The organism is Catenulispora sp. GAS73 (assembly GCF_041262085.1).
In the GTDB taxonomy this organism is placed as follows: domain Bacteria; phylum Actinomycetota; class Actinomycetes; order Streptomycetales; family Catenulisporaceae; genus Catenulispora.
Genome location: NZ_JBGCCM010000058.1, coordinates 1 through 51,913 on the forward strand (window position 1 = coordinate 1; position 51,913 = coordinate 51,913).

Annotated in this window: 41 protein-coding genes and 2 pseudogenes; 22 read left to right on the forward strand and 21 right to left on the reverse strand. The window is 71.8% G+C overall.

The genetic code is table 11. The features are described 5' to 3' along the window. Positions 1-391 precede the first annotated feature (391 nt). From ABH935_RS47510 to ABH935_RS47525, 4 genes are all read right to left on the reverse strand, one after another. Positions 392-1,588 (reverse strand): acetyl-CoA acetyltransferase, encoded by a 1,197-nt coding sequence (locus tag ABH935_RS47510; protein ID WP_370384616.1) that lies wholly within the window; start codon positions 1,586-1,588, stop codon positions 392-394. Beyond that, the gene (locus tag ABH935_RS47515; protein WP_370384617.1) at positions 1,588-3,033 is read right to left on the reverse strand and encodes an OB-fold domain-containing protein; all 1,446 of its coding nucleotides are present in this window, start codon (positions 3,031-3,033) and stop codon (positions 1,588-1,590) included. Before ABH935_RS47515 ends, ABH935_RS47510 begins: the two co-directional genes overlap by 1 nt. Positions 3,034-3,108: 75 nt before the next feature. Continuing rightward, on the reverse strand, positions 3,109-5,028 hold the full coding sequence (locus tag ABH935_RS47520; protein WP_370384618.1) for a hypothetical protein: 1,920 nt from the start codon (positions 5,026-5,028) through the stop codon (positions 3,109-3,111). 159 nt (positions 5,029-5,187) lie between these two features. Beyond that, positions 5,188-6,975: a substrate-binding and VWA domain-containing protein gene (locus ABH935_RS47525; protein ID WP_370384619.1), complete on the reverse strand. Its 1,788-nt coding sequence runs from the start codon at positions 6,973-6,975 to the stop codon at positions 5,188-5,190. Positions 6,976-7,185: 210 nt separating this feature from the next. On the opposite strand from ABH935_RS47525, the gene ABH935_RS47530 reads away from it, so the two are divergent. The 7 genes from ABH935_RS47530 (at position 7,186) to ABH935_RS47560 (ending at position 13,405) form a co-directional block, all read left to right on the forward strand. After that, a complete protein-coding gene (locus ABH935_RS47530; RefSeq protein ID WP_370384620.1) occupies positions 7,186-8,142 on the forward strand; it encodes a neutral zinc metallopeptidase in 957 nt (318 codons plus the stop codon). A gap of 420 nt (positions 8,143-8,562) precedes the next feature. Continuing rightward, positions 8,563-8,877, forward strand: a complete 315-nt coding sequence (mihF, locus tag ABH935_RS47535; protein ID WP_015793934.1) for an integration host factor, actinobacterial type — start codon at positions 8,563-8,565, stop codon at positions 8,875-8,877. A 99-nt stretch (positions 8,878-8,976) separates the two neighbouring features. Further along, positions 8,977-9,582 carry a guanylate kinase gene (gene gmk / locus ABH935_RS47540; protein WP_370384621.1) on the forward strand — a complete coding sequence of 202 codons (606 nt, stop codon included), beginning with the start codon at positions 8,977-8,979 and terminating at the stop codon, positions 9,580-9,582. Between the two features lie 61 nt (positions 9,583-9,643). Then, positions 9,644-9,955, forward strand: a complete 312-nt coding sequence (gene rpoZ / locus ABH935_RS47545) for a DNA-directed RNA polymerase subunit omega (RefSeq protein WP_194921380.1) — start codon at positions 9,644-9,646, stop codon at positions 9,953-9,955. Positions 9,956-10,036: 81 nt separating this feature from the next. Next, a complete protein-coding gene (coaBC, locus tag ABH935_RS47550; RefSeq protein ID WP_370384652.1) occupies positions 10,037-11,260 on the forward strand; it encodes a bifunctional phosphopantothenoylcysteine decarboxylase/phosphopantothenate--cysteine ligase CoaBC in 1,224 nt (407 codons plus the stop codon). Positions 11,261-11,385: 125 nt separating this feature from the next. Next, a complete protein-coding gene (gene metK, locus ABH935_RS47555) occupies positions 11,386-12,585 on the forward strand; it encodes a methionine adenosyltransferase (protein ID WP_370384622.1) in 1,200 nt (399 codons plus the stop codon). Between the two features lie 205 nt (positions 12,586-12,790). Continuing rightward, positions 12,791-13,405 (forward strand): TetR/AcrR family transcriptional regulator, encoded by a 615-nt coding sequence (locus ABH935_RS47560; RefSeq protein ID WP_370384623.1) that lies wholly within the window; start codon positions 12,791-12,793, stop codon positions 13,403-13,405. 282 nt (positions 13,406-13,687) lie between these two features. On the opposite strand, the gene ABH935_RS47565 is transcribed toward ABH935_RS47560, so the two are convergent. The 4 genes from ABH935_RS47565 to ABH935_RS47580 form a co-directional block, all read right to left on the reverse strand. Then, on the reverse strand, positions 13,688-14,758 hold the full coding sequence (locus ABH935_RS47565) for a Gfo/Idh/MocA family protein (protein ID WP_370384653.1): 1,071 nt from the start codon (positions 14,756-14,758) through the stop codon (positions 13,688-13,690). An 83-nt stretch (positions 14,759-14,841) separates the two neighbouring features. Further along, positions 14,842-15,597 carry a sugar phosphate isomerase/epimerase family protein gene (locus tag ABH935_RS47570; protein ID WP_370384624.1) on the reverse strand — a complete coding sequence of 252 codons (756 nt, stop codon included), beginning with the start codon at positions 15,595-15,597 and terminating at the stop codon, positions 14,842-14,844. Between the two features lie 91 nt (positions 15,598-15,688). Then, on the reverse strand, positions 15,689-16,609 hold the full coding sequence (locus ABH935_RS47575; RefSeq protein ID WP_370384625.1) for a sugar phosphate isomerase/epimerase family protein: 921 nt from the start codon (positions 16,607-16,609) through the stop codon (positions 15,689-15,691). 2 nt (positions 16,610-16,611) lie between these two features. Continuing rightward, positions 16,612-17,781 carry a Gfo/Idh/MocA family protein gene (locus tag ABH935_RS47580; RefSeq protein ID WP_370384626.1) on the reverse strand — a complete coding sequence of 390 codons (1,170 nt, stop codon included), beginning with the start codon at positions 17,779-17,781 and terminating at the stop codon, positions 16,612-16,614. A 189-nt stretch (positions 17,782-17,970) separates the two neighbouring features. On the opposite strand from ABH935_RS47580, the gene ABH935_RS47585 reads away from it, so the two are divergent. Then, on the forward strand, positions 17,971-19,125 hold the full coding sequence (locus tag ABH935_RS47585) for an ROK family protein (protein WP_370384627.1): 1,155 nt from the start codon (positions 17,971-17,973) through the stop codon (positions 19,123-19,125). Between the two features lie 102 nt (positions 19,126-19,227). Next, a complete protein-coding gene (locus tag ABH935_RS47590) occupies positions 19,228-20,073 on the forward strand; it encodes a DUF3626 domain-containing protein (protein ID WP_370384628.1) in 846 nt (281 codons plus the stop codon). A gap of 47 nt (positions 20,074-20,120) precedes the next feature. Here ABH935_RS47590 and ABH935_RS47595 read toward each other — a convergent pair whose 3' ends face one another. Together ABH935_RS47595 and ABH935_RS47600 are read right to left on the reverse strand one after the other, a co-directional pair. Next, positions 20,121-21,161 (reverse strand): LacI family DNA-binding transcriptional regulator, encoded by a 1,041-nt coding sequence (locus tag ABH935_RS47595; RefSeq protein WP_370384629.1) that lies wholly within the window; start codon positions 21,159-21,161, stop codon positions 20,121-20,123. A gap of 84 nt (positions 21,162-21,245) precedes the next feature. Next, the gene (locus ABH935_RS47600; protein WP_370384630.1) at positions 21,246-21,650 is read right to left on the reverse strand and encodes a VOC family protein; all 405 of its coding nucleotides are present in this window, start codon (positions 21,648-21,650) and stop codon (positions 21,246-21,248) included. Positions 21,651-21,687: 37 nt separating this feature from the next. Here ABH935_RS47600 and ABH935_RS47605 point away from each other — a divergent pair, with 37 nt between their 5' ends. The 4 genes from ABH935_RS47605 (at position 21,688) to ABH935_RS47620 (ending at position 25,706) form a co-directional block, all read left to right on the forward strand. After that, complete coding sequence (locus tag ABH935_RS47605) at positions 21,688-22,149, forward strand: hypothetical protein (protein WP_370384631.1); 462 nt, start codon at positions 21,688-21,690, stop codon at positions 22,147-22,149. A 13-nt stretch (positions 22,150-22,162) separates the two neighbouring features. After that, positions 22,163-23,314 carry a M24 family metallopeptidase gene (locus tag ABH935_RS47610; RefSeq protein WP_370384632.1) on the forward strand — a complete coding sequence of 384 codons (1,152 nt, stop codon included), beginning with the start codon at positions 22,163-22,165 and terminating at the stop codon, positions 23,312-23,314. Then, entirely contained in the window at positions 23,314-24,474 is a 1,161-nt protein-coding gene (locus ABH935_RS47615; RefSeq protein WP_370384633.1) for an acyl-CoA dehydrogenase family protein, read from the forward strand. Before ABH935_RS47610 ends, ABH935_RS47615 begins: the two co-directional genes overlap by 1 nt. Before the next feature lie 167 nt (positions 24,475-24,641). Beyond that, positions 24,642-25,706, forward strand: coding sequence for a hypothetical protein (locus tag ABH935_RS47620; RefSeq protein ID WP_370384634.1), 1,065 nt, complete (start codon positions 24,642-24,644; stop codon positions 25,704-25,706). Positions 25,707-25,817: 111 nt separating this feature from the next. Here ABH935_RS47620 and ABH935_RS47625 read toward each other — a convergent pair whose 3' ends face one another. Beyond that, entirely contained in the window at positions 25,818-26,795 is a 978-nt protein-coding gene (locus ABH935_RS47625) for a tyrosine-type recombinase/integrase (protein ID WP_370384635.1), read from the reverse strand. Between the two features lie 278 nt (positions 26,796-27,073). Here ABH935_RS47625 and ABH935_RS47630 point away from each other — a divergent pair. Next, a pseudogene (locus ABH935_RS47630) lies at positions 27,074-27,508 on the forward strand (hypothetical protein); the annotation flags it as partial. Positions 27,509-27,702: 194 nt separating this feature from the next. Here ABH935_RS47630 and ABH935_RS47635 read toward each other — a convergent pair. After that, positions 27,703-28,623 (reverse strand): aminoglycoside phosphotransferase family protein, encoded by a 921-nt coding sequence (locus ABH935_RS47635; protein WP_370384636.1) that lies wholly within the window; start codon positions 28,621-28,623, stop codon positions 27,703-27,705. 56 nt (positions 28,624-28,679) lie between these two features. On the opposite strand from ABH935_RS47635, the gene ABH935_RS47640 reads away from it, so the two are divergent. From ABH935_RS47640 to ABH935_RS47660, 5 genes are all read left to right on the forward strand, one after another. Then, positions 28,680-29,129 carry an Lrp/AsnC family transcriptional regulator gene (locus tag ABH935_RS47640; protein ID WP_015793909.1) on the forward strand — a complete coding sequence of 150 codons (450 nt, stop codon included), beginning with the start codon at positions 28,680-28,682 and terminating at the stop codon, positions 29,127-29,129. Positions 29,130-29,154: 25 nt separating this feature from the next. After that, entirely contained in the window at positions 29,155-30,831 is a 1,677-nt protein-coding gene (locus ABH935_RS47645) for an amidohydrolase (RefSeq protein WP_370384637.1), read from the forward strand. Between the two features lie 1,535 nt (positions 30,832-32,366). Beyond that, the gene (locus ABH935_RS47650; protein ID WP_370384638.1) at positions 32,367-33,596 is read left to right on the forward strand and encodes an IS110 family transposase; all 1,230 of its coding nucleotides are present in this window, start codon (positions 32,367-32,369) and stop codon (positions 33,594-33,596) included. Between the two features lie 956 nt (positions 33,597-34,552). Further along, positions 34,553-36,292, forward strand: coding sequence for an apolipoprotein N-acyltransferase (gene lnt, locus ABH935_RS47655; protein WP_370384639.1), 1,740 nt, complete (start codon positions 34,553-34,555; stop codon positions 36,290-36,292). Further along, on the forward strand, positions 36,289-37,029 hold the full coding sequence (locus ABH935_RS47660) for a polyprenol monophosphomannose synthase (protein WP_370384640.1): 741 nt from the start codon (positions 36,289-36,291) through the stop codon (positions 37,027-37,029). The genes lnt and ABH935_RS47660 overlap by 4 nt, the downstream gene beginning before the upstream one ends. A gap of 427 nt (positions 37,030-37,456) precedes the next feature. Here ABH935_RS47660 and ABH935_RS47665 read toward each other — a convergent pair. The 3 genes and pseudogenes from ABH935_RS47665 to ABH935_RS47675 all read right to left on the reverse strand — a co-directional run. Continuing rightward, positions 37,457-37,834: pseudogene (locus tag ABH935_RS47665) on the reverse strand (RNA polymerase-binding protein RbpA); the annotation flags it as partial. 219 nt (positions 37,835-38,053) lie between these two features. After that, positions 38,054-39,529, reverse strand: coding sequence for an MFS transporter (locus ABH935_RS47670; RefSeq protein ID WP_370384641.1), 1,476 nt, complete (start codon positions 39,527-39,529; stop codon positions 38,054-38,056). Further along, positions 39,529-40,323 (reverse strand): glycerophosphodiester phosphodiesterase, encoded by a 795-nt coding sequence (locus ABH935_RS47675; RefSeq protein ID WP_370384642.1) that lies wholly within the window; start codon positions 40,321-40,323, stop codon positions 39,529-39,531. Before ABH935_RS47675 ends, ABH935_RS47670 begins: the two co-directional genes overlap by 1 nt. A gap of 165 nt (positions 40,324-40,488) precedes the next feature. Here ABH935_RS47675 and ABH935_RS47680 point away from each other — a divergent pair, with 165 nt between their 5' ends. Together ABH935_RS47680 and ABH935_RS47685 are read left to right on the forward strand one after the other, a co-directional pair. Continuing rightward, positions 40,489-42,702 carry a hypothetical protein gene (locus ABH935_RS47680; RefSeq protein ID WP_370384643.1) on the forward strand — a complete coding sequence of 738 codons (2,214 nt, stop codon included), beginning with the start codon at positions 40,489-40,491 and terminating at the stop codon, positions 42,700-42,702. Between the two features lie 22 nt (positions 42,703-42,724). Further along, the gene (locus ABH935_RS47685; RefSeq protein ID WP_370384644.1) at positions 42,725-42,916 is read left to right on the forward strand and encodes a hypothetical protein; all 192 of its coding nucleotides are present in this window, start codon (positions 42,725-42,727) and stop codon (positions 42,914-42,916) included. A gap of 74 nt (positions 42,917-42,990) precedes the next feature. Here the strand turns inward: ABH935_RS47685 and ABH935_RS47690 are convergent, their stop codons facing one another. From ABH935_RS47690 to ABH935_RS47705, 4 genes are all read right to left on the reverse strand, one after another. Further along, complete coding sequence (locus tag ABH935_RS47690) at positions 42,991-45,840, reverse strand: SpoIIE family protein phosphatase (RefSeq protein ID WP_370384645.1); 2,850 nt, start codon at positions 45,838-45,840, stop codon at positions 42,991-42,993. 492 nt (positions 45,841-46,332) lie between these two features. Further along, positions 46,333-47,019: a hypothetical protein gene (locus ABH935_RS47695; RefSeq protein ID WP_370384646.1), complete on the reverse strand. Its 687-nt coding sequence runs from the start codon at positions 47,017-47,019 to the stop codon at positions 46,333-46,335. 328 nt (positions 47,020-47,347) lie between these two features. Further along, positions 47,348-47,920 carry a chaplin gene (locus ABH935_RS47700; protein WP_370384647.1) on the reverse strand — a complete coding sequence of 191 codons (573 nt, stop codon included), beginning with the start codon at positions 47,918-47,920 and terminating at the stop codon, positions 47,348-47,350. Positions 47,921-48,135: 215 nt separating this feature from the next. Then, positions 48,136-49,125: a TIGR03557 family F420-dependent LLM class oxidoreductase gene (locus tag ABH935_RS47705; RefSeq protein ID WP_370384648.1), complete on the reverse strand. Its 990-nt coding sequence runs from the start codon at positions 49,123-49,125 to the stop codon at positions 48,136-48,138. A 157-nt stretch (positions 49,126-49,282) separates the two neighbouring features. Between ABH935_RS47705 and ABH935_RS47710 the strand changes: the two genes are divergently transcribed. Further along, positions 49,283-50,197 carry a hypothetical protein gene (locus ABH935_RS47710; protein WP_370384649.1) on the forward strand — a complete coding sequence of 305 codons (915 nt, stop codon included), beginning with the start codon at positions 49,283-49,285 and terminating at the stop codon, positions 50,195-50,197. Here the strand turns inward: ABH935_RS47710 and ABH935_RS47715 are convergent. Both ABH935_RS47715 and ABH935_RS47720 read right to left on the reverse strand, forming a co-directional pair. Continuing rightward, positions 50,182-51,402 carry a serine hydrolase domain-containing protein gene (locus ABH935_RS47715; RefSeq protein ID WP_370384650.1) on the reverse strand — a complete coding sequence of 407 codons (1,221 nt, stop codon included), beginning with the start codon at positions 51,400-51,402 and terminating at the stop codon, positions 50,182-50,184. The genes ABH935_RS47710 and ABH935_RS47715 overlap by 16 nt on opposite strands. Before the next feature lie 101 nt (positions 51,403-51,503). Beyond that, on the reverse strand, positions 51,504-51,752 hold the full coding sequence (locus ABH935_RS47720) for a helix-turn-helix transcriptional regulator (protein ID WP_370384651.1): 249 nt from the start codon (positions 51,750-51,752) through the stop codon (positions 51,504-51,506). Positions 51,753-51,913 lie beyond the last annotated feature (161 nt).

Genomic DNA, 51,913 nt, shown 5'->3' on the forward strand with positions numbered 1-51,913 from the left:
ACGGACAGCACCCACACCGGTCATTTTCGCGCCGCCACGACGGCGCGGCAACGCCGTGCCAGGACTACTCAACCGAACTGCGTCCCCCCGCGAGGTCATCAAACCGTGCGCGAAGCCGTAAAAATCGCCTGTACCCCAAGAACACACCGCCGCCTGCCGACAAACAGCAGTGGCGCCTGACCCGCAGTGTGCGACTCGGGCATGCCGGCATTTTGTTAGGGAATTATCGCCCCTTATACACAGATATAGCACGCGCCGCCGACAAAGATCGCCTGCAAAACCGCCGAGCAACCCCACCCCGGCAGCACCGCCCAGCACCGCCCCTACCCCGGCAGCACCGCCCAGCACCGCCCCCAAGCCAGAACCGCCCCCAAGCCAGAAGCACCCCCCTTCACCCCACCTTCGCACCAAGAATCGACACAAACCCCACCATCTCCCCCGGATACCCCCCAAGATTATGCGTCAGCGCAAGCTCCCGCCGCCCGAACGTCCCAATCCGCCGCTCCTCCGGCGCCTCACCGCGCAGCTGGAGCCAGGCCTCATACATCATCCGTAGCCCCGAAGCCCCGACCGGGTGTCCGAAGGACTTCAGCCCGCCGTCGGGGTTGACCGGAAGGTCTCCGTCGAGCTCGAACGCCCCGGACAGAACGTCCTGCCACGCCTTCCCACGCTCGCAGAAGCCCAGGTCCTCCATCAGAACGAGCTCGGTGGGGGTGAAACAGTCGTGCACCTCGGCCATCGCCAGCTCGCGACGCGGGTCGGTCAGTCCCGCCTGGCGGTACGCGTCCTCGGCGGCGGCGACGATCTCCGGGAAGGTCGTGTAGTCGTAGGCCGGGTCGCCCAGAGCCAAGCCGTTGCCAGCGACCAGCGACAGGGCTTTGATATACAGCGGCCTGTCGGTATACCGCAGCGCGTCCTCCGCACGAACCACGATCGCCGCCGCCGCCCCATCAGCCACGCCGGCGCAGTCGAACACCGACAACTCCCCAGCCACACGCGGCATCGCGAGCAGCTGCTCGACCGACCACTCCTTACGGAACTGTGCCTTGGGATTGCGAGCGCCGTTGGCGTGGTTCTTGGACGCGATGCGGGCCAAGACCTCGCGCATCTCCTGCGCACCGACGCCGTATTTCGCCCCATACGCAGGCACGACCATGGAGAACATCGCGGCAGCGGTGACCGTGCGGGCGGTGCCGTCGCCCGGAATCGGGAACGCGTTCAGACCCTGGTAGCCAGAGTCCTTCACCTTCTCAACCCCGACAGCCATCGCGACGTCGTAAGCGCCCGACGCGACCGCGTACGCAGCCTGGCGCAGCGCCTCAGAGCCCGTCGCGCAGTAGTTCTCGACGCGGGTGACGGGCTTGCCCTCCAGCTCCAGCGGCCGAGCCAGCGTGATGCCGCTCATCCCGGACTGCGCGGTGCCGAGCCAGTACGCGTCGATTTCCTCCTTCGCCAGGCCAGCCCCGGTGAACGCCTCAGACGTCGCCGACAACAGAAGCTCGTCAGCCCCGCTGTCCCAATGCTCTGCGAAGCGCGTGCAGCCCATGCCGACGATCGCGACGCGGTCCTTGATGCCGTGCGAGGCCATCAGCAGCTCTCCCTTTCCGTGCGGCCGCCAGTGCGGCGGACGGGCCGCGCTTTCCAGAAGTAGTTGTGGACGCCGTCGGCGCTGCTCAGACGACGGAACGTCGCCTCAACGCGCATCCCGATCGCGACCTCCTCAGCGTCAACATCAGTGAGCTCGATCGGCAGGCGCCCCCCACCATCGAAGTCGACGACGGCGAAGACCACCGGCGGACTAGGCGAGTACGCGAGCCGATCGACGGTGAACGTCACGATCGTCCCCTCACTGCCCGCCGCCGGGTGCGGAGCCGTGTCGAACGAGGACGGCGGGAGATGAACGGTGGCCCCGTCCGCACTCTCGCTGCCAACGAGCGCGAACTTCCACTCCGCAGCGCGCGCGGCAGCCGCCGCGGAGGTGCGTGCCGGTTCAGGACGGCGCGGCGGCTCGACGGCCAGGAACCCGCGCCAGGCTAGGTAGCGGCCGTAGGACACGCTGCCAGACTCTGCGAGCTGGTCCGCAACGGGGCGTGCGGGGCGGTAGAACGCAAGAGCTTCTGTCGTGCGCCACAGAAAGGCATCGGCGCCATCCGCCAGAACCAGGAGCACGATGGTCTGGCCTGGCTGCGCGACTTCGAGGGCTGATGCAAGCAACAGCGCAGGATGGGCCGCGCCCGAGTTGCCGACCGTTCTCGTGAACGGGTCGTGGTGACGTGCGGCCGACACGCCGGTCTTCTTCAGAACGGACTTCACAGCGCGCTCGTGGGTGCCGGCCACAAGCAGGATGTCGATGTCATCCGAAACCTTGCCGTCCGCCGCGAGCACGGCATCCCAGGCTTCAGTGGCGAGCGTGGCGTAGCGCGTCTCCCCGAAGCGGTCCTCCCAGGTCTTCGAGGTCTGATCGCCGGGCGTGCGCCAGCGGTCGAGGAACTCCTCGGTAGTACTGGTGTGCGCGAGGAGTTCGGCCAAGACGGGAGCGCCGTCGGTTCCATCACCGACGAGCAAGCCCGCGGCCGCGTCGCCGCCGGCCGACTCGTCGGCGCTGCCGGGGCGGCCGGTGCGGAGGTCGGAGGCGACGACGAGGTGTGTTCCGGTCCCGGTCAGGGCGGCGTCGAGCGCGGCGGTCGTCGAGCGGACGGCTCCGGTGGCGTCGTAAGCGGCGGTGGTGCGGGGGAGGCGGAGGGCGGCGTGCAGGGCGGTGGCGTTGGTGCGGTCCTGGTACGCGGGGGCGGTGGTGGTGAGCCACAGGGTTCTGATGGTGTCGGCGAGCCGGCCGCGGTCGCCCCTGCTGCTTTCGCCTTCCCGGTGCAGCGCGGCGCGGGCGGCGGCGACGGCCATGGTCGTCGTGTCCTCGTCGTAGGAGGCCACGGCGCGGGTGCCGGTTCCGCCTCCGGCGCCGGCCACGGGTGCGATGGCGGTGCGGTCCAGGCGGCGGTACGGCAGGTGGACGCCCCACCCCAGGATTCCTCGCATGGCGGCATCGTAGCGGAAATCTGATGGGGCGTCAGATTGCTGGGAGGGGCGCCGGGATGACCAGGATTACCGGGATCAGGGCACTTCCCCGGCCAACTCCTCCAACCCGAGCCGGATGAGCTCGCCAGACACGTCACGCTCCAGATCGCGATGACAGGCGCAGCGCCGCAGCGGCACGTTCAGCGCCATGCAGATCGCCGCACCGTAGAGGCGGACGGTGCGTGCCTGGTTCGCGGAGGTCGCGCCGGCCGGATGCGAGATGGCGCCGGCGACCAGATCCGCCAGCATCTCGCGCTCCCGCGCCACCCCCAGCCACCGCATACCGGCCCCGGCGGTGGAGCGGACCGCCGCGCTGGCCGAGGGCGCGAGGCCGTCGACGTTGCGTGCGATGCGCGCCAGCGCGGTGCAGTGCGCCGGACTCCACTCGACGTAGCAGCGTTGCCACAGCTCGGGGCCGAGGACGGTGGACAGGACGGTGCGCAGCGGCGGCTCCGGCGCCGGCTCGGTGAAGCCCGGGACGATGAAGTCGGGGACCGCGATGTCGTTGGCCGCTGCGGCTGGGGTCGCAGCCGGGGGCGTGGGCACGACAGCAGGGGCCGGAGCAGGAGCAGGAGCAGGAGCCGGAGCAGGAACAGGAATCGGAGCAGGAGCCGGAGTCGGAATCGGAGCAGCCCGTGGCTTGCGCTTGCGCTGCGGCAGCGGCGGCCGGTTCGGCGACGGATGCATCGGACGCTCGGGCGGAACGAAGTCGGCACGCAGGAATTCGGGAACCACCAGATCATCAGGATCGATCGGCGGCATGCGATCGATGAGCGTCGGCGGATCAGGGTCCGGCTCGGCAACAGCCTGATCCGCCTGCGCACCGAGCACGACGCTGCGCATCGGCCCGATGCGTGGCGTTCTGCGGGGCGGCGCGGGGTCGGCACCCTCAGACGTCTCAGAGGGCTCGAACTCGATCCGCGGCAGCGGCCGGGTCGGAGCCTCGTCGCGGAAGAGCGGACGCGCACCGATCCAGTCGGGATCCAGCGCACGCTCCCTCCGCAACAACGGACGCTGCTCCGCAGGGCGCGCCTCGGCCTCATCGGCGACTTCCTCCACGCGACGCTTGCGATCAGCACGCTCGCGGTCAAGGTAGGACTTCTGGCTGACCGGCATGGCAGGCACGCGCGCCGGTTCAGCGGGCTCGGCCTCCGGCACGGTGTCCGAAGGCTTCCGGACCGACGCGCCCGACATGCGCGCCGGCTCAGGATCGCCCTCTTGCGCAGGCCCAAGCTCAAGCGTCGACTCGGGCCCTGATACGCCAGCCTCGGGCTCGACCTCAAGCGCGACTTCCGGCTCGCCAGCCTCGGGCTCCTGCCCAGCATCGCCCTGCTCTTGCCCGGCATCGCCCTGCTCTTGCTCAGTATCAGGCATATGCTCCGATTCCGGCTCGGCCTGCTCGTGCTGCGCCGCGCCAGCCCCGCGCGCCTGCACCAGCTCCTGCTCCGGTTCAGCCGCAGCCCCCGCCCCGGCGTGCTCTACCTCAGCATCCACCTCGGCGCGCTCCAACTCAGCCCGCTCCACCTCGGCCCGCTCCACCACGCCAGCTCCCGCCGCCCGCGCACGCCGGCTCCGCTCGCGGTCCAGGTACGACAGCGGCCCGACCGGGCCGGCGTCCGGCTCCGGCCCCGCCTCCGGCTGCGCGTTCTCCGTCATCAGCTCCTCGTCAGCGAGGGTTCCCGCTGCGGAGTCCTGCGACTCCTGGCCCGCCCCTGGCGTCACCCGGGCGCGGAGTTCGCTGGCTCGCGCCATCAGGTCCGCGCGGGCGGTGGTCCAGGCGGTGGGGGCGCTGGTCAGCCTCGGGTCGGCGAGGGTGATGATGCGCATTGCGTGGCGCGGGGGGTGCAGGGCGGTGCCGCCCAGGTTGCGGTGCTGGGGGCAGCGGGTGCCCGGTTCGCGGACGTGGCGTTGGCACGGGCTTCCGTCGCGTGTCGGCGCGCCGCAGTGAAATGCCATGGAGGCAGTTTCCCGATTCCGGCTCGGGTCTGTCATGCGGTTCGTACCAGATCGTTAACACGGGAATCCCGCAGTGGGCGGCCGGCGGCCCTTCGCGTCCTTACGCGCGCCATACACGGACCCTGCGATGATCGCCCCGGAAGCCATGTCAGCGCGTCATCAGTGCGTCTCAGTGCTCCCCAATATCGCCGACGTCATCTGCCCCATGTCGCTGAAGTGCACGGCCGCCCCGCCGGTGACCGCCGTGATCTTGTTCAGCAGGGTCAGGTCCACGTCCGCCCCCAGCGCCACCACGAACACCCGCACCGGCCGCGCCGGATCGACCGCGGCCTGCAGCTTCGCTATCAGCTGGTCCGAACTCATGCTGTTGAGGTTGTCGTCCTTCCCGTCGGTGAACACCGCGACCGTGTTCACCCGCGCGGGATCCCAGCCCTTCTGCACCGCCTGGTACGCCGCCAGCAGCGCGTCGTACAGCCCGTTGCGCGACCCCGGCTTGTCCGCCAGCGCCCCGTACGCCGCGGTCATCCGCTGCCCGTGCGTGGCCCCGCCGGCGTCCGCCGAGCCCAGCTCCGCGATCGGCAGCACCTGGTCGATGACGGTCGAGCCGGCCGTGTCGCGGCTGGTGGTGAACGTCCACAGCCCCATCGCCGCGTGGCTGCCGAACAGCGTCATCGCCTTCTCACTCGCCCCCGCCGTCAGCTCCAGCCGCGTCTGCCCGGTCCCGACGACCGTCTGCGCCATCGACCCCGACACGTCCACCACCGCCAGCATCCGCAGCTGCCGCGTCAACGTCGCCCACAGCGCCAAAGCCTGCGGCGCCTGCCCGTAATCGGCCCGCGTGGCCGCCGCCAGCTGGCTCCCGTGCAGCTCCGGATCCGCGGCCAGCACCTGCGACGGCGCCCCGTCCGGCGACCGGAAACCCTGCTGCCGCAACGCGTCCTGAGCCGTCGTCCGCAAGTACGTCAGCAGGGCGTTCGCCGCCATCGCGTGCGCGTTGTCCGCGCCGTTGAGCACCACCAACGGATAGTCCAGCGACGCCGAACCGTCCGACGGATACAGCGCGGCCAAAGGCACCGCGGGCTTGCGGCTGTTGTACCGGAACACCTCCTGCTCCGACGCCGGGAACGCCGCGACGTTCGCGGCCGGCTTCGCCATCAGCGCCGTCATCGAGCCCGCGGCATTGTCCGCCATCCCCTTGACGAACCCGGTGATCCCGACCTTCAGCTGCGGATCGTTCACCGCCTGGGTCAACATCCCGTCCAGCACGATCAGCGCCGACAGCCCCGCGCCGTCGTGCGTCGGATCAGCGATCGCCACCACCGGCGGTGCACCGGCCTTCGGGTTCTGAGTGCTCGGCGCCCCCTGGCTCTGCGTCAGCGCCAGCTTCACGAACTGCTCCCAGCTGAACGCCCCCGAAGCCCCCGCGCCGCCCAACAACCCCGCCACCGGCTTCGGGGACGCCACCACCGTCGGCGAATCCGCCACCGAGTTCCCGGTCTGCGGCAGCAGCGCCTGCCCGGCCCCGGTCGCCCGGGCCAGCTCCAGCCACAGCGACGTGTCCGGGATCCACACGTCCGGCCGACTCTTCACCCCCGCCGGCGCCGCCCCGCTCCCGGCCAGGTAGTGCGCCGTGTCCGCCGAGTCGGCCGACGTCATCACCACCCGCACGCACGGCACGGGCTGCGACGTCAGCACCGGCGCCAGCACCCCGGCCAGGTCCGGGGCGACCGCCGCCGAGATCGTCGTCGGCCCCGTCACCGGGCACGAGACCTGGCCGCCGCCCGCTCCGCCGGCTCCGTCGGCTCCGGACGGGTGCCGGTGTCCCGCCGCGTACCAGGCGGCCCCGCCGGCGGACGCGCCCAGCACCAGGAGGACGACCAGCGTGATCGGCACCGACATCCGGGCGCCACGCTGCGGGGCGGAACGGTGATGGTGCCCATGCGCCATGGCGGCGGTTCCTTCCGTGCGGCCTGCGCTACTCCCGATGTGACCTGTGACACTCGCGGAACGCGCGCAGGCTAGTAGCTCAGGGCTCGAATTTCCAGACGCCGGGTGCCGGCGGTCGTTACCGCACTCCCGGAAGAACCCCGGACGAGCCCCGACCGCGCTCCCGCGTGTCGGCGCAGGCCCGGGCGATTCGTCCAGGAAGATTGCGATATGCAGTTCGACGACGACGCCCAGCTGGACTCCGGCCAGGTCCGCGACGAGCGCGGCTCCGGGCCCTCCCGGGGCGGTGGCCTCGGCGGGGGATTCGGCGGCGGCTTCGGTCTGCCCGGCGGCCGCGGCGGCCTGGTCGGGCTGATCCTGGCGCTGATCGCCGCGGTGGTCGGCGTGCCGCTGGCGCTCACCGACGGCTCCGGGACGTCCTCGAACTCCCTGTCCTCCGCCGGCAGCGGGAACGCCGCCGGCCCCGTCACCAGCGGCTCGCTGGCCGCCAAGTGCCGCACCGGCGCCGACGCCAACGTCAGCGACGACTGCCGCGCGGTGGCCGTGGTGAACTCCGTGCAGAACTACTGGACCGGCTTCTTCGCCCGCAACAACCAGAAGTACCCGCCGGCCCAGACCGTCATCTTCAGCGGCGCCACCCGCACCGCCTGCGGCAGCGCGACCTCCGCCGTCGGGCCGTTCTACTGCCCGGGCGATCGCACGGTCTATCTCGACCTCGGTTTCTGGCAGGAGCTCAAAACGAAGTTCGGCGCGCGCGGCGGTCCGTTCGCACAGGCCTACGTCATCGCGCACGAGTACGGCCACCACGTCCAGAACCTCACCGGCGCGCTTCGCAACAGCCAGTCGTCCCAGCAGGGCGCGAACAGTGGTGCGGTCCGGGTCGAGCTCCAGGCAGACTGTTACGCCGGGCTGTGGGCGCACTCCGCGACGACGACGAAGGACGCCGGCGGCAGGGTTCTGATCAAGGACCTCACGAAGCAGGACATCTCCGACGGACTGGACGCCGCGGCCGCGGTCGGCGACGACCGGATCCAGGCTCAATTCCAGCACCGGGTGACCCCCGAGACCTGGACGCACGGCTCGGCGGCGCAGCGTCAGCAGTGGTTCCTCACCGGTTACCAGACGGGGGACTTCCAGTCCTGCGATACTTTCTCCGGCGCGCTTTGAACCTCCGTGCGATATTCCGTCCTTGTCCCGGCGTTGCTCAAAGCGTGGATGCGTCACAGGCCGAACGCGGTCGTGACCGATACCTCGGCGCGCCCTAATGCCGGTTCGGGCAAACGTATCTGACGCGATATCAGGGGCATGACGAGTTGATTCGAGCCCTGAATTCCACCACGAATTACGCCGGACTCGCCCCCTTTTCGCCGGGTTTGCACACCGGTCCAGCTCACGAGAAGCGCCGATCCCCTCTCCTTGCCCCCGACTACGGGTGTACGCTGCGGATTCGTTCCACCAGTTGTATCCGCGGGACTCGTCCGCCAGGTGAGGTCCCGTATGTCTTGGGGGAGTTCGAGGCATGCCATAGGCCTCGGTCGAACTCGGACAAGTCCACCGACAGTACTCGAAGTCCAGAGGTGAACAGGCGTGGCTCTTCCGCCCCTCACTCCAGAACAGCGTGCGGCCGCACTTCAGAAGGCAGCCGAAGCGCGGCGTGAGCGCGCCGCTTTGAAGCTCCGTCTCAAGGCGGGCGGCGTGACGTTGTCCGATGTCGTGCGCGAAGGCCAGAAGAACGAGATCATCGGCAAGATGAAGGTCTCGGCTCTTCTGGAATCGATGCCCGGCATCGGAAAGGTCCGGGCCAAGCAGATCATGGAGCGTCTCGACATTTCCGAGACGCGCCGTATCCGTGGGCTCGGCGCCAATCAGATCGCATCGCTGGAGCGTGAATTCGGCGCGTGACGTCAGCCGAGCCCCGGCGCCTCATCTGAGACGCCGAGGCAAGGCGACGCGGTTCAACCGTCGGAATCGCGGCCCTGCGGCCCGGTACGATCTTCTCTCATGAGCGATCGCGCCGGAACGGACGGCCACGGTTCCGACACCACCGCCCCCGCACTGTTGACAGTGCTTTCGGGCCCGTCGGGCGTCGGCAAGACAACCCTTGCCAAGCACGTCCGCGAGGTTCACCCCGAGGTGTGGCTGTCGGTTTCGGCCACCACCCGCACGCCCCGGCCCGGCGAGGTCGACGGGGTGCACTACTTCTTCTACGACCGGCCTGCTTTCGAGGACCTGATCGCCAAGGGCGAGTTCCTGGAGTACGCCGAGTACGCCGGCAACATGTACGGAACCCCGCGCCACGCCGTCGAGCAGCGCCTGGACGCCGGCCAGCCGGTCCTTCTGGAGATCGAACTGCAGGGCGCGCGCCAGATCCGCGCGGCGATGCCCGCCGCCCGCCTGGTCTTCCTGGCCCCGCCCTCGTGGGAGGTGCTGGAGCAGCGGCTGCGCGGCCGCGGCACCGAGCCGGAGGACGTCATCGAGCGGCGTCTGGCGACCGGCCGCGTGGAGCTGGCGGCGGAGAGCGAGTTCGACGTGACGATCGTGAACACCACGGTCGAGGCCGCCGCCGCCGAACTGGTCGAGCTGGTGACCGCCGGGACGAACGCCTGATCGGCAGGTCGGGGCTCCGCAAACTGGTATCCTTGTGCGTCTGGGCCGTGCAGACCCAGAAATGATCTTGCTGCGACAGGAGTCCTCACGCGTGTCCGCCACTGAGCCCGAAGGCATCATCAATCCGCCGATCGACGAGCTGCTCGACGCCGCCGGCTCCAAGTACAGCCTGGTGATCTACGCGGCCAAGCGCGCTCGGCAGATCAACGCCTACTACTCCCAGCTGTCCGAGGGCCTGCTGGAGTATGTCGGCCCGCTCGTCGACACCCACGTCCACGAGAAGCCGCTGTCGATCGCGCTGCGCGAGATCAACGCCGGCCTGCTGACCGCGGAGCCGATCGAGGCCGGTGCGCCCGGCTCGGTCATCCAGTAGCGGCTTCATTCCGGCGCCGACCCCAGGTCGGCCGTCGCGCGCTGATCCCATTAGGGTCGAAGCGTGACTGAAGAATCTTCGATGCCGTCGCCCAACGTCGTTCTCGGCGTGGGCGGCGGCATCGCCGCGTACAAGGCCTGCGAGCTCCTGCGGCTGTTCACCGAGTCCGGGCACGCGGTCACCGTGGTCCCGACCGCCTCCGCGCTGCACTTCGTCGGCGAGCCGACGTGGGCCGCGCTGTCCGGGCGGCCGGTGGCCGCCGAGGTGTGGGAGCGCGTGCACGAGGTGCCGCACGTGCGCCTCGGCCGGCACGCGGACCTGGTCGTCGTCGCCCCGGCCACCGCCGACCTGCTGGCCAGGGCGGCGCACGGCCTGGCCGACGACCTGCTCACCAACACCCTGCTGACCGCCACCTGCCCGGTGGTCTTCGCGCCGGCCATGCACACCGAGATGTGGGAGAACGCCGCCACCGTCGAGAACGTCGCGACGCTGCGCCGCCGGGGCCTGTACGTCATCGAGCCCGCCGTCGGCCGGCTCACCGGCGCCGACACCGGCAAGGGCCGGCTGCCCGACCCCTCGGCGATCTTCGAGTACTGCCGCTCGCTGCTGGCGCGCGGGACCGCCGAGGCCGATCTGACCGGGCTGCACGTCGTGGTCTCGGCCGGCGGCACGCGCGAGCCGGTCGACCCGGTGCGCTACATCGGCAACCGATCTTCCGGCAAGCAGGGCTACGCGCTGGCGAGCACGGCGGCCGCGCGGGGCGCGCGCGTCACGCTCGTCGCGGCCAACACCGCGCTGCCGGACCCCGCCGGGGTCGATGTGGTGCGGGTGTCGACGACTTCGGAATTGCGCGATGCGGTGCGCGCGGCGGCCCGGGACGCGGACATCGTGGTGATGGCCGCGGCGGTCGCGGACTTCCGGCCCGCCGAACCCGCGGATTCGAAGATCAAGAAGGCCGACGACCTCTCAGCACCCGAGATTCGCCTGGTCCAGAACCCGCACGTGCTCCGTGAGCTCGGTCACGCGCGGTCGCGGCCGGGGCAGACGGTGGTCGGGTTCGCTGCCGAGACCGGTGATGCGCAGGGGACGTGGCTGGAGCACGGCCGCGCCAAGCTCGCGAAATACGGCGTCGACCTGCTGGTCGTCAACGAGGTCGGGGTGGCCCTGACCTTCGGCGCGGACCACAGCGCGGCCGTCGTGATCGGCGCGGACGGCTCGGAGGACCCGATTCCGGACGGTCCGAAGGAGCGGCTCGCGGACGTCATCTGGGACCGGGTACTTAAGCTGCGGACTCCCACCGACTAAACTGGTGGCGCGGTCGTTTCGATCTTCGTGACAGGCACGCGCCGACCAGGCGCGTGCGTGTCGTTCCAGGACCGGGGCGTCGCGTCGACCTGTAGTCAGCAGCCGCTGCGAACTGAGGAGTACCCATGTCCGGTACCGTCCGCCGCCTGTTCACCTCCGAATCGGTGACCGAGGGGCACCCCGACAAGATCGCCGACCAGATCAGCGACGCGATCCTCGACTCCCTGCTCAAGGACGACCCGAAGTCCCGGGTCGCCGTCGAGACCCTGCTCACCACCGGCCAGGTGCACATCGCCGGCGAGGTGACCACCACCGCGTACGCCGACATCGCGCGCCTGGTCCGCGAGACGATCCTGGCCATCGGGTACGACTCGTCCAAGAAGGGCTTCGACGGCGCCTCCTGCGGCGTGTCGGTGTCCATCGGCTCGCAGTCCCCGGACATCGCCCAGGGTGTCGACGACGCCTACGAGGCCCGCGTCGAGGGTGACACCGATGAGCTCGACCGCCAGGGCGCCGGCGACCAGGGGCTGATGTTCGGCTACGCCTGCACCGACACCCCGGAGCTGATGCCGCTGCCGATCGCGCTGGCGCACCGCCTGTCGAGCCGGCTGGCGGCGGTCCGCAAGGACGGCACCGTGCCGTACCTGCGGCCGGACGGCAAGACCCAGGTGACCATCGAGTACGACGGGCACAAGGCGGTCCGGCTGGACACCGTGGTCCTGTCCACCCAGCACGCCTCCGACATCGACCTGGACAACCTGCTCACCCCGGACATCCGCGAGCAGGTGGTGGCGCCGGAGATCGCCGCGCTGGAGCTGGACACCTCCGACTACCGGCTGCTGGTGAACCCGACCGGGCGCTTCGAGATCGGCGGGCCGATGGGCGACGCCGGCCTGACCGGCCGCAAGATCATCGTGGACACCTACGGCGGCATGGCCCGGCACGGCGGTGGCGCGTTCTCCGGCAAGGACCCGTCGAAGGTGGACCGCTCGGCCGCGTACGCGATGCGGTGGGTGGCCAAGAACGTGGTCGCCGCCGGGCTGGCGGAGCGTTGCGAGGTGCAGGTCGCGTACGCGATCGGCAAGGCTGAGCCGGTGGGCCTGTTCGTGGAGACGTTCGGGACCGGGCTGGTCGAGGACGTGAAGATCCAGGAGGCGGTGCTGCGGGTGTTCGACCTGCGGCCGGCTGCGATCATCCGCGACCTGGACCTGCTGCGGCCGATTTACCTGCAGACCGCGGCTTACGGGCACTTCGGGCGCGATCTGCCGGACTTCACGTGGGAGCGGACCGACCGTGCCGAAGCGCTGAAGAAGGCTGTCGCGTAGCGGGTTTGTTTTTGGGCCCCGGCTTCCCGTTTTTGGGGGCCGGGGCTTTTGCGTGGGCTGATGCCGGGGGCGCCGGGCGGTGTGCGATCGGCACCGATCGGTACCGTTTGATGTCAATGCGTTGTGGTCAATACGGTACCGTTCGATTCCGTTCCACACTTCAGCGCTGGCGCTCCGGCGGAACCGATCGATACCATTGACGGCCATGGCGGTACAGGCGCGCGAGCGATTGCTGACGGCGGCCGAGGACCTGTTCTACGCAGAGGGAATCCGCGCCGTGGGCGTGGAGCGGATCCTGACGGTGTCGGGAGTGGGGCGGGCTTCGTTCTACCGGCACTTCGCGAGCAAGGACGAGCTGGTGATCGCCGTCCTGACCCGCACCGACGAACGCTGGCGCGCATGGCTGCGGGAGACCATCACCGGATACGGGCTCCCGGCGGGCGAACGCCCCATCGCGGTGTTCGACGCGCTGGGGGAGTGGCTCGACGGCGCGGGCTACCGCGGCTGCGCCTTCATCAACGCCATGGTCGAGGCCGCCGACCGCACCAGCCCCGTCCACGAAGTAGCGGTCGCGCACAAGGACGCGGTCACGGACTACCTCGACCGCCTGCTGGCCGAAGCGGGCCGCGACGACCACGAGAACCTCGCCCCGGAGCTGATGCTGCTGGTCGAGGGCGCGCTGGTGACCTCGCTGCGTGAGGGCACGTCGGAGGGCGCGGCGCGGGCCGGGCGGATCGCCCGCGTGCTGCTGGCGCGGCAGCCGGATCCGCGGGACGCGGTACGGCGGCGGCTGCGGGTGGTGACGGGCGGGATTCGGTAGCCGGCTGGTTTCCGGGCCGGGTGGTTCCGGCGGCGCTGGTCACGGCATTCTGTTAGGGAATAATCACCCCTTATCGATATGTATACCGGCTGCTGCCGACAACTCGGTCGACTGCGAGCATGTGCATGCTCCGGCAACTCGGCAACTCGGCAACTCGGCAACCCGGCAACCCGGCCACTCGGCAACCTGGCAACCTGGCAACCTGGCAACCTGGCAACCCACGACCACGCGCCGCCATCGCCCTGAAGCGAGGCGGCGCGCGTCGGGTGCAGGTGCGGGCGCTTAGAGCGTCGCCTCCAGGGGGTCCCAGGCCTCCGGCAGGGTTTCCAGCTTCTCCGTCCAGGCCGGTACGTCCTCGAACGCCGCGGTCTGCGCCGAGGTCGCGATCGCCGCCATCACGTCCAGTACGTGCAGTGCCAGTTCGCCGGACGCGCGGTGGGCCGTGCCGGTGCGCAGGGCGCGGGCCATGTCCAGGACGCCGATGCCGCGGCCGATCGAGGTGCCGGTGGCCGGGATCTCCTCGGTGTCCTTGGAGCCCCGTCGGCGCAGGTGCAGGCTGCCGTCGAAGTTGTTCGGGTCCGGGACCAGGAGGGTGGCTTCGGTGCCGGTGATCTCGATGCTCTGTCGGGGCAGTGGTGAGTCGAAGCTGAGCGTGGTCGTGGCGCCCGCTCCGTCCCGGAACTCCAGCAGGGCCGTGACGTGCGTCGGGACCTCGACCGGGAATACCGTTCCGGCCTTGGGTCCGGAGCCGATCACGCGCGTCTCGCGTGCCTTGTGCCCGGCGGCGGCGACGGTGCGGACCGGGCCGAGCAGCGCCACCAGCGCCGTCAGGTAGTACGGGCCCATGTCGAACAGCGGCCCCGCGCCGTGGGCGAACAGGAACTCCGGGCTCGGGTGCCAGCTCTCGGGCCCCGGGCTCTGGAACGCCGCCGCTGCCGCGACCGGCGTGCCGATCAGGCCCGAGCCCACCGCGCGCAGTGCCGACTGCAGGCCCGCGCCGAGGAACGTGTCCGGTGCGTTGCCGACGCGCACGCCGTGCGCCGCCGCCTCGGTCAACACCTGGCGGGCTGCCGCCGGGTTCAGCGCCAGCGGCTTCTCGCCGTAGACGTGCTTGCCGGCGGCCACCGCGGCCAGGGCCACCTCGGCGTGCGCCGCCGGGATGGTCAGGTTCACGGCCAGTTCGACCTCGGGCAGCGCCAGGACGTCCGGAACCGATCCCGAGATCGGGACGCCGAACTCCGCTGCCGCCGCAGCAGCCCGTGCGGCGTCGATGTCGGCGATCGCCACGACGAACAGGTCCGGGAAGCGGGTCAGGTTGCGCAGATACTGCGAGCTGATGTTGCCGGCGCCGATGACCGCGACGCCGACCGGACCGGACCGCGCCGAGCCGCCGCCGCCCCCGCCGCCCCCGCTGGCCTCGCCCCCGCTGTTGTCGCTCACGCCGCCTCCAGACCGTTCACGTAGGCCAGGCTCGCGGCCAGCGCCTCGAAGATGTCCGTGGCGCACTCGTCGAACTCGATGACGCGCCAGGCGTCGCGCGGCGCGGCGGCCAGCACGGCCGGGACCGGCATCGCGCCGGTGCCGACGGCCACGTTCGGCTCGCCCTTGACGGTCGGGCCGTCCTTCACGTGCAGGGCCACCACGCGCTCGCCGAGGCGCTCCAGGACCGCCGGGGTGTCGGCGCCGCCGACGGTGGACCAGTAGGTGTCGATCTCGAACACCACCGCCGGGTCGACCAGGTCGACCAGGATCTCCAGGGCGTGCCGGCCGTCGAGGACGGGCTCGAACTCCCAGTAGTGGTTGTGGTAGCCGAAGCGCAGTCCGGCCTCGGCGGCCTTGGCCGCCAGCGCGTTCAGGGTGTCGGCGGCGTGCTTGAGGCCGTCGTGCGTCTTGAAGTCGTCCTCCGGGATGCCGGCCGGCAGGATCGCCAGGTCGGTGCCGATGGTGGCCAGGGCCTCGAACACCGGCGCCGGGTCCGGCTCGCGCAGCAGCGCCATGGCGTGCGCGCCGGAGACGCTCAGGCCCAGGTCGTCGGCCAGGGCGCGGAATCCCGCCGGGTCGTTCGTCGGATCGTAGGGCTCGACGGCGGTGAAGCCGATGTCGGCGAGGCGCTTCAGGGTGCTCTCGCGCTGGGTCGAGTCAGTCAGGTGGTCGCGGACGGAGTAGAGCTGCACGCTCGGGTTGCGGGTCATGGCCTGGCCTCGGTTAGAAGTGTTCGGCGGTTAAGCGGTTCAGCGATGGACGGCGGCGTACGCCGCGCCGGAGGTGGCGGTGGCGGCCCGGCTATCCGACGATGAGGGGCGACAGCGTGCGGTGGGCGATCTGCAGGCCCTGCTTGACCTTCTCCTCGGTGCCGCCCCACACCGGGTCCTCGTGCTCCACGCTCAGCACCCCGGTGAACCCGCCCTCGTACAGCGTGTCCACCACCCCGCTCCAGTCCACCTGGCCCAGGCCCGGGACGCGGTAGCGCCACCAGCCCTCGTCCCAGGGGTGCTCGCGGCTCAGGGTCTTGCCGAAGAAGCCGTAGCGGTCGCGCGCCAGCGGGTCCAGCTGCGTGTCCTTGGCCTGCGCGTGCGGGATGCGGTCGACGTAGGGCTTGAGCGCGGTCACCGGGTCGATGCCGATCCACAGCAGGTGCGAGGGGTCGTAGTTCAGGTACAGCCCGAGGGAGAACATCCACTCCCACAGCTCGGGGGAGTACGCCAGGTTGCCGGGGTACCCGTCGGGGTGCCAGCCCTCCATGACGCAGTTCTCGATGATGATCTTCACGCCGCGCTCGCCGGCGTAGTCGACCAGCCGCGGGAAGGTCTGCTCGGCGAGCGCGGCGTTCTCCTTCACGCTCAGTCCCGGGTGCCGGCCGATGAAGGTGCCGACGGTCTCCACGCCGAGCAGTGCCGCGGCGTCGATCGCGTGCAGCACGTGCGCGGCGATCTCCTGCCGGCGCTCCTCGTCCGGGTGGAGGTTGTTCTCGTAGTAGGCCAGCGAGGACAGCGTCAGGCCGTGCTTGGCGAACAGTTCGGTGACCTCGCCGGCCTGGCCCTCGTCGAAGTGCGCCACATCGATGTGGCTGGCCTCGAACTCCCGGCCGCCGACCTTCGGCCAGACCGCGACCTCCAGGGCGGCGTAATCGTTTTCGGCCGCCCAGGCGGCGATGTCCGCGAGCGGGACTTGGGGCAGGCAGGCGGTGAGAAAGCCGAGCTTCATCGTCAGGACACCTCGATCCAGGAGCGGTGTGCGGCCGAGGCCAGGACGGCGTCGGTGATGTGGGCGGTGCGGGCGGCGTCGGCGAAGGTCGGGAACGCCGGGACGGCCTGCGCGTCGGTCTCGGCACCCTCGGCGAACGCCCGCGGGTCCCGGATCGCGGCGTAGACGTCCGCGGTGAAGGCCGCGAAGCAGTCGCGGTAGCCCCAGGGGTGGCCGGCGGGGACCGCGTTGATCCGGTTCGCCGGCTCCGACAGCGCGTCGCGGCGGACGATCTCGGTGCGGTCCCGGCCGCCGAGCAGCAGGGACTCGGGGTTCTCGCCGTCGTAGGACACGCTGCGCTCGGCGCCGTCGATCTCGAACCAGAGCCGGTTCTTGCGGCCCGGCGAGACCTGGGAGACGACCAGGGCGCCGGTGGCGCCGCGATCGGTGCGGAACAGGACCTGGACGGCGTCTTCGGTGGTGACGGCGATCCGCTCCGTTTCCGCTGATTCCGGCGGGCTTTCGTCCCCGGATCCGGTGAAAGTCTCGCGGCCGGCCGCCGAACGCTGCGCCAGCACCGTCTGGGTGGCGGCCGTCAGCTCGCTGATCCGGTGCCCGCTGATCCATTCGACCAGGTCGCACCAGTGCGAACCGATGTCGGCGAACGCCCGGGAGGCCCCGCCGACGGCCGGGTCCACGCGCCAGTTGTTGTCCTCCGGGCGGGCCAGCCAGTCCTGCAGGTAGTGGCCGTGGATGAGCCGGATCGGGCCGAGCTCGTCGCGCCGGACCCGCTCGCGGGCCTCCACGGTCATCGGGTGGTAGCGGTAGACCAGCGGGACGGCGTTCACCAGTCCGGTGCTCGCGGCCAGCTCGACCAGGGCCTCGGAGTCCGCGCCGGTCAGCGACAGCGGCTTCTCGCAGACCACGTGCTTGCCAGCCGACAGCGCCGCCCGGACCAGGGGGCCGTGCAGGGCGTTCGGGGTGCAGACGTGGAGCACGTCGATCTCGTCGGACACCGCCAGTTCCTCGGCGGAGTCGAAGGCGCGGCCCGCTCCCACTCTGGGGGCCGCCGCCTTCGACCGCTCCGGCGTCGAGGCGGCGACGCCCACGACCGAGGCCCCGGCGCGGCGGATCGCGTCGGCGTGGACCGCCGCGACCATTCCCGCTCCGGCAATGCCCGCCCGTACCGTCATCTGCCCTCCCGAGCGCCGTTTTCCCGCCACAGGGGCCGACCCTCACCGGCCCCGGGATCGACGATATGACCGCCCTTTACGACTGACAAGAGTCATCATTAGGCTTAGTTCTGTCATAAAGAAGCGGTCGGGGATCATGGGCCGGCGGCGGTCGGGAGGGGTCTGATGAACAGTGCGGCCAGGCGGCGCATGGCGTCGCTCAGTGAGCTCGCCGGGCTGGTCGCGGACGGTGCGGCGACCACGCGCTCGGCGATCGTCGGGGCCACCGGGCTGTCCCGGGCGGCCATAGCGCAGCGCGTGGATCTGCTCATCGAGCGCGGGCTGCTGGTCGAGACCGAACCGGCGGTCACCGACCGCGGCCGGCCGCCGCTGGCGCTGGACCTGTCGGACGCGCGGATCGTCGTCGCCGGCTGCGACTTGGGGGCCACGCACAGCCGGCTCGCGGTCGCCACGCTCTCCGGGCGGGTGCTGGCCGAACGGGCCCGCTCGATCGACATCAACACCGGGCCCGACGCCGTGCTGGCCGGCGTGCGCGCCGATCTGGAGGAACTGCTCGCCGAAGCCGGGCGCCCGGCCGCGCACCTGCGGGCGGTCGGGATCGGCGTCCCGGGCCCGGTGGAGTTCGCCAGCGGCACCGTGGTGCGTCCGCCGATCATGGCCGGCTGGGACGGCTGCCGGGTGCCGGCGTTCTTCGAAGGCCGCTACGCCGCGCCGGTGCTGGTGGACAACGACGTCAACGCGATGGCCCTCGGCGAGTACACGCACCGCCAGGCCAGCCGGCACCTGCTGTACGTGAAGGTCGGGACCGGCATCGGCTGCGGCATCGTCTCCGACGGCGTCCTGCACCGCGGCGCCTCCGGCGCGGCCGGCGACATCGGGCACATCCAGCTGCCGGGGCACGAGGACGTGCTCTGCCACTGCGGAAACACCGGCTGCGTGGAGGCGGTGGCCTCCGGCGCGGCGATCGCGGCGGCGCTGCGCGCGCAGGGCGCGGACGCGGCGCGCGCCGCCGACGTGGTCCGCCTGGTCTCCGAGGGGCACGCGGCGGCCCGGCGGCAGGTGCGGCTGGCCGGGCAGCGGATCGGGGAGGTACTGGCCTCGCTGGTGTCGTTCCACAACCCGGACACGATCGTCATCGGCGGCATCCTCGCGCAGCTGCACGAGGACCTGCTCGCCGACGTCCGCGCGGTGATCTACCGGCGCGCGCTGCCCCTGGCCACGCGGAGTCTGGCGATCGAGACCTCGGTGCTGGGCGAGCGCGCCGGGATGCTGGGAGCGGTGCGGCTGGCGGCGCGGCATCTGCTGTCGGCGGAGGGGATGGCCGGGATCATCGGGGAGGTCTGAGCGGCAGGTGTGAGCGGCTGGCGTGAGCGGCTGGCGTGAGTGGCCCGCGTGAGCGGCAAATATGATCGGCCTTCGCGATCACTCGTCGGGCATACTGCCGCCATGGCAAGCCAGGGGATGTCGGAGCCGGCGCGACTGGCGGTGGCGCACGTGGCGGCGCGGTCCACGGGACCGGCGCTCGACCCGGCGCTACGCGTCACATTGAACTTCCACCCGGACCGCGGCGAGCCCCCGATCCTGGCGGCGCTGGCGGCGGCCGGGGTGTACCGCTCGCAGTTCGTCACCGGCACAAGCAACGGCGGCCTCACCGCCCACCCCGGCGGCGACCGCTGGCGCTGGGAGAGCCGCATCTTCGGCGGTGCGTACGATCGGGCCCCGGCCGAGGAACGGCCGGTCTACGGCGCGCTGAACTTCCGCGGCAAGCCGGTCGGGGCCGCACCGCGGTTCGGATCTGCGCACTTCGTCCTCAGCGCGGAGGCGGTGGAGCGCGCGACGTTCTGCTATCCGGACAGCTATCTGGAACCGGAGAACTTCGGCGTCGCGACTGCCATGGACCTGATCGGGCCGGCGCTCGCCGACACCGAGGCCGACGCCCTCGACGACTACATCGAGGCGCAGGTCCACGGCCTGGTGCGGCTCGACCAGGACGTGGAGGCGCTGGTGCTCGACCCCTGCTATCAGGGCACGGAGGTCGAGGAACTGGCGATGAAGCTGCCGTGCCGTCTGGAATGGCACCCGGGCTTCCGCCTGACACTGGAGGAGATGGCGCGCCACCCGGACTACCGCGGCCCCGAATTCGTCGAGCTGGCCCGTGAGATCGCCCCGGAAGGCCTGCTGACGCCGCGCGTGATCGGCGAGGCCGCCGCGACCGGGAAGTACGATCCGCAGGCGCTCAAGCGGGTCTGGCACTACGTCGCGCGCTTCGGGGCGCCGACCTCAGCAACCTGACAGCCCCCCCGCACGCCGATCACGCAGATCATGCTGAATCACACCGATCACGCCGAGGCCCGCACCACCAAAGCGTTCGGCAGCACCACCGACTCCGGCGCGTGCTCGCCGGCGATCTGCGCCAGCAGCGAGGCGACCATCGCGCGTGCCAGGTCTGGGAGCGGTTGGTGGATCGTGGTCAGTGGCGGCTCGGTGAGTTCGGCGACGTCCAAGTCGTCGTAGCCGACCAGCGCGACGTCCTCCGGGACCCGCCTGCCGGCTGCGCGGAGCGCTCGCAGCGCTCCGGCGGCCATCAGGTCGCTGGCGGCGAAGACGCCGTCGAGGTCTGGTTCGCGGCGCAGCAGCTCCGTCATCGCGGCTTCGCCGGAGGCCATGCTGAAGTCGCCGTGGGCGACGATGCCGGGGGCGCCGTCCAGCGCCTCGACGTAGCCCAGCAGGCGGTCCACGCCGGCGCACATGTCCGCGGGGCCGGCGATGGTGGCGATCTTCGTGCGGCCGAGGGCGCGCAGGTGCGCGGTGGCCTGGCGGGCGCCGTCGACGCTGTCGGAGTCCACGTGCGGGATCGGCAGGGGGCTCATCGGCCGGCCCATCAGGACCACCGGGAGCGCGGCCTGCGCCAGCTGCTTCAGCAACGGCTCGTCGCCGTGCAGGGACATCAGCAGCACGCCGTCGACGTGGCCGCCGAGCAGGTACCGGGTCAGACGGCGGCGCGCCGCGCCGGCCGGGGCCATCATCAGGACCAGGTGCAGGTCGGTCTCGGCCAGCGCCTTGCCGATGGCGCGGGTGATGCCGGCCAGCATCGGGTCGCTGAAGACTCGCGCCTCCGGCTCGCTGACCACCAGCGCCACCGAGCCGGTGCGGCGGGTCACCAGGGAGCGCGCGGCGCGGTTGGGGGAGTAGCCGAGTTCGGCGATGGCCGCCTCCACGGCGGCGCGGATCTCCGGGGAGACCCGCGTGCCGCCGTTGACCACCCGGGACACCGTCGCGCGGGACACCCCGGCGGCCGCCGCGACCGTCTCCAGCGTCGGCGAGGACGTGCCCCCGCCGCGCTTCTGACTCCCGGCGCTGCCCCGGCCCCCCACGCTCACATAACGCTCCCGTTGTCTTCGACGGATGCCTCGACGATCCGGCGATCCTAACGCCCACCGGCCTTCGCAGCGTGCTGCTTGGAGCTACTGGAGCTGCGCGAACAGATCCACACCGCTGCCGTCCGGATCGATGACCGACGCATAACGCTGACCCCACGGCGCGTCCCACGGCCCGCGCAGCCCGTGATACCCGGCCTCCATCAGCTCGGCGAACTTGGCGTCCACGTCGTGCGGCGCCTCGAACTGGAAACACACGGTCGTGCGCGGGCTGCCGAACGGCCGGGTCCACGCGGAGGTGAAGGACTGGATGGACTCCTCGGTGTCGAGGATCAGGCGCAGGCCCGGGCCGAGCTCGGCCTCGGCGTGGCCGTGCGCGGCGTCGGAGCCGGGGTCGAAGCCGGTGAACGTGAGGCCGAAGTGCTCATAGAAGGCGACGGACACGGGCAGGTCTGCGACGACGATGCCGATCGCGGCTGCATTCGCGCTCATGAGGCCGACGATAGTCGCGGCATGAAAGGCTGTCGCGGTGGCGAGCGGCATACGGTGGCGATGGCGGGGGCGGCAGCCGGAGCGGTGGACCGGGCTGCCGACGGCGGCGAAGACGGCGCTCGCGGTGTACGCGATCGGCTTCCTCGAAGGCGCCGCCTCGCACGTCCAGGACCTCGTCGCCGGCGGCGTCGACGCCTACGACTGGGTCTCCGGGCCGGTCCAGGTGCTCTTCTACTCGCTGGTCGTCCTGGACTCGCTCGCGGTGTACCTCGCGGTCCGGGCGCACCCCGCCGTCGTCCCGTTCGGCGTGGCGATCATGGCGGCGGACCTGCCGGCCAACTGGCACTACAACTGGGCCGGGGTCACCGCTCACCCCGCGCACATCCTCTATCTCACCCCGATGTCGCTGTTCGGCCTGTTCGTGGCCGCGGCCGCCGTGCCGCTGTGGCAGGTGTTACGTCGGCGCGCGCCCTGGCGAGCCACGCCGGACATCTCCTGATTCCTCCGCATCGATGGAACTCCGCGCGGCCACTATCCTGGCCCTCGTGACACACCACACACATGATCTGACCGACCGCCTCGCCCGCGCCCAAAAGGCTGCCGCCGAGTCCGGTATGGACGCCCTCCTGATCAGCCCTGGTGCCGACCTGCGCTACCTGACCGGGTACGAGGCGTTGCCGCTGGAGCGTCTGACCTGCCTGGTCCTGCCCGCGAGCGGCGACCCCCTGATGGTCGTGCCGGCGCTGGAGAAGCCCGCGGCCGAGGCCTCCCCGCTGGGCGGGCTCGGCCTGGACATCCTGGCCTGGGCCGAGACCGACGACCCCTATGCGCTGGTCGCCTCCCGCCTGCCCGCGGGGCTGCGGACCGTCGGCCTGGACAACCACATGTGGGCCGAGAAGGTCCTGAACTTCCGCCGGGTGCTGCCCGGCGCCGAGCAGACGCTGGCCGGCCAGGTGCTCGGCGACCTGCGGATGCGCAAGACCGCGGCGGAGGTGGAGTCCCTGCGTGCGGCGGCGGCCGCCATCGACGCCGTGCACCGCGGCGTGCCCGAGTGGCTGCGCCCGGGGCGGACCGAGCGCGAGGTGGGCCAGGACATCGCCGACGCGATCCTGGCCGCCGGGCACGCGACCGTCGACTTCGTCATCGTCGGCTCCGGCCCGAACGGCGCCTCCCCGCACCACGAGCTGTCCGACCGCGTGATCCAGGCCGGCGACCAGGTCGTCGTGGACATCGGCGGGGCCATGCCCGACGGCTACTGCTCGGACTCCACCCGCAACTACAGCCTCGGCGCGCCCTCGGCGGAGTACGCCGAGTACTTCGCGGTGCTGCTGGCCGCACAGACCGCGCAGTGCGAGGCGATCCGCCCCGGCATCACCGCCGAGGAACTGGACGCGGTCGGCCGCGACCTGATCACCGCCGCCGGCTACGGCGAGAAGTTCATCCACCGCACCGGCCACGGCATCGGCCTGGAGACGCACGAGGAGCCGTACATCGTCGCCGGCTCCGCGCGGCCCCTGGAGCCCGGCATGGCCTTCTCCGTCGAGCCCGGCATCTATCTGGCGGGCAAGCACGGCGCGCGCATCGAGGACATCGCGGTGTGCACCGCCGACGGCGGCGAGCGCCTCAACCTGACCACGCGCGAGCTCGTGGTGGTGGACATCTGATGGTCGCCGTGGAGCGGACTCTCCCCACCGATGAGTCGAGTGCCCTATTTGAGCTGGTTCAGGATCTTTGCGCCAAGGAGCTCGCGCCGCGCGCGGCCGAGTACGAGGCCGCCGAGCGCTTCCCGCGCGAGGTGTTCCGGACCCTCGGCCACGCGGGCCTGCTGGGCCTGCCGTACGACGAGCAGTACGGCGGCGGCGGTCAGCCGTATGAGGTCTATCTGCAGGTGGTCGAGGAGCTGGCGCGCCACTGGCTCACCATCGGTCTCGGCGTGTCGGTGCACTCCCTGGCCTGCTACGGCCTGGCGAACTTCGGGACCGAGGAGCAGAAGGAGAAGTGGCTGCCGGGCATGCTCGGCGGCGACCAGCTCGGCGCCTACTGCCTGTCCGAGCCGCAGTCCGGGTCCGACGCCGCGGCGCTGACCACCCGCGCGGTGCGGGACAGGGACAACAGCGGCGAGGCCTATACCGTCACCGGCACCAAAGCCTGGATCACGCACTCCGGCCACGCCGACTTCTACACCCTGATGGTGCGTACCTCCGACGACGGCGCCAAGGGTGTCAGCGCCCTGCTGGCCGAGGCCGGTACCCCGGGAATGTCGTTCGGCAAGCCCGAGAACAAGATGGGCATGCGGGGCTCGGTGACCGCGCAGGTCCTGCTGGACGGCGCGCGGGTCCCGGCCGAGCGGCTGATCGGCGTGGAGGGCCAGGGCTTCTCTATCGCGCTGTCGGCGCTGGAGGCCGGGCGGCTGGGGATCGCGGCGTGCGCGGTCGGCCTGGCGCAGGCGGCGCTGGACGCGGCGGTGGAGTACGCCAAGTCGCGGCAGCAGTTCGGGCACCCGATCGCCGAGTTCCAGGGCGTCGGCTTCATGCTCGCCGACATGGCCACCTCGGTGGCCGTCGGGCGCGCGGCCTACCTGACGGCGGCGCGGCGCCGGGACGCGGGGCTGCCGTACGGGACCGAGGCGGCGATGGCGAAGCTGTTCTGCACCGACATGGCGATGAAGGTGACCACTGACGCCGTGCAGGTCTTCGGGGGCTACGGTTACACCGCGGACTTCCCCGTCGAGCGCTATATGCGCGAGGCGAAGGTGTTGCAGATCGTCGAGGGAACCAATCAGGTGCAGCGTCTCGTTATCAGTAGGACGCTGACCCGGGCGTGACGGGCCTGATGGCGGAGTCGATGACAGGCACCGTACAAGGGAATACGTAAAAAGGCGGGCCCCGAGGAAAATCCCGGCATTCCCAGACCGGGACGAATCGGGGCCAACTGACATCTGGTCGCGGATCGTCTTATCAGTACATCGGCGGACCATGTACCGTGCTGCCCATGACGCAGCAGCCGAATCAGAACTACCCCCAGCCCGGGGGATGGGGACAGCAGCCGCCCGCGCAGCAACCGGGTGGCTGGGGACAGCAGCAGCCGGCCCAGCAGGGCGGGCAATGGGGGGGCGCTCAGCAGCCCCAGTACGGGCAGGCGCAGCCGGCCCAGCAGTACGGAGGCGGCGCCTCGTACAGCGGCGGCACCGCCGGTGGCGGGGGCTCCGCGGTCTGGGGCAAGGTCTGGGGCTTCTACGCGGCCGGCGGCCTGGCCGTGATCGCGGCCGTCGGCGTGTTCCTGGCCTGGGTCAGCGTCAAGCTGACGCTGCCGGCGGCGCTCGGCGGCCAGTCCGTCACCGACACGCTCAACGCGATCGGCTCGGCCTCGTCCTCGAAGGGCGGCTCCTCCAGCGGCGACAACGGTGTCACTCCGATCTGGGGCTGGCTGCTCCTGATCTCCGCGGTGGTGGCCGTCGCCGGCGTGGTGATGGTGGTCGTGATGAAGACCCCGCTGGCCGGCTGGATCACGGTCGGCGGCTCCGGCGGCGCACTGCTGTTCGCGGTCATCGCCACGATCTACTTCAACGGCAAGGCCGGCGACGCCAAGAAGGCCATCCTCGCCGAGAGCCCGGAGGCGGGCACCAAGTACTCGATCGGCCTGGGCATCGGCGCCTACATCGCGCTGGGCGCCGCGCTGATCGCCGTGGTGCTGGCCGTGCTGGCGCAGCTGTCGATCAACTCCGGCGGGGCCGCGGCCTCCGCGACGCCGGCCTACAACCAGCAGGCGTACCAGCAGCAGGGCTACCAGCAGCCGGCCGGCTACGCGCAGCCGGGCCAGCCGCAGGGCTACCAGGCGCCGCAGCAGCAGCCGCCGCAGCCGCAGGGCGGCTGGGGCCAGCCGCAGCCGCAGCAGGGCCAGCAGCCGCCGCAGCAGGGGCAGCAGCAGTGGGGCAACCCGCAGCCGCCGCAGCAGGGCCAGCAGCAGTGGGGCGGTTACGACCCGGCGGCCAACCAGCCGACGCAGGCGGTGCAGCCCGGCTACATGCCCGGCCAGCAGCCGCCTCAGCAGCAGTAACCACGCCAGCGCACGGGGTACCTTCAGCAGCGGCTGCTGAATCCTGCGTTTAGCACATAGGGGAGCGGCGGTCCGTGGAGTCAATCCACGGGCCGCCGCAGTTTTTTGTTTTCAGCCTTCGACGTTCTCGTCGAGTTCGACGTCTTCCTCGCGCCGTTGGCGCTCGGTGACCGCTCGCCGCAATTGCTCGAAGCGCACCGGCAGCGGGATCCAGCCGGGGGAGCCGGCCAGGTTCATGTTCGCCTCGACGACCGCGCGCGTGTAAGCGCGCTGCATGCCGCGCGGCATGAGCGGCATGCCCGGGGGTCGGCGGACGGCCTCGCCCTCGACGTTGAGGCGGCCGGCGTGGTTGGGCATGACCGAGACCCACAGTGCCTTCGGGCTGCCGTGGAGCGGTTGGACCAGCGTCTCCCGTACCTCAAGCCAGGCTTTGAGGGCGGCGCGGGTGCCGTCGGAGAGCTTGACCGTGTCGTGGACCGCTTCGCTGACCGTGCGGGCCTGCGGGCGGCGCACGACTCGCAGGGTGCTGAGGTCGTCGGCGAGGTCGGCCAGGGTCAGGGCCGCGAGTTCGCCGACGCGCGCTCCGGTGTCGAGCTCGACGCCGATCAGCGCGAACAGCCGGACCCGCGCGGCCGGCGCCCCGGCGGTCTCGGCCCGGCGGGCGAGGTAGTCGCGCAGCTGGGAGCGGGAGGGGCCGTCCACGGTCTCGCGCAGCTCCGGCAGGCCCGGGCGGTCGGCGACGGCGACCAGGATGCCGGCGTGTTCGCCGAGGATCTTCAGGCAGTCGGCGCGGATGCGCATGGAGGCGGTGGTGGCGTGCGCGTCGCCGGCCTTGGCGCGGCGCCGCAGCTCGCCGCGCGCGGCCAGGTCGAGGTAGGCCGTTATCGGGCCGGGCTGGAGCAGGTCGGCGGCGCTGTCGGCGGCGCGGAAGGGGAAGTCCTCATGGTTGCGGACCAGCGCCAGCTCCCCGGCCACCCAGCGGAGCTGGCGGGCGCGGGACTTGCTGACCTCGCGCTCGGTGATGACGCGTTCGGTCCAGGCCTCGATCGAGGCGGTGGCCGCCGGGCTCGCTTGCGGCTTCTGCGGCACGGCCGTGATCCTCTCGGGGGTTCGGTGATCAGGTGATCCGGTGGTTCGACGACTGGGTGACTCGGTGATTGGACAGATAACTGGCCCTCAGCCTGCCACATCGTGCGGCCCGACGGACGCGTGACTCACCGTAGAGCAGGGGTCTGACAGGTACCGGACACACGTGAGTGACTGCCGGGACGCACGTGAGGCTCGGTCGCCTGGCGCACCCGGGCGGACGGTGGCGCGATCCGCCGCTTCGGCTGGCATTCTGAGGACACTGACATACCGTGGTCAGTATGAGCGCGCCGCTGCTGTTCCTGGACGTCGACGGGGTCGTGCTGCCCTTCGGCGCGGAACTGGACGATATCGGAGTCGATCTCGGGGTGCGGCTGGCCGCGCTTCCCGGGGAACTGGTCTGGGCCACCGCGTGGGAACACGGAGCGAACGACGAGATCGCGCCCCGCCTGGGGCTGCCGCGGCTGCCGGTGGTGGAGTGGCAGGCCACGACGCTGGCCGAGGACGCCGTGGACATGCACTTCAACCTGCACTGGAAGACGCGGCAGATCGTGCAGTGGGCCGGCGGCCGGGACTTCGCCTGGGCCGACGACGAGGTCACCGCCGCCGACCGGGAGTGGGTCGCGGACAACCATCCGGGGCGCGCGCTGGTGCACCACGTGCGGGCGCTGCTCGGGCTGACCGGGGTGGACTTCGACGTGCTGGCGCGGTGGCTGCGGACGGTGCGGGGCGGTGAGCCGGAGCAGAGCGGTGAGCCGGAGCGGGGCGGTGATCCTGAGCAGAGCGGCGAGCCTGACGACCGCCGCCCCGCCGCGTCCTGAAACCCGCCGTGTCCTGAAGGAGCGCCTCCGGCTCCGGCCACCGGTTGCGCGGTAGCCGGCCGGGGTGCGGCCGGTTTCCGGATGGAGACTCAAGCGTCTTTCAGCAACGCGTCGATGTCGTGCCAGGAGTCTGCGACGATCCGCGGGTTGGTGCCCAGCCGCGTGTAGTACGGCAGCGCCACGAGCGCGATCGACAGGGCCCAGCCGCGTCCGCGCTCCCAGGTGTCGTCGTCCACGCCGAGCGCCGCACGGAACGCGGCCCGCGCGTCGCCCTCGAACAGGTTCCACGCCGGCAGCAGGTCGACGGCCGGGTCGCCGAGCGACGGCGCGAAGTCGATGACCGCGGCCAGCCGGCCGTCGCGGGCCAGGAGGTTGCCGCCCTGCAGGTCCGCGTGGATCCAGACCGGGGCACCGGACCAGGCCGGGGTGGCCATGACCCGGTCCCATGCCGCCAGCACCGCCGGGGCGTCGAGCGGCGCACCGAGGTCGCCGAGCTCCGCGACCATGGCGCGCACCGTCTCGTCGCGGCCGGTGATCGGGCTCCCGCGCCGTCCGGCGACCGGGGCCGGGGCGCCGGCGGTGTCGGCGGCGTGGAGAGACTTGAGGAATCCGGCGAGATCCACAGCGGCCGCCACCGGGTCGATCAGCCCCTCGGCGAGCCGCTGCCGGGTGGCGGGTTCACCGGCGATCCACGGCAGCACCGACCACGGGTACGGATACTCCGCGCTCGGTTCCCCGACCGCGAGCGGCACCGGCACGGCCAGCGGCACCCGCGCCGCGAGCCGCGGCAGCCACCGCTGTTCCCGCCGCAGCGAACCCACCGCGCCGTCGATGCGCGGCAGTCGCACGCACAGTTCCCCTCCGATGCGGAACATCGCGTTGTCCGTGCCGGTGGACTCCACGCGCCGGATCGCCAGATCGGCCCACTGCGGGAACTGTTCCGCCAGCAGCTGTCCTACCAGGGCCGCATCGATGTCGGCTTCGTCCGCATGCATCTTCGGATCAGGCATGATCCGCAGGGTATGCCGTGTAGGCGGCCGGGTGCCGCAGGATTTACGGTAAGCGCGTGGATGATATCGACAGGCACATCGTGGCGGCCCTGGTCGCCGACGGCCGGATGAGCTACACCGACCTCGGCAAGTTGATCGGGTTGTCGACCTCGGCGGTGCACCAGCGGGTGCAGAAGCTGGAGGAGCGCGGGGTGCTGCGGGGGTTCCGGGCCGTGGTGGACCCCGAGGCGCTGGGGCTGAGCCTGACGGCGTTCATCTCGGTGAAGCCGATCGACCCGGCGGCGCCGGACGACGTGCCGGACCGGCTCAAGGGCCTGGAAGAGGTCGAGGACTGCTACAGCGTGGCCGGCGACGAGAACTACATCCTGAAGGTGCGCGTCGGGACGCCCGGGCAGCTGGAGTCGCTGCTGTCCCGGATCCGGACCGCCGCCGAGGTGTCCACGCGGACCACGGTCGTGCTCTCGACGCCGTTCGAGGCGCGGATGCGGGGGACGACGCCGGCCTGAGCGGGCATACGAGACACTGTTCCGCATGACGAACACCGCCCCGTCCGACCCCGCCCTGCCCGACCCGGACCGTCCGCTCCCGGCGCGCGTGCTGCTGCGCGGCGGCGTCATCCACTCGCCGGAGGAGCCCTTCGCGACGGCGATGCTGGTCGAGGACGGCGCGGTGGCCTGGCTGGGCTCGGACAGCGCCGCGGACGTGGCGCACGCGGACTCCGTCGATGAGATCGTCGAGCTGCGCGGTGCGCTGGTGACGCCGGCGTTCGTGGACGCCCACGTGCACCTGACCTCCACCGGCCTGAACCTGCTCAGCCTGGACCTGAACGGCGCGGAGTCGCTGGCCGACGCGCTGGACCGCATCGCCGCCTTCGCCCGCGGCCTCCCGGCCGGCGCGATCTTGCGCGGCCAGGGCTGGGACGACTCGAAATGGCCTGAGCGGCGCGCGCCGACGCTGGAGGAACTGGATCGTGCGGTGGACGGCCGGCCGGCGTATCTGTCGCGGGTCGACGTGCACAGTGCGCTGGCGTCCTCGGCGCTGCTCGCCGCGGTGCCGCAGGTGCGCGGCGCGGTCGGGTTCGACGGATCGGCGCAGCTGCGGCAGCAGGCGCACCACCTGGTGCGCAAGGCCGCGTTCGACTTGATGGACGCTGCGGAGCGCGGCGCGTACCAGTCGGCGGCGCTGCGGCGGGCCGCGGAGCTGGGCATCGGCGCGGTGCACGAGTGTGGCGGCCCGGACATCAGCGGCGAGGCGGACTTCCTGCAGGCGCTGGCGGCGGGGCTGGAGCTGCGCGGCCCCGAGGTGTTCGGGTACTGGGGCGAGTTCGGCGCGGTGGAGAAGGCCTCGTTCCTCGGCGCGGTCGGCGCCGGCGGCGACCTGTTCCTGGACGGCGCGATCGGCTCGCACACCGCCTGCCTGAGCCACGCCTACGCGGACAAGGACACGCTCGGCGCCGCGTATGCGAGTGCTGAGCAGGTGGCCGCGCACGTGGTGGAGTGCACGCAGGCCGGGACGCAGGCCGGCTTCCACGTGATCGGCGACGCGGCGATGGCAACGCTGCTGGACGGCTTCGACACGGCGGCGGCGAAGGTCGGGCGGGACGCGCTGTACCGGATCGGGCACCGCGTGGAGCACGCCGAGATGATCCCGGCCGGCGGCGTCCAGCGGCTGCTGGACTTCGGGATCGTGGCCAGCGTGCAGCCGGCGTTCGACGCCGCGTGGGGCGGCGCCGCCGGCATGTATGTGGAGCGCCTGGGCGCCGAGCGCGCCCGGGCGATGAACCCCTTCGCGGAGCTGCAGAAGGCCGGCGTGCCACTGGCGTTCGGCTCCGACGCGCCGGTGACGCCGCTGGACCCCTGGGGCACGGTGCGCGCGGCGGCGTTCCACCAGACCCCGGAGCAGCGCATCTCGGTACGGGCGGCCTTCGCCGCGCACACTCGCGGCGGCTGGCGCGCGCTGGGCTCACGGGCCACGGCGACCGGCGTCCTGCGGGTCGGCGAGCCGGCGACGTACGCGGTGTGGGACGTGGCGCCGGAGGACGTGGTGGTGCAGGCCGCGGACGAGCGGCTGTCGGCGTGGTCCACGGACCCGCGCTCGGGCGTGCCGGGGCTGCCCGACCTGACGCCGGGGCGGCCGCTGCCGGCTGCTGCGCGGACGGTGGTGCGGGGGCGGATGGTGTTCGATTCGGGGCGGCTGGGGGAGGGGTAGGGCGGGGTGGGTGCGGCGGGGGTCCGGCGGGGTACGGCGCGGGTGCGGTGCTGTGGTGCTGCGGTGCTGCGGTGCTGCTGGGCGGCTGGGCGGCTGAGCTGCTGAGCTGTGGTTGGCTGGGCGGTGGGCTGCGGTTTGTTTGTAGGTTTTAAGAGCTTTTTACGGCTTCGCACGGGTTTAAGAAGGATCCGCTGGGTGGCGCAGTTCGGTTGAGCGTGGTGCGTTGCGTTGGCGGCCGCCGGTGTCCGCGTACACGACCGCGCACCGGTCCGAGTCACTGCGCACGCGTTGCGTAGGCGGCAATCGTCGGGCGTGGTGGGTGCCTGAAGTCAAGGGCAGGCGCCTCCGGCGGGGGCACTCCAGACTCTGAGGGATCCCCAACCCCCCGCGTCGGCGGCGGTCCGTGTGTTGGTCGCCGAGTCCCGGATCCCTCGTCGCTGACGTCGCCCGGAGGGAACCATCCCGGCCTGGCGGGGTAAAGCCGCATCACACGCTGCTGTGGTGCGGTCTCGTCCGGCTTGACCCCGCCAGTCCGGGCTGGTTGGCAGAGCCCGCCGACAGCGACGAGGGATCCGGGACAACCCCCACTATGTTGAAAACCGTTCACGAGGTGTCGTGTGGATGATTGAGGCTGGCCGCGATCGTCGCGTAGCTGCGGATCTGCTGCCTAGCGAGGTCGCCAGGCCCGACCGGCGGTCGGACAGCACGTGCCAGGGGCCGGATGCCCGATGTCGGACGCTGATGCCTGGTTGTCGGCTGTCTGCTGTCAGCTGAAGTTCGACGAAGGCTGAGCCGCCGAGTCAGTCCCGCGCCCAGTCACAGCTGCATCGCAGCCGCAGCGACCGGCGCTGCTAACCCGGCTACACGGCACCTCGTGAACGGTTTTCAACTAGTGGGGGTTGTCCCGGATCCCTCGTCGCTGTCGGCGGTGCTTGCACAACCAGCCCGGACTGGCGGTGTCCAGCCGGGCGTTTCGCAAGGCCAGCAGGTGTGATCCGGCTGGACACCGCCAGGCCGGGCTGGTTCCCTCCGGGCGACGTCAGCGACGAGGGATCCGGGACTCGGCGACCAACACACGGACCGCCGCCGACGCGGGGGGTTGGGGATCCCTCAGAGTCTGGAGTGCCCCCGCCGGAGGCGCCTGCCCTTGACTTCAGGCACCCACCACGCCCGACGATTGCCGCCTACGCAACGCGTGCGCAGTGACTCGGACCGGTGCGCGGTCGTGGACACGAACACCGGCGGCCGCCAACGCAGCGCACCACGCTCAACCGAACTGCGCCACCCAGCGGATCCTAATGACTTCTGGGAGTCGGCTATCGGGCAGACTCCCGGATGAACAGCCGCCGACGGGTGAGCACTCGTGGATCCAGGACATCAAGTCCTGTTAGAAGATCGTGCCCTTGTCGGTTGGCCGGGAGAGTTGATCGCTGATGGGATGTCGTGCCCGCCTGTGTGGGGCGTGAGCACTGGTTCATTAGGTCGCTGATAGTTCTCCCGCAGGCTGATGATCGGTATCGGAGCGTGGAGGGGCGATGCGACTGTTCGTTGGGGATGACTGGGCCGAGGACCATCACGATGTGGAGCTGATGGACGAGCGCGGCAAGCGGCTGGCCAAGGCCCGGCTGCCCGAGGGCGTGGCCGGAATCGCCAGATTGCACCGGATGGTTGCCGAGCAGATCGGCGAACGGGGCGAAGACGACGACACCGAAGTCGTGGTCGGGATCGAGACCGACCGCGGCCCATGGGTGCTGGCGCTGCTGGCCGCCGGATACACGGTGCTGGCAGTGAACCCGCTGGCCGCGGCTCGTTACCGGCAGCGGCGGGCGGTGTCCGGGGCCAAGAGCGACACGGCGGACGCGCACATGCTGGCCGACATGGTCCGCACTGACGGCCACCAGCTGCGGCCGGTGGCCGGCGACTCCGAACAGGCCGAGGCGATCAAGGTGGTCACCCGAGCGCACAAGACGCTGATCTGGGAACGCACCCGGCACACCCAACGGCTGCGGCACGCGTTGCGGGACTTCTTCCCCGCCGCACTGGCGGCCTTCGAGGACCTCGACGCCCCGGACACCCTGGAGCTGCTGGCCAAGGCACCGGACCCGGTCTCGGCTGCGCGACTGTCCCGGTCACAGATCGCCGCCGCGCTCAAACGGGCCCGGCGCCGCGACGTGGAGGCCAAGGCGGTCCGGATCCAGGAAGCACTGCGGGCTGCGCACCTGGGCCAGCCGCCGGCGGTCACCGCCGCCTACGCCGCCACCGTGCGCGCCCTGACCGCCGTGATCGCGACCGTCGACGCGCAGGTGGCAGCCCTGACTCAGGAGATCGACTCCCATTTTGGGCAGCACCCGGCCGCTAGGATCATCGTCTCCCAGCCCGGGCTGGGACCGATCATCGGCGCCCGGGTGCTGGCAGAGTTCGGCGATGACCCTGACCGCTACGCCAGCGCCAAGGCCCGTAGAAACTACGCGGCGACCTCCCCGATCACCCGCGCTTCAGGCAAGAAACGCGTGGTCGCCGCCCGCTACGTGCACAACGACCGGCTCATCGACGCGTTGATGTCCCAAGCATCCAAGGCCATCAACTGCTCGCCCGGCGCCCGCGCCTACTACAACAAGCAGCGCAGCCGCGGCGCCGGTTACAACGCCGCACTGCGCCAGGTCGCCAACCGGCTCGTCGGCATCCTGCACGGCTGCCTGAAGACCGGCACCCTCTACGACGAAACCACCGCCTGGGCAAACCATGCCGAAACCACCGCTTCTTGACACCACCAACTCCAGGGATGTCTTCTTAAACCAGTGCGAAGCCGTAAAAAAGCCTGTAAACCACAGACAAACCGCCACCTGCCCACGACAGTTCCCCCAGCTCACACCCGGAATCGCTCAGTCGCATCCTCACGAACCCGACGCCACAGCCGAACCACATCCTCCGCCGCCGCCCCGCCGCCCCGCCGCCCCGCCGCCCCGCCGCCATGTCGTGCCGATGTCTCGTGGCCCCGTGGCCCCGTCGCCGTCTCCCGCCGTCGCCGTGTCGCGCCGTCACCCCGCCGCCCAGCCATCCCGCCCAGCCATCCCGCCGCCCCGCCCGCCCCCCCGCCGCGTTGAGGTGTCCCCCCACCGCCCCGCCGCACCACACCCCGCCCCTTCGCCACAGTTCGCCCGCAAATATCCCCCACGCCCTTCCGAGTGATCGTCGCCGCCCGCGCCCGCATTCGCCGCCCCCGCCTGACCTGCGCCTTTGTCGCGTTCGCGCAGGCCACGACTGGTCGGATCACTGGTTGACAGGAGTCCCTGGAGTCCGGGTAGCGTCGGTGACCACGTCCACCGGCCGCACGCGTCGCACGGTGTTCTTGTCTCGCCGCGGTGCGATCCGGCGCCGGGGCGACTCGACGGGGGCACGGCGGCGGATGCGGCGAAAGATGGTGGGTCTTCACCGGGAACCCGGCGGATCCAGTAGACAACGGCGTGCGGGACTCGCAACCAACGGGTCCGCAGCCGGTCCGAAGGGTGCCGCCGGGTTTTCGCGTGCCCGGGCCCGGACGTGCACCCAGAGCGCCTGCTCTGCCTGCTTCTTGATGCTCACCGCCGAAGATGTCCTCCAGCTTTCAAGCAGGTTACGACTGTTTCCCGAACCCCCCAACCTTGAGACCCTGGACTCACACGCCCCTCGTATAGGGTGCGCACAAGGTGTGTCCGCAGATCTTTTCTAGGGTGGGTCCTGGGTGGCGAACGAGGATGAGGCCGGTGAGGCCGGTACCCGCCGGCGGCGGTTGCGGCGGCCGGGCCGGCCGAGCGCCGAGGCGGTGCGCCTGGCGGCGCTCGCGCTGCTGGCCGGGGCCGCGCTGAACCTGGCCTTCGCGCCGGTCGGCTGGTGGCCGGTGGCGCCGCTGGCGGTGGCCGCGTTCTCGGCGATGCTCTGTGTTGACGGTCGGAAGGCGGGTGGCCGGACGGGCCGCCGCGGCATGCTCGTCGGCTTCTGGTTCGGGACCGGCTTCTGCTGGGTGATGTTCCAGTGGCTGCGGGTCTTCGGGCCCGGCGCGCAGGAAGCCGTCGGCATCGTCGAGTCGCTCTACTTCATCCCGTTCGGGTGGGGCATGGCGCGGGTGTCGATGATGCGCTTCGCGCCGCTGTGGCAGGCCTGCCTGTGGGTCACCGAGGAGTTCGGCCGCTCGCGCTGGCCCTTCGGCGGCTTCTCCTGGGGCCGGCTGGCGTTCTCCCAGCCCGACTCGCCGTTCACCCCGCTCGCGGCGGTCGGCGGGGCGCCGCTGGTGACCTTCCTGGTGGCGCTGTCCGGCACGCTGCTGTGGCGCGCGGTGGTGATCCTGCGCCGCGACCGGCAGGCCGCGGCGATCAGATGGGCCGCGCTGACGGTCGTCGGGGCCCTGGCGATCCCGGCCGCCGGCTTCGCGGTGCCGTTGCAGTCCCCGGACACCGGGACGCCGGTGCGCATCGCGCTGATCCAGGGCAACGTGCCGCGCGTCGGCTTCGGCCGCGACGAGCAGGAGGCCGCGGTCCTGGACAACCACGTCAAGGAGACCGAGGTCCTGGCCGCCGACATCCGCTCGGGCAAGGCCGTGAAGCCGGACCTGGTGGTCTGGCCGGAGAACGGCTCGGACATGGACCCCTACTCCGACCCCGGCGTGGCCGCCGAGATCCAGCAGGCGGTCGACGACGTCGGGGTCCCGGTGCTGGTCGGCGCGGTGATCAACGCCAACGCGGCGGGCACCAACGTGCTGAACCGGCTGATCGTCTGGACCCCCGGCCCCGGCGGCGGCATGGGCGCCACCTACGACAAGACGCACCTGGTGCCCTTCGGCGAGTACCTGCCCTTCCGCGGCATCCTGACCAAGATGATCACGCGGTTCAACATGATCCCGCGTGACTTCGTGCCCGGCCACGGCAAGGGCGTGCTGACCCTCGGCGGGGTCACCGTGGCCGCCGTCATCTGCTTCGAGGTCGCCTACGACGACGTGGTCCGCAACGCCGTCAACGGCGGCGGCCAGGTCCTGCTGGTCCCCAGCAACAACGCCTCCTACATGGGCACCGGCCAGACCTACCAGCAGCTGGCGATCGCCCGCTTCCGCGCCGTCGAGCACGGCCGCTGGACCATGGAGGCCGCCACCTCCGGCGTCTCGGCGGTCATCGACCCGCACGGCAGGATCCTCGCCCAGACCGGCGAGTACCAGGCCCGCTACCTGGACATGCAGGTCCGCCGCAACACCTCGATCACCCTGGCCGACCGCCTCGGCGCCTGGCCGGAGTACGTCCTGGCGCTGCTCGGGCTGCTCGCCGCGATCGGACTGAGCGGCGCCGCGACGACACTCCGACGTACTCGTGCCCTGATTCCGGCTTTCAGAACTCCAGCCGATACCCTGCCCCGTGCCCCGGACGGCGAGGGGGTCCCGAGCGGACCCGCCAGCGACGCCGACCTCCAGACCGCTGTGAAAGGCCGAGCACGTTGACGAACCTGCGCGTCCTGGTGATCATCCCGACGTACAACGAGGCGGAGAATCTGGCCAAGATCGTCGCCCGCGTGCACGCCGCGAACCCGGACGTGGACGTGCTGGTGGCCGACGACAACTCCCCGGACGGCACCGGCAAGCTCGCCGACGAACTCGCCGAGGCCGACGAGCGGGTCAAGGTGCTGCACCGGGCCGGCAAGGAGGGCCTGGGCAAGGCCTACCTGGCCGGGTTCGCCTGGGGGATCGAGCACGAATACGACGTCATCTGCGAGATGGACGCCGACGGCTCGCACCGCCCCGAGGACTTCCCGGCGATGCTCAAGGCCCTGGTCGACCAGAACGCCGACCTGGTCCTGGGATCGCGCTACGTCCCCGGCGGCAAGACCGTGGGCTGGCCCAAGCACCGCGAGATCCTGTCCAAGGGCGGCAACACCTGGGTCCGCCTGGTCACCGGCATGAAGCTGGCCGACGCCACCGGCGGCTACCGGCTGTTCCGCCGCGAGACGCTGGAGCGCATAGAGCTTTCCACCGTCGCCAGCGCCGGCTACACCTTCCAGGTCGACCTGGCCTGGCGCACGGTGCGGGCCGGGATGAAGGTCGTGGAGGTCCCGATCACCTTCGTCGAACGCGAGCTCGGCGCGTCGAAGATGAGCACGAACATCGTCGCCGAGGCCCTGTGGCGCACCACGGTGTGGGGGATGCAGTATCGCCTGCGCCGGCTGCTGGGACGTCGCTGAGCTTTGACATCGCCGGCCGGATCCGGCCGCGAATTCAACTGCGGTTGGTCCCCGGTTCAGCTGTGAGTTTGTCAGGCCCGGACTATACTCGCCACAGGCCCGGACCGGTGCCGGGGCTCGACCTGGGCACAAAAAGGCCCGAGCCGCACTGTCGGGGGGATGCAGTGCGGCTCGGGGATCGTGGGCGCGTCACACCCAAGGGGTGACTGCGCTGTTCCTACTGTAGTCGTAACGATGGGTTCTGTGCGCGGATGACGCTCTCGCGCCTTCGCACAGAGCCTCCCGCTCAGTCGGATCAGTCGGACGTGTGCGCGGCGGCCTTGCGCGCGCCGGAGCGCGCCGCGGTGGTCTTCGGCTTGCCCGCCGGGGCGGCCGGGGTCTTGACCGAGGACGCCTTGGCGGCGGCCGCCGACTTCTTGGCCCGGCCGGCGATGGTGCGCGCCGGGGCGGGGCGGATGACCTCGTGGTTGGCGATGCCGCCGTCACGCAGCACGGCCAGCCGCTCGGCCAGCACTTCCTCCAGGTCGGCCACCGTGCGCCGCTCCAGAAGCATGTCCCAGTGGGTCCGGGCCGGCTTGCCGGCCTTCTCCTCCGGCGGGGTGCCGTCCACGATCAGGGCCACGGCCCCGCAGACCTTGCACTCCCACGTCGGCGGCACGTCGGCCTCCACCGAGAACGGCATCACGAAGCGGTGCTCGTTCGGGCACACGTACTCGATGTCCTGGCGGGGGGCGAAGTCGATCCCCGCGTCGCTTTCATAGCTGGTCGCGCCGAGGCGCGTCCCGCGCAGTGCCCGCTCGCTCATTGGTGTTCCCTCCAGATCGTCTCACCCGCTCACAACGCGTCGCGGCGCACGTTTTGTTCCGGGGCCGTGGCCGGTCGGCGCGGGCGGGTGTGCTCCCCGAGCCTCCCACGGAACGGTTCCACCGGGCAAAAACGGGCAAACGTCTTGAGTCAGCTCATAGGAGTAGTGCGACGTGGGGTTTATCACACAGGGTGATGACGACCTGGGGAAAGCCCCGAGCTACAGACGCTCGGGCACCGGATTGCCGGCGGTGCGGATCGCCGTGCGCAGATCGGTCCGCGCCAGCAGCACCAGCCCCAGGACGAAGAACGCCACCAGCGAGATGATCGCCAGCCGGTAGGACCCGGTGAACTGGATCGCCAGCGCCACGGTCAGCGACCCGATCCAGGCCACGCCGTTCTGGCTGACCTCGTAGAGCCCGAAGTACTCGCTCTCCTGCCCGGCCGGGATGATCTGCGCGAACAGCGAGCGCGACAGCGCCTGCGTGCCGCCGAGCACCAGCCCGATCGCGCAGCCCAGGACGTAGAACTGCCACGCGGCGTGCTTGGTCATCGCGAACGCCGAGGCCAGCAGCACGATCCACACCAGCAGCGAGCCGCTGATGGTGCGCCGTGTGCCGTGCCGCGCGGCCAGCCGCCCCATCCACAGCGCCCCGCCGAAGGCCACGAACTGCACCACCAGGATCGCGCTGGCCAGCACCGACTGGCCCAGGTCCAGCTCCTTGGTGCCGTAGGTGGAAGCGAAGGAGATGACCGTCTGCACGCCCTCGTTGTAGGCCATGTACGCCAGCAGGAACAGCAACGCGTTGCGGTTGCGCGACAGCGCCGCCAGCGTCCGGCCCAACTGCCGGTAGCCGGTCCCGGACTGTGCTTGCTGCTTAACCCCCGGGCGCTGGGCCTGCGGCAGCCGGGAGGTGCCGGCGGTCAGCCGCCGCACGCCGGCGGTGCCGAAGACCAGCCACCACAGACCCGCCGAGGCCAGCGCGACCCGGGCGGCGTGCGACTGGCTCAGGCCCAGGGGGCTGTGCGCGGTGTAGATGACGAGGTTGACGGTGAGCAGCACGGCGCCGCCGAGGTAGCCCACGGCCCACCCCTTGGAGCTGATCGCGTCGCGCTCGTCGGGCGCGGCCAGCGTCGGCAGATAGCCGTTGGCCAGCACGTTGGCGGTGGAGTACCCGAGCGAGGCCGCGAGGAACAGCGCCCCGCCCCACAGATACGCGCCGCCGGTCACGGTGTAGAAGAGCAGCGTGGCCACCACCCCGAGGCCCATCGCGGCGGCCAGCAGCCCGCGGGTCCGGCCGGAGCGGTCGGCGGCGGCACCGACCAACGGCAGCACCGCGGCCTGCAGGAGCGCGGCGGCGGTGACGGCGAAGGGGTAGAACGACTCGGCGCGCACACTCACGCCGGCCAGGTGCAGGTAGTGGTTCTCCCCGCCGGCGGCGTTGCGCGCGATGTCGGTGAGGTAGGGGCCGAGGAAGACCGCGGTGACGGTGGTCGGGAAGGCGTGGGCGCCCCAGGCGTAGCGGTACCAGCCTTTGCGGCGGGAGATCTGGGCCGGGTCGGGGAGGTCTGCGGCTGGGTCGGCCTGCGTCGGGGCGGTGCCGGCCGCGGCCGGCACGGCGGCGAGCGCCTGGGCGCCACCCGCGGCCGCGGCGCCGTCGGCGGTGAACGCGTCGGCGGTGTCGTCGATCGGCATCAGGACCAGGTCCCTCGTTTCGTCAGCACGGTTTTCAGCGTGTCCAGCCGGTCGGTCATGATGCCGTCCGCGCCCAGGTCGAGCAACCGTTCCATGTCAGCGGCCTCGTTCACGGTCCAGACGTGGACCGGCAGCCCGGCCGCGTGCGCCGTGGCCAGCAGCCGGTCGTCGACGACCACGATCCGGCCCAGCGCCGGCGGTACCTGCAGGCAGGCCGCCGCCACCTGCGGGAGCGCGGCCGGGTCCGGCGTCTCGCCGATCTTGAGCTTGCGCGAGGCGCGCCAGATCCGGAACGCCTCGCGCGGGCCGGCGCTGGTGCACAGCTCGGGCCCGAAGGCCGCGCGCATCGCGTTCAGCCGGGTGTCGGAGAAGGAGCTGACGCAGACCCGCTCCACCGCGCCGGTGCTCCGGAGCAGCGCGGTCAGCGGGACGATCGCGTTGGGCTCCTTGACGTCGATGTTGAACCGCGCCTCGGGGAACGCCTCCAGCAGGTCCGCCATCGTCGGGATCGGCTCGTCGCCGACGCGCGCCGTGGCGACCTCGGCGGCGGTGAGGGTGCTGATCCGGCCGCGGGTGTCGGTGACGCGCTGCAGCCGCCGGTCGTGGAAGGCCAGCAGGACGCCGTCGGCCGTGGCGTGGACGTCGGTCTCCAGGTACCGGTAGCCGGTGTCGACGGCGATCTTGAAGGCGGACATCGTGTTCTCGCCGGCCGGGCCGTCCGCGCCGCCCCGGTGCGCGAACGGGATGGGCCCGGGGTGGTCGAGGAAGGCGTGGTGCGGGTGAGCGGCGGACATGGCGGCAAGTATCCCAATCCGCGGGTCACAACTTCATCAAACTGCGCGTGGCGGGCTGCACAGTCGGCCGGTAGTCCATACTCTGATGCGATCGCAGCCCGGGGGGAGCGCGGTTCATGATTTGCTTCAGGGCGCGAGGGCGCGAGCGAGCGTGGGGAGTGCGGGTTGAAGGCGGCGGGCCGGGCGGCGGACGGTGCTGGGTCGGCCGGAGGTGACGGCGCCGAGCCGGGAGCCGGTGAGCCGGAAGGCGGCGAGTCCGCAGGCAATGAGCCCGAGACCGGCGAGCCCGAGGGCGGTGGATCCGAAACCCGATCAGGCGAGGCCGGCCGGTTACGCCGCGCCTCCGACATCCTCGGCGAGGTCCTGTTCGGGGGCGGAGCACGGGCCAGAGCCACCGAGACAGCCCGCGAGAGCCGCCCGGGGTCTGGCTCCGACCCGGCCTCCGGCAGCGATTCCAGCGACGGCTCCGGCCCAGCCGCCTCTGACCTGACCAGTGCCGACCAGACCAGTGCCGACCAGACCAGTGCCGACTCGACCAGCGCCGACCTGACGGGCTCCGACCGGACCAGTACCGCCCTGACCGGCTCCGACCCGGCCGGCACCGCGCACGCCACCGCCGCTGCCACTCCGCACGACACCGCCGCGCCGCACGACACCGCCGCGCCGCACGACACCACCACCGTCCCCACCACCCCGCCGCCGCGCCGCCCGACCGCCCCGACAGCTGCGGCCGCCCCGCCCCCGCCGCCGCCCCGCCCGACCACCCCGACAGCCGCCGCCGCCCCGCCGCCGGCACCTGCCCTGACCGCCCCGGCCGCCCCCACCCCGCCACCCACGCCACCCGCCCCCACCTGGTCCGCCCCCGCCCCCGGCGACGAAGCCACCCGCTACCTCTGCGCGGCCGTCCACCTCGACGCCGCCCTGACCCGCCGCGCCCTGAAGGAGTTCGTCTTCGACGAAGGCCGCGCCCCGGCCCCCTCCACCGGCGTCGACGAGGTCCTGGTGCTCCGGCACGCCCTGGCCGCGCGCACCCGCCGCCTGCACCGCGACCTGGCCCTCGTGGCGCTGATCGTCGTCGCCCTGCTGGTGTCGGTCTGGACGGTCGGCGTCTGGTTGGTCTGGGGCGCCGGCCTGCGCCTGCTGCTCTCCGGCGCCGGCGGCACCGCGCGCGGCGGCAGCGGGAGCGACGGCACCGGCCCGGAGAGCACCGAGGCGCGGCCCCAGTCGCTGTCTCCGTCCCCTGCCATCACCCCCGCGTTCGCCCCGCTGGCCCGCTTCGTGGCCCTGGTCTGGGGCGTCGCCGGCGCCGGCGCGATCGCTTCGGCCGCCGGCCTGGCCCGGCCCTTCGGCCTCGCCGTCCCGGCGCGCTTCCACGACGCCGGACCCGGGAGCCCGTTCGTGGCGTGGATCTTCGTGCCGCTGGCCGGGATCCTCACGGCCTGGCTGATCGTCGTCGCCGAACGTCTGGCGACCCGGCACGTCCTGGTCGACAAGCTGCGCCGGGACCGCTTCGGCACGCACCGCTGGGTCACCACCGAGACCGTCTGGGCCCGCCGCGCCCTGGCCGAACTCGCGGCGCGCGCCGCCTCCGACCGCCAGGTCCTCGCCGACCCCGCGCGCCCCTTCGCCGGCTCCGGCCGCCAGGTCCTGCGCCGCCGCTGGCTCCTGGAGACCGGCCCGATCCGCTACGACGTCGAGGACCTGATCGAGCGCGTCACCGAGGCGCTGGCCGACGGCGTGCCGGGCCTGGGCCCGGAGGGCCTGCTGGACAAGGTGGCCTGGGACGACTTCGTGGTCGCCACCGGCCCGGTCCTGGCCGTCGGCCAGACCACCGACGCCTCCCTGCGCCTGCTGCCCTCCCCGCGCGGCACCGCCAACCCCCGCGTCTTCCGCCGCTTCCGCATCCTGTCGAACCCGGCCGAGACCGTGGTCACCGTCTACCTGTCCGCCTCGGCCGCCCCGGGCCTGGCGCTGGTCGAGATCCACGGCCTGGTCCTGGAGCCGGTGGCGGCCGGCTACCGCGGCGTGGACCGCCTGCCGGGCCTGGGCGTCTCCGCGGCCCTCGTCGAGGGCTGGCACGCCGCGGCGGCCGTCCCGCGCCTGCTTTTCGCCGCCCCCCACGCCGCCGCCGGAGCCGCCGCGGACCCCTGGCGCTGGCGCCACCGCCGGGCCACCCTCGACCGCGCCGCGGCCGGCGGTCTCCCTGCCGCCAACGGCGCCCGCACGTCGCTGCGCGAACTCGGCGTGGCCGGCGGCTGGCCCGGCACCCGCGGCCCGCTGGTGGACCGCGAGGGCGCCCCGTTCGCCCGCGAGGACGCCAACCTGGCGCTCGCGGTGGTCGAACGCCGGGTGCGCGAGGAACTTCGGCCCTTGCTGTAGGCGCGCGTGTAGCCTGCGGGACATGGAGTTCTTCAAGCGGCTTCGCAGGGCCTTCCGCGCGGCCAAGGCGCCGATCTACACGGACCTCGGCACGACGGTCGCGCAGGCCGCCTCGACCACGTCGATCGCGGCCGGGATCAGCGGCGGGGCGCCGCTGGCCAAGGAGAAGAAGCAGAAGAAGGCCAAGCAGAAGCAGGAAACAGAGCAGGGCTGAGCTTCGGACTTCGGCGCGGGGCAGCCCGGCCCCGCTGAAACTGTCTTCTCAGCTTGACGCGTAACGCAGCCGCGCTACTCCGCCTCGCCCTCACTCATCTCGGCCCACACGATCTTCCCGCGGTCCGTCGGCCGCACTCCCCAGCGCTGCGACAGCTGCGCGACTATCAGCAGCCCCCGGTGCCGCTCGTCCATCGCCTGCGTCACGGCCGGCCGCGGGATCCGGCCGTCGCAGTCGGCGACCTCCACCATCAGCCGCCCCGGGTGCGAGCGCAGCGCCAGCTGGCTGGTCGTCGCGGCGTGCTGGGTGGCGTTCGTGACCAGCTCCGTCACCACCGACAGCACGTCGTCGGTGAGGTGCTCCAGGTCCCACTCGGCCAGCGTGGAGGTCACGAAGCGCCGCGCCGCGCGCGCCGCCATCGGGTCCGGGTCCAGGTCCAGCGCGGCCTTGCGGATGCGCGTCGGCCGGGTCCGGACCATCAGCAGCGCCACGTCGTCGTGCTCGTCGCCGGACAGCATCGCGTGCAGCAGCCGGTCGCAGGTCCGCTGCACCGTCTCCGAGCCCAGCGGCGCGGAGGACGTCGCCAGCGGTCCGTCGTCGGTGCGGACGAGCTCGGTCGAGAGCCGGTTCAGCCGCTCCGTCAGCGGCGCGTTGTGGCACTCCACCAGGCCGTCGGTGTACAGCAGCAGCCTGCTGCCGCCGGCCAGCGGCTGGATCTTCTCGTCGAACACCGCCTCCTCGATGCCCAGCGGCATCCCGAGGTCGTCCTCCAGCAGGCTCGCCGTGCCCTGCGGGGTGATCAGCGCCGGCGGCATGTGCCCGGCGCTGGCCCAGGTCAGCACCTCCTCGGCCGGGTCGTAGACCGCGTACACGCAGGTCGCGATCTGCTCGGCGACCCCGTCGTCGGCAGGCCCCAGCGCCCCGATCCCGGCCGGGTGCGACCCGGTCGCGTTCAGTGCGTTCAGCGCCGCCGAACTGCTCGCCGCCGAGGCCGGCATCTCGCACACCAGCCGGTTCAGCAGGTGCATGATCTGCCCCGGCGGCAGGTCCATCACCGCGTAGGCGCGCACCGCCGTCCGCAGCTGCCCCATGATCGCCGCGGCCCGGATCCCGCGCCCCATCACGTCCCCGATGACCAGCGCCACCCGGCCGCCGGCCAGCGGGATCACGTCGAACCAGTCGCCGCCGACCTGCGTGCCCTGCGCCCCGGGCAGGTACGTGAACGCGATCTCCAGCTCCGCCAGCTGCGGCGGATAGGCCGGCAGCAGCGAGTTCTGCAGCTCCACCGCCGTCTCGCGCTCCAGCCGGTACAGCCGCGCGTTGTCCATCGCCGAGGCCGCCTGGCCGGCGATGCCCTTCACGATCTGCTCGTCGCGCTCGGTGAACCGGTTCGGCTCGGAGTGCCCGAAGTACATCGAGCCCAGCACCGTGCCGCCGATCGTGGTGATCGGCAGTGCCAGGAACGACTTCACCGGCGGATGGCCCGGCGGCAGGCCGTGGAACGGCGCACGCTGGCCGTAGCGGGGGTCGGCGGTGACGTCGCCGGAGCGGATCGGCGCCGTGCCCGGGAACGCCGCGCCCACCAGCGAGGTGGGCCGCGGCATCGGCAGGTTCTCGAAGCGCTCGGCCGGGATCGTGCCGGCCAGTGCGAACCGGGTCTGGGCCTGGCCGTTGGTCGAGGTCAGGGTGTAGAAGCAGGTCCCGAACTCGGCGTCGATCGCGGTGGTGGCGGCATCCGTGGCGAGCTTGGCGATCTTGCGGGTGTCCAGCTCCCGGTGCAGGGACTGCCCGATCATGTAGAGCGTCTCGACGATCCGGGTCTCCTGCGTCAGCCGCCGCTGCGAGGCCCGCAGCTCGGCCTCGGCGGCCAGCGCCGCGGCGCCGCCGTCGCCGGGCGAGGCCGGCATCGAGGAGGACGACGGAGGCGGCGCGGAGGCCTGCTGCGGCACCAGCGTCACCGACGGCCGGTGCCCGTTCCCGTTGCCGTTCCCCGAAGGCCCGGGCGCCGGGATGCCGTTCCCGGCCGGGGCGGCGTTCGCGCCGCCCCCGATGGCGGGGCTCGTCCCGTTCCCGTTGCGCGCCCCGAACACCTGGTGCCCGGCCGCCGGGGGAGAAGGCGCGAACAAGGGCACTGCCAGCAGCGGCGTCAGCGCCAGCCGGATCGCCGCGGCCAGCGTCCGGAAAAGCGCCGCGGTCTCGGCCGGGATCCGCACCCGCGAATACAGCAGCGCTGTGTAGAGGGACGTGTTCCGCACTCCCGGCAGATCCGGATGGTCCGGCCCGCCGGAGTCCAGCACCGCGCCCAGCGCGATCGCCGAGCGGATCTGGTAGTCCCGGACGAACTCCGGCGTCGGCACATAAGGGCTGCCCAACGCCTCGGGCACATGGAAGACGTCGAACCGGTCCCGCAGCCGTGCCGACAGGCCCGAGCCCTCACCGCCGACACCGCCGCCGACGCCGTGCGGCCGCGACGGCACCGGCTCGGCCTGCTGCAGGCCCAGCAGCCGGTCCAGCAGCGCCAGCGCCAGCGGCGCGCGCCGCACCACGTCCGAGGCGGACAGCGGGATCGCCTGGTGGTCGCGGCTGTTGCGGCGGTCCGCCCAGTGCGGGTGGTCGCCGGAGGTGGCCAGCAGCGTCAGGTAGGGCAGGCCGTCGTCGTTGGCGGCCGCGGCCGGGTCCCGGGTGTTGACGTAGGAGCGCAGGTCGGGGGTGAGGCGGTCCCAGGTGACGGTGTGGAACATGCGGGCCAGGGCGAACGCCGGCCGGCCGGTCGCGGGGTCGGTGAAGGCGTGCCGCAGCCAGTCCACGATGGCCGCGGAGCCCTCCTCCATGGTGGCGGCCCCGGCGGTGGCGGCGCGCAGTTCGCCGGAGGCGACGACCATGTCGGTGACCGAGAAACCGGAGAGGTCGAACGCCGACGCCATTCCCGCCGTCCTGTGGGTGGTCCGTGCGGACCCCGGCGGGGGCCCAGACACAATCATGCCGACACATCCTCACCGTGCGCGGTCGTTTGCCCCATCCGGCGCGGCGCTTCCGCCCGGTCGGGTGGCCGTGCGACCAGCGGCCCAGCCTTGGACGTCGTACCCCGGGGCGGACGCGGCGATAGCCGGTGCCCCCGATCGTGGCATCGGGACCTGAAGATCAGGGAAATGCTGTTCACGGCGGGGCCGGACGGGGCAGCACGGCAGCGCCCCACCGCCGGCCCGATCCGCCGCGTCATCCTCCGCTCCCGTCTCAGCCTCCGCACTCGTGCAGTTCAAGGTAGCCAGTCAACAGCGCGACGGCTATCGCGCCGGGGTGCGGAAACCGAACGTGGTACCAGAACCATGATTCCGCAGCCGGCAGGAATGTCAAACCACTGACAAAGATGGGGCTGCGGGGGTTGGTGGGGTTTGACAGGGCCTCATCTGCCCGGATCAGTGCTTTCCGAGTCCGCCGAGCAGTGTGTTGGTCACCGTTCCGAGCGTGCCCAGCACCTCGCCGAGCAGACCGCCCAAGCCGCCGTCGCCTCCGCCGTTTCCGCCGCCATGCCCGCCGCCGGGCTGCGAGGGTGAGGACGTCGGTGTCGAGGTCGGGCTGCCGGGCGTACTGACGGGGCTGCTCGGGGTCTGCGTCGGCTGGCTGGGCTGGCCGGGCTGGCTCGGCTGGCTCGGTTCGCCGGGCGGCGGCGTCCAGGGCCGCGAGCGCGTCTCCGGCGGCGGCGTGGTCATGCCCTGCGAGGTCGGCAGCGGGTCGTTCGTCCCGTAGGTGCGCGACGTCGAGGGAGCCGCGTGGGTGGGCTCGTACTGTATGCGCGGATCGGTGCCGCCGGCGTCCGAGGGCGTCACCGACCCGCTCGCGCTGGGCGCCGGGTCTCCGGGCGCCGCCGTGTCCGCGACCGGCGTGTCGCCGGCCACCGCCACCGCGGGATCGGCGCCGCCGGACGTCGCCGCCCCGGGCCGCGCCGGAACGGAGTGCGCGGACGTGCCCGCCGCGGCGGGGGCGCCCGCGCCGGTGTGCAGCACGGTGGCCACCGCGGTCACCGCCCCGATGCCCGCGGCACCGCCCAGCAGCGTCTCAGCGGTCTTGCGTATCGGACCGGGTTTCCTGTGCCGGGTCGCCACGCGTCCCCACCTCCCCATCTCGCCGCGCCCCGCTGGGCTGCGGATCTGACGGTCAGTGTGCTGCCGACGGCGGGGAGTACGCGCCGCGCCAACCCCTTGTTCCCCCGAAAGAGCGATCAAAAGACCCCGGAAAGTCCGGCTCCGGCTCTCGCATGCGCCGCAGCGAGGGCCGGAGCCGGGGAAAGGGGGCGTGATGCGCTCAGTTCGAGGTCGGCGCGAGGTCGGCGCGAGGCCCTGTGCGAGTTCAGATCAAGCTCAGCCGGACCTCAGGCGGACCTCAGATCGAGCTCAGTTCGGGCTCGGTTTCGAGCTCGGTTTCGAGCTCGGCTCAGCCGTTCACGCAGTGATTGTCCTCGGCCCCGGTGGCGAAGCTGCCCACCGACACCGCGTCGCCGCACAGCTGCACCGGCGCGTTCACCGACGCCTGCACCACGTCGCCGGACACCGCGCCGGGGTCGTTGGACGTCGCGGCGACGGCCTTCGCGGAGGTGTCCAGGTCGTCGCAGGAGTTCCCGGCGACCTCGGACTGCACGCCGGCGGCCGTCCCGGCCAGGCCGCAGCCCTGCACCGGGGTGTTCAGCGCGCCGCCGACGACGTCGCCGGACACCGCGCCCGGGTCGTTCGCGGCCTCGCCCCGGACCGAGGCGCGGTTGTACCAGGTGGTGCAGCGGTTCTCCAGGGCGTTGTCCACCGCCCCGCCGAGGGTCCCGGCGTCCCCGCACACCTGCACCGGCACGTCGCCCGCGGCCTGCGCGACGTTGCCGGTGGCCAGCCCGGGGCTGTCGGCGGCGGCGCCCTCGGTGGTGGCCGAGTCGGCCGCCGCGGCCGCGCCGGCGCTGCCGACCATCAGCGAGCCGGCGGCCAGCGAGAGCAGCAGACCCTTCTTCACGAACCCGTGCATGGATGTCCTTGAGGAGTCGACGAAATCACGAATCGGGGCGAACACGACGCCCCTTCGGTGATCGTCAACGAACATCCAGGCCGCGGGTTGCGGCACAGCGCGGGCCGACGGCCCGGATGTCAGCCATCCGGACCAGTCGGCCCACCATCGCACGATCTGAACAGCGCCTCGAAGGGTCCCTTGGTCCCTTCAGAGCGCCCCAGGCTCGCCGGCGCCTACCGGGTCAGCTTCGGCAGCACCTCGCGCCCGAAGACCTCGATCCACTCGGCCTGGTTGCGGCCCACGTTGTGCAGGTAGATCCGGTCCACGCCGAGGTCCAGGAAGGCCTGGATGGAGGCGCGGTGCACGTCGGGGTCGGAGGAGATGACCATCCGGCCCTCGAAGTCCTCCGGCCGCACCAGCTTGGCCATCTGCTCGAAGTCGAACGGCGAGCGGATGTCCTGCTTGGGGAACTTCATCCCGCCGTTGGGCCACTCGGTCACCGCGTTGGCCAGCGCCTCCTCGTCGGTCGGCGCCCACGACAGGTGCAGCTGCAGGATCTTCGGCATGGTGTCCGGGTCCTTGCCGGCCTTGCGCGCGCCCTCGGCGAAGTTCCGGAACACGCCCTCGACCTTGGAGTGCGCCGCGCCCGGGGTGATGATGCCGTCGCACAGCTCGCCGGTCTTGCGCGAGGTGTAGGGGCCGGCGGCGGCGATGTAGATCGGCGGCGGCGCGGCCGGCAGCGTCCACAGCCGGGTGGTCTCCAGCGTGTAGTACTTGCCGGAGTGCTTCACGTCCTTGCCGGTGAACAGCTTGTTGATCACCTCGATGGCCTCGAACATCATCGCGACCCGGGTCGGCGCCTCGGGCCAGTACCCGCCGATGATGTGCTCGTTCAGGGCCTCCCCGGACCCCAGGCCCAGCCAGTGCCGCCCCGGATACATCGCCTCCAGCGTCGCCGACGCCTGCGCCACCATCGCCGGGTGCATGCGGAAGGAGGGGCACGTCACGCCGGGGCCCATGTCGGTGGTGGTGCGCTCGCCGATGGCGGTCAGCACGTTCCACACGAAGGGGGCGTTCCCCTGCTGCGGCACCCAGGGTTGGAAGTGGTCGGCGGCCATGGTCCCGGTGAAGCCGTGCTGCTCGGCCAGCGCCGAGTACTCCGTGACCTCGATCGGACCGAACTGCTCCAACATGGCGGCGTAACCGATATGCGGTGCACTCACGACTATGGCTCCCAAGGAAACTGGAACATGTTCACTGCTACGTCATAGCCGACCTTAGAGCAGGACCCTGCACCTGTCGTGCGAGGCGGCTGTGGTGTACGGCACCATGGCCGGAACGTTCAAGACGCCCCGGGCGCCCCGGCGTAGCTTCAGCTGCATGAACGCGAACAAGACCCGACCGATCACCGATCGCGCCGAGACCTTCCTGTGGACCTCCGGGCGCGTCCTGGAGCAACGCCGCTTCGAAGTCCTTTTCGGCCGCGCCCCGGACGGCTCAGGCCTGGCGGCGGCGCTCGCCGCGTACCGCACCGGCGACGGCGCCTACGCGTACGGACTCGAACCGGACATCCGCGGGCCCGAGCCCCAACCGCTGACCGCCGCCACGGCCCTGACGATCCTGGAGGACGCCGGCCGGCTCGACGCAGCGTCGGTGACGCCGGTGCTGGACTGGCTGAGCACGGTCACCACCGCCGAGGGCGGCGTGCCGGCGGTGCTGCCGACGCTGGGCGCCTACCCGCGTCCGCCGTGGCTGCCGGTCACGGTCGAACCCGCCGCCGACGTCCTGTCCACCGGCCAGATCCTCGGCCCGGTCCTGCGCAGCGGGGTCACGCACCCCTGGATCCCCGGCGCGGTGGAGTTCGCGCGCCGGGGAGTGGAGGCCATGGAGCAGACGCACCCTTACGGAGTGGAGTCGGCCCTGATGTTCCTGGAGTCAGCGCCGGACCGGGCCTGGGCCCGCGAGCAGGCCGACCGGCTCGGCAAACTGCTGCGCGAGCAGCGCATGGTGCTGCTGGACCCCGCGCACCCCGAGGACACGCCGGTCGCCCCGGGGTACGCGCCGGGGGAGTACCACCTGCCGTACGACTACGCGCCGAGTCCTGACAGCCTCGCCCGGGCGTGGTTCAGCGACGAGGAGATGCGGCGGAGTCTGGACCACTTGGCGGCATCGCAGGACCCGGACGGCGGGTGGCCGATCACCTGGGCGAAGTGGTCGGCGACCACGGAGGTGGAGGCGCGGCCGGGGGCCACGGTGAAGGCGCTGCGGGTGCTGCGGGCTTACGGGCGGTTGTAGTCAGTCCGCGCGGGTGTCAGGACCGCCGCGATCAGGCGCTGGCTGAGCGGGCTCGGCGCGGAGAAGTCCACGCTGAGGTTCGACACCGAGTACACCGCGCGGATCGACAGGTCCCTGGTCGCGAACATGCCGTTGGCGTAGCCGTCGTCGTGCCCGGTCTTGCCCCACAGCACCACGCCGTTCGGCAGCTTCGTGGACATCAGTCCGGCGCCGAAGCAGGCCACCTTCGGGCAGGAGCTTCCGTTGACGAACGGCAGCGGCTGGCCGGCGCCGTCGGTGGGGATCGCGAACAGCTCGTTCTGCTGCGCCGGCGGCAGCAGGCGGCCCTGCATCAGCGCGGTGATGAAGTGGTCCAGGTCGGAGGGGGTGGAGATCAGGTTCGAGGGGTCGCCGCCCTGCTCGCTGACGTCGATCGCTTGGCCTTCGTCGTCGGTCATGTAGCCGTGCAGGTAGGGGCGCGGCATGACGGGGTCGTCCTCGGGGACGGAGGTCTGCGTCAGGTGCAGGGGGCGCAGGACGCGCGCGGTGAGCTCCTGCTTGTAGGAGCGGCCGGTGACGTGCTCGATGAGCGCGCCGCCGATGCGGAAGCCGAGGGAGTTGTACTCCTGCTTGGTGCCCGGCGCGAAGTGCGGCCGGGGCCACGGGCGGTCGGTCGGGCGCAGGGTCTCCTGAATGATCTGGTCGAAGGTCCGGTAGGTGTAGCGCGTGGCGATGACCTGGTCGGCGCTCGCTGCGGGCGCGCCCTCGTCGACGTCCGGCAGGCCGCTGGTGAAGGTGATGAGCTGGCGGACGGTGATCGGCGCGAAGGTGTGGGGCAGCAGGCCGGGCATGTAGTGCTGGACGGTCTGGTCGAGGTCGATACGGCCCTCGGCGGCGAGCTGCAGGATCACGACGGTATCGAACGTCTTGGCGATGCTCCCGGCGTGGAAGTGCGCGTCCGGCGGGATCTGGCGGCCGGTCTCGGCGTCGACGGTGGACCCCTTCCACAGCACGCCCGGCTCGCCGACGCGGACGACGTCGCCGGCGGCGTTGTCGCTGGGCTGGGTTTGGATGGCGGCTTGCAGCGCGGCGGGGTTCAGGGGCGGGAAGGCGGGCGCCGGCGTCGCGCTCGCCGCCGAGGCGGTTCCGCCGGACACGGCGGTGAGGCCGGCGAGCGCCGAGCAGGTGATGGCGAGGACCGCGACGCGGCGCGCGAGAGGGTTCATGATGGCTCCCCGTGGAAGATCAGCAGATGGCGTCGTGAAGCAGGGCTTTGCGACGTGATCAATTCTGCGGAGCCCCCGCGGCGCGGGAAATGGGGCTAGCCCTACTCGCCCGATCCGAGCAGTTCGGTCGGCGTCAGGCCGGCCAGCCGCCGCACCTCACGCGTGAAGTGCGCTTGGTCGGCGTAACCGGCTTGGTAGGCGACGTCGGCGAGGCTGTTCGGGGCGGCGCGTCCCAGGCGTAGGGCGTGCTGGAAGCGCAGGATGCCGTGCAGGGTCTTCGGGCCGTAGCCGACCGCTTCCGTAAACCGCCGCCGCAGCTGCCGCTCGGACAATCCGACCGCGTCGGCCAACGCCGGAACATGCGGCGGCACAGCCCCGGTTCGCAGCAGCCTGACCACCTGCTCAACCGCCGCATCAGGTCACGTCCGCGCTGGTGGTGTATGGGGTGGCCAGCGGGTGATCCTGTGTTGTTGTTAGGCGATCAGGGCTGCCGGTTCTGCATCCGGTTCGG

Bases quoted from the DNA above. Each gene is read 5' to 3' on its own strand.
- ABH935_RS47530 (WP_370384620.1), top strand. From the start codon at position 7,186: ATGCAGTTCGACGACGACGCCCAGCTGGACTCCGGCCAGGTCCGCGAC.
- ABH935_RS47520 (WP_370384618.1), bottom strand. From the start codon at position 5,028: ATGGCATTTCACTGCGGCGCGCCGACACGCGACGGAAGCCCGTGCCAA.
- ABH935_RS47685 (WP_370384644.1), top strand. From the start codon at position 42,725: ATGGAGTTCTTCAAGCGGCTTCGCAGGGCCTTCCGCGCGGCCAAGGCG.
- ABH935_RS47590 (WP_370384628.1), top strand. From the start codon at position 19,228: ATGGCAAGCCAGGGGATGTCGGAGCCGGCGCGACTGGCGGTGGCGCAC.
- ABH935_RS47710 (WP_370384649.1), top strand. From the start codon at position 49,283: ATGAACGCGAACAAGACCCGACCGATCACCGATCGCGCCGAGACCTTC.
- ABH935_RS47510 (WP_370384616.1), bottom strand. From the start codon at position 1,588: ATGGCCTCGCACGGCATCAAGGACCGCGTCGCGATCGTCGGCATGGGC.
- ABH935_RS47570 (WP_370384624.1), bottom strand. From the start codon at position 15,597: ATGACCCGCAACCCGAGCGTGCAGCTCTACTCCGTCCGCGACCACCTG.
- coaBC (WP_370384652.1), top strand. From the start codon at position 10,037: ATGCCGTCGCCCAACGTCGTTCTCGGCGTGGGCGGCGGCATCGCCGCG.
- ABH935_RS47560 (WP_370384623.1), top strand. From the start codon at position 12,791: ATGGCGGTACAGGCGCGCGAGCGATTGCTGACGGCGGCCGAGGACCTG.
- ABH935_RS47610 (WP_370384632.1), top strand. From the start codon at position 22,163: ATGGAACTCCGCGCGGCCACTATCCTGGCCCTCGTGACACACCACACA.
- ABH935_RS47650 (WP_370384638.1), top strand. From the start codon at position 32,367: ATGCGACTGTTCGTTGGGGATGACTGGGCCGAGGACCATCACGATGTG.
- ABH935_RS47675 (WP_370384642.1), bottom strand. From the start codon at position 40,323: ATGTCCGCCGCTCACCCGCACCACGCCTTCCTCGACCACCCCGGGCCC.
- rpoZ (WP_194921380.1), top strand. From the start codon at position 9,644: ATGATCTTGCTGCGACAGGAGTCCTCACGCGTGTCCGCCACTGAGCCC.
- ABH935_RS47575 (WP_370384625.1), bottom strand. From the start codon at position 16,609: ATGAAGCTCGGCTTTCTCACCGCCTGCCTGCCCCAAGTCCCGCTCGCG.
- ABH935_RS47635 (WP_370384636.1), bottom strand. From the start codon at position 28,623: ATGCCTGATCCGAAGATGCATGCGGACGAAGCCGACATCGATGCGGCC.
- ABH935_RS47620 (WP_370384634.1), top strand. From the start codon at position 24,642: ATGACGCAGCAGCCGAATCAGAACTACCCCCAGCCCGGGGGATGGGGA.
- ABH935_RS47585 (WP_370384627.1), top strand. From the start codon at position 17,971: ATGGCGTCGCTCAGTGAGCTCGCCGGGCTGGTCGCGGACGGTGCGGCG.
- ABH935_RS47670 (WP_370384641.1), bottom strand. From the start codon at position 39,529: ATGCCGATCGACGACACCGCCGACGCGTTCACCGCCGACGGCGCCGCG.
- ABH935_RS47515 (WP_370384617.1), bottom strand. From the start codon at position 3,033: ATGCGAGGAATCCTGGGGTGGGGCGTCCACCTGCCGTACCGCCGCCTG.
- ABH935_RS47715 (WP_370384650.1), bottom strand. From the start codon at position 51,402: ATGAACCCTCTCGCGCGCCGCGTCGCGGTCCTCGCCATCACCTGCTCG.
- ABH935_RS47615 (WP_370384633.1), top strand. From the start codon at position 23,314: ATGGTCGCCGTGGAGCGGACTCTCCCCACCGATGAGTCGAGTGCCCTA.
- ABH935_RS47580 (WP_370384626.1), bottom strand. From the start codon at position 17,781: ATGACGGTACGGGCGGGCATTGCCGGAGCGGGAATGGTCGCGGCGGTC.
- ABH935_RS47690 (WP_370384645.1), bottom strand. From the start codon at position 45,840: ATGGCGTCGGCGTTCGACCTCTCCGGTTTCTCGGTCACCGACATGGTC.
- ABH935_RS47600 (WP_370384630.1), bottom strand. From the start codon at position 21,650: ATGAGCGCGAATGCAGCCGCGATCGGCATCGTCGTCGCAGACCTGCCC.
- metK (WP_370384622.1), top strand. From the start codon at position 11,386: ATGTCCGGTACCGTCCGCCGCCTGTTCACCTCCGAATCGGTGACCGAG.
- gmk (WP_370384621.1), top strand. From the start codon at position 8,977: ATGAGCGATCGCGCCGGAACGGACGGCCACGGTTCCGACACCACCGCC.
- ABH935_RS47525 (WP_370384619.1), bottom strand. From the start codon at position 6,975: ATGGCGCATGGGCACCATCACCGTTCCGCCCCGCAGCGTGGCGCCCGG.
- ABH935_RS47700 (WP_370384647.1), bottom strand. From the start codon at position 47,920: ATGCACGGGTTCGTGAAGAAGGGTCTGCTGCTCTCGCTGGCCGCCGGC.
- ABH935_RS47645 (WP_370384637.1), top strand. From the start codon at position 29,155: ATGACGAACACCGCCCCGTCCGACCCCGCCCTGCCCGACCCGGACCGT.